General features: G+C 64.8%; 38 protein-coding genes. 14 read left to right on the plus strand and 24 right to left on the minus strand.

The window, feature by feature from the left end; genetic code table 11:
* Positions 1–304: 304 nt before the first annotated feature.
* From CCS01_RS10700 to mnmG, 4 genes are all read right to left on the minus strand, one after another.
* Positions 305–1012, minus strand: a complete 708-nt coding sequence (locus CCS01_RS10700) for a M23 family metallopeptidase (RefSeq protein ID WP_104518814.1) — start codon at positions 1010–1012, stop codon at positions 305–307.
* Positions 1013–1025: 13 nt separating this feature from the next.
* On the minus strand, positions 1026–3866 hold the full coding sequence (locus tag CCS01_RS10705; RefSeq protein ID WP_104518815.1) for a [protein-PII] uridylyltransferase: 2841 nt from the start codon (positions 3864–3866) through the stop codon (positions 1026–1028).
* Positions 3853–6435: a DNA mismatch repair protein MutS gene (gene mutS, locus CCS01_RS10710; protein ID WP_104518816.1), complete on the minus strand. Its 2583-nt coding sequence runs from the start codon at positions 6433–6435 to the stop codon at positions 3853–3855. The genes CCS01_RS10705 and mutS overlap by 14 nt, the downstream gene beginning before the upstream one ends.
* Before the next feature lie 67 nt (positions 6436–6502).
* The gene (gene mnmG, locus CCS01_RS10715; protein ID WP_104518817.1) at positions 6503–8380 is read right to left on the minus strand and encodes a tRNA uridine-5-carboxymethylaminomethyl(34) synthesis enzyme MnmG; all 1878 of its coding nucleotides are present in this window, start codon (positions 8378–8380) and stop codon (positions 6503–6505) included.
* Positions 8381–8511: 131 nt separating this feature from the next.
* Here mnmG and CCS01_RS10720 point away from each other — a divergent pair, with 131 nt between their 5' ends.
* Positions 8512–10797, plus strand: a complete 2286-nt coding sequence (locus CCS01_RS10720; protein ID WP_104518845.1) for an NADP-dependent malic enzyme — start codon at positions 8512–8514, stop codon at positions 10795–10797.
* A gap of 35 nt (positions 10798–10832) precedes the next feature.
* Here the strand turns inward: CCS01_RS10720 and CCS01_RS10725 are convergent, their stop codons facing one another.
* Together CCS01_RS10725 and CCS01_RS10730 are read right to left on the minus strand one after the other, a co-directional pair.
* Entirely contained in the window at positions 10833–11309 is a 477-nt protein-coding gene (locus tag CCS01_RS10725) for a bactofilin family protein (RefSeq protein WP_104518818.1), read from the minus strand.
* A 301-nt stretch (positions 11310–11610) separates the two neighbouring features.
* A complete protein-coding gene (locus CCS01_RS10730; protein WP_158258339.1) occupies positions 11611–12333 on the minus strand; it encodes an EI24 domain-containing protein in 723 nt (240 codons plus the stop codon).
* A 141-nt stretch (positions 12334–12474) separates the two neighbouring features.
* Between CCS01_RS10730 and CCS01_RS10735 the strand changes: the two genes are divergently transcribed.
* The 3 genes from CCS01_RS10735 to CCS01_RS10745 all read left to right on the plus strand — a co-directional run bounded on the left by CCS01_RS10735 (position 12475) and on the right by CCS01_RS10745 (position 17591).
* Positions 12475–14049, plus strand: coding sequence for a gamma-glutamyltransferase (locus tag CCS01_RS10735; protein WP_104518846.1), 1575 nt, complete (start codon positions 12475–12477; stop codon positions 14047–14049).
* Positions 14050–14151: 102 nt separating this feature from the next.
* Positions 14152–16314, plus strand: a complete 2163-nt coding sequence (locus CCS01_RS10740) for a tetratricopeptide repeat protein (protein WP_158258340.1) — start codon at positions 14152–14154, stop codon at positions 16312–16314.
* Between the two features lie 122 nt (positions 16315–16436).
* Positions 16437–17591: an acyl-CoA dehydrogenase family protein gene (locus tag CCS01_RS10745; RefSeq protein WP_239992098.1), complete on the plus strand. Its 1155-nt coding sequence runs from the start codon at positions 16437–16439 to the stop codon at positions 17589–17591.
* Here CCS01_RS10745 and CCS01_RS10750 read toward each other — a convergent pair.
* Positions 17588–18334, minus strand: a complete 747-nt coding sequence (locus CCS01_RS10750; RefSeq protein WP_104518822.1) for an SIR2 family NAD-dependent protein deacylase — start codon at positions 18332–18334, stop codon at positions 17588–17590. The genes CCS01_RS10745 and CCS01_RS10750 overlap by 4 nt on opposite strands.
* Before the next feature lie 16 nt (positions 18335–18350).
* The gene (locus tag CCS01_RS33625) at positions 18351–18497 is read right to left on the minus strand and encodes a hypothetical protein (protein WP_158258341.1); all 147 of its coding nucleotides are present in this window, start codon (positions 18495–18497) and stop codon (positions 18351–18353) included.
* A 194-nt stretch (positions 18498–18691) separates the two neighbouring features.
* Between CCS01_RS33625 and CCS01_RS10755 the strand changes: the two genes are divergently transcribed.
* The 4 genes from CCS01_RS10755 to CCS01_RS10770 all read left to right on the plus strand — a co-directional run bounded on the left by CCS01_RS10755 (position 18692) and on the right by CCS01_RS10770 (position 23131).
* On the plus strand, positions 18692–20023 hold the full coding sequence (locus CCS01_RS10755) for an LLM class flavin-dependent oxidoreductase (RefSeq protein WP_104518823.1): 1332 nt from the start codon (positions 18692–18694) through the stop codon (positions 20021–20023).
* Between the two features lie 81 nt (positions 20024–20104).
* On the plus strand, positions 20105–21316 hold the full coding sequence (locus CCS01_RS10760; RefSeq protein WP_104518824.1) for a CaiB/BaiF CoA transferase family protein: 1212 nt from the start codon (positions 20105–20107) through the stop codon (positions 21314–21316).
* An 83-nt stretch (positions 21317–21399) separates the two neighbouring features.
* Positions 21400–22239: a ParA family protein gene (locus CCS01_RS10765; RefSeq protein WP_239992099.1), complete on the plus strand. Its 840-nt coding sequence runs from the start codon at positions 21400–21402 to the stop codon at positions 22237–22239.
* Positions 22232–23131, plus strand: a complete 900-nt coding sequence (locus CCS01_RS10770; protein ID WP_104518825.1) for a ParB/RepB/Spo0J family partition protein — start codon at positions 22232–22234, stop codon at positions 23129–23131. Before CCS01_RS10765 ends, CCS01_RS10770 begins: the two co-directional genes overlap by 8 nt.
* A gap of 2 nt (positions 23132–23133) precedes the next feature.
* Here the strand turns inward: CCS01_RS10770 and CCS01_RS10775 are convergent, their stop codons facing one another.
* Positions 23134–23454: a hypothetical protein gene (locus tag CCS01_RS10775; RefSeq protein ID WP_338049975.1), complete on the minus strand. Its 321-nt coding sequence runs from the start codon at positions 23452–23454 to the stop codon at positions 23134–23136.
* Positions 23455–23602: 148 nt separating this feature from the next.
* Between CCS01_RS10775 and CCS01_RS10780 the strand changes: the two genes are divergently transcribed.
* Together CCS01_RS10780 and CCS01_RS10785 are read left to right on the plus strand one after the other, a co-directional pair.
* Positions 23603–24823 carry a CaiB/BaiF CoA transferase family protein gene (locus CCS01_RS10780; RefSeq protein ID WP_104518827.1) on the plus strand — a complete coding sequence of 407 codons (1221 nt, stop codon included), beginning with the start codon at positions 23603–23605 and terminating at the stop codon, positions 24821–24823.
* On the plus strand, positions 24823–25599 hold the full coding sequence (locus CCS01_RS10785; RefSeq protein ID WP_104518828.1) for an enoyl-CoA hydratase-related protein: 777 nt from the start codon (positions 24823–24825) through the stop codon (positions 25597–25599). The genes CCS01_RS10780 and CCS01_RS10785 overlap by 1 nt, the downstream gene beginning before the upstream one ends.
* A gap of 320 nt (positions 25600–25919) precedes the next feature.
* Here the strand turns inward: CCS01_RS10785 and CCS01_RS10790 are convergent, their stop codons facing one another.
* From CCS01_RS10790 to CCS01_RS10850, 15 genes are all read right to left on the minus strand, one after another.
* Positions 25920–29051 (minus strand): efflux RND transporter permease subunit, encoded by a 3132-nt coding sequence (locus tag CCS01_RS10790; RefSeq protein WP_104518829.1) that lies wholly within the window; start codon positions 29049–29051, stop codon positions 25920–25922.
* A 1-nt stretch (position 29052) separates the two neighbouring features.
* The gene (locus CCS01_RS10795) at positions 29053–30138 is read right to left on the minus strand and encodes an efflux RND transporter periplasmic adaptor subunit (protein WP_158258343.1); all 1086 of its coding nucleotides are present in this window, start codon (positions 30136–30138) and stop codon (positions 29053–29055) included.
* A 309-nt stretch (positions 30139–30447) separates the two neighbouring features.
* Positions 30448–31398, minus strand: a complete 951-nt coding sequence (locus tag CCS01_RS10800) for a CobW family GTP-binding protein (protein WP_104518831.1) — start codon at positions 31396–31398, stop codon at positions 30448–30450.
* A complete protein-coding gene (locus tag CCS01_RS10805) occupies positions 31395–32501 on the minus strand; it encodes a malate/lactate/ureidoglycolate dehydrogenase (RefSeq protein WP_104518832.1) in 1107 nt (368 codons plus the stop codon). Before CCS01_RS10805 ends, CCS01_RS10800 begins: the two co-directional genes overlap by 4 nt.
* Positions 32502–32526: 25 nt before the next feature.
* Positions 32527–33630, minus strand: a complete 1104-nt coding sequence (locus tag CCS01_RS10810) for an ABC transporter ATP-binding protein (protein WP_104518833.1) — start codon at positions 33628–33630, stop codon at positions 32527–32529.
* A 68-nt stretch (positions 33631–33698) separates the two neighbouring features.
* Positions 33699–34598, minus strand: coding sequence for a carbohydrate ABC transporter permease (locus CCS01_RS10815; protein ID WP_104518834.1), 900 nt, complete (start codon positions 34596–34598; stop codon positions 33699–33701).
* Positions 34595–35473: a carbohydrate ABC transporter permease gene (locus CCS01_RS10820; protein WP_239992100.1), complete on the minus strand. Its 879-nt coding sequence runs from the start codon at positions 35471–35473 to the stop codon at positions 34595–34597. Before CCS01_RS10820 ends, CCS01_RS10815 begins: the two co-directional genes overlap by 4 nt.
* Positions 35474–35608: 135 nt before the next feature.
* Positions 35609–36943, minus strand: coding sequence for an ABC transporter substrate-binding protein (locus tag CCS01_RS10825; protein ID WP_104518836.1), 1335 nt, complete (start codon positions 36941–36943; stop codon positions 35609–35611).
* A 693-nt stretch (positions 36944–37636) separates the two neighbouring features.
* Positions 37637–37816 carry a hypothetical protein gene (locus CCS01_RS10830; RefSeq protein WP_104518837.1) on the minus strand — a complete coding sequence of 60 codons (180 nt, stop codon included), beginning with the start codon at positions 37814–37816 and terminating at the stop codon, positions 37637–37639.
* Positions 37817–37826: 10 nt separating this feature from the next.
* Positions 37827–38348 (minus strand): Zn-ribbon domain-containing OB-fold protein, encoded by a 522-nt coding sequence (locus tag CCS01_RS10835; protein WP_104518838.1) that lies wholly within the window; start codon positions 38346–38348, stop codon positions 37827–37829.
* A gap of 13 nt (positions 38349–38361) precedes the next feature.
* Positions 38362–39618 (minus strand): thiolase C-terminal domain-containing protein, encoded by a 1257-nt coding sequence (locus CCS01_RS10840; RefSeq protein WP_104518839.1) that lies wholly within the window; start codon positions 39616–39618, stop codon positions 38362–38364.
* 118 nt (positions 39619–39736) lie between these two features.
* Positions 39737–39949, minus strand: coding sequence for an SAM-dependent methyltransferase (locus CCS01_RS32700; protein WP_146101680.1), 213 nt, complete (start codon positions 39947–39949; stop codon positions 39737–39739).
* 159 nt (positions 39950–40108) lie between these two features.
* Positions 40109–41191, minus strand: coding sequence for a CmpA/NrtA family ABC transporter substrate-binding protein (locus CCS01_RS10845; RefSeq protein ID WP_275112905.1), 1083 nt, complete (start codon positions 41189–41191; stop codon positions 40109–40111).
* Positions 41188–41316, minus strand: coding sequence for an ANTAR domain-containing protein (locus CCS01_RS35100; RefSeq protein WP_239992102.1), 129 nt, complete (start codon positions 41314–41316; stop codon positions 41188–41190). Before CCS01_RS35100 ends, CCS01_RS10845 begins: the two co-directional genes overlap by 4 nt.
* A 19-nt stretch (positions 41317–41335) precedes the next feature.
* Entirely contained in the window at positions 41336–41761 is a 426-nt protein-coding gene (locus CCS01_RS10850) for an ANTAR domain-containing response regulator (RefSeq protein ID WP_239992101.1), read from the minus strand.
* A 213-nt stretch (positions 41762–41974) separates the two neighbouring features.
* On the opposite strand from CCS01_RS10850, the gene fgd reads away from it, so the two are divergent.
* From fgd to cofC, 4 genes are read left to right on the plus strand one after another with little or no spacing between them, the layout of a single operon-like run.
* The gene (gene fgd, locus CCS01_RS10855) at positions 41975–42982 is read left to right on the plus strand and encodes a glucose-6-phosphate dehydrogenase (coenzyme-F420) (protein ID WP_104518841.1); all 1008 of its coding nucleotides are present in this window, start codon (positions 41975–41977) and stop codon (positions 42980–42982) included.
* A gap of 1 nt (position 42983) precedes the next feature.
* Positions 42984–43745 carry a coenzyme F420-0:L-glutamate ligase gene (gene cofE / locus CCS01_RS10860; protein WP_104518842.1) on the plus strand — a complete coding sequence of 254 codons (762 nt, stop codon included), beginning with the start codon at positions 42984–42986 and terminating at the stop codon, positions 43743–43745.
* Positions 43742–44710, plus strand: coding sequence for a 2-phospho-L-lactate transferase (cofD, locus tag CCS01_RS10865; RefSeq protein WP_104518843.1), 969 nt, complete (start codon positions 43742–43744; stop codon positions 44708–44710). The genes cofE and cofD overlap by 4 nt, the downstream gene beginning before the upstream one ends.
* A gap of 10 nt (positions 44711–44720) precedes the next feature.
* Positions 44721–45368 carry a 2-phospho-L-lactate guanylyltransferase gene (cofC, locus tag CCS01_RS10870; protein WP_104518844.1) on the plus strand — a complete coding sequence of 216 codons (648 nt, stop codon included), beginning with the start codon at positions 44721–44723 and terminating at the stop codon, positions 45366–45368.
* Positions 45369–45644: the final 276 nt, after the last annotated feature.

Here is a 45644-nt window from a genome sequence, read left to right on the forward strand (position 1 = left end):
CTGAACCGGCCACTTTAGTGGCCAACTGAACCCGGGACCGCGTTAGCGGTCCCGCTTGCCGCTTTGAGCGGCTCACACTCAACGGGCCGCGTCAGCGACCCGCCCGGCCGCTTTGAGCGGCCAACACCATAAAGCCCCCGGCTCTGCCGGGGGATATTTACTCGTTTCAGAGATCTGTGCATCCCGTAGGCCTGCGCCGGCCATGACGATGATGGCACCCCGTCCCAATTGACCTGCGGTCTGCTGTAGCTGACGCCCTGGCTGAATGGGGATTCTGATGGGTTTCCGTTGTTGCCAGGGCGTCTTACGGTTGCCGTTCGGAGACGACACGAGCCGGACGGGGCCGTTCTTCCGACCGTAAGGCCTGATGAACGCTGCACGGACCGATATGGAGATATGGCATCGGATCAACCGGCCGTCCGCCCATAATCATTCCAAAGTATAAATGAGGACCGTACGTCAGACCGCTCCGGCCAACCCTTGCTATCCTTTCTCCTCCGTAAACGAATCTGCGGCCCTCGGCGATCAACGGCGAGACGAGACCAAGGTGGCTGTACACGCCGATGAAGCCGTCATGCTGGATGAGAATTTCCAGGCCTCCCACCCCATGCCGCTGGATCCGTATGATGGTGCCCGGGGCGACCGCCGTCACGGCCGCTCCCACCGGAGCCGGCAGATCAACGCCGTTGTGAAACGTCCCGGCAAGCGGCTTGTTGGGCAGCGTGCGGGGACCGAACGGAGACGATACGCAGGCCGATGCGACCGGCAGAAGCATGGCGGTTTGCCCGAGCCCCCGTGGCGCCGCCTGTGAATCGAGTGGCACCGAGGAAAGCCCCCAGGCCAACACTGGCAGAAGCGACTTCTGCAGCAGGAAGTGGCTGCGTCTTTTCATGCAGCCAAGGGTACTCGGTTGCTCAGGATAAGCAAGGAAGGCATATTGCTCTGATCCTTGCCTGATCGACTTCCTGCGTTCAGCCGTCCTCTGATGGCGGCCGCCGGCGAACGGCGACATCGGTCATCTTCGTCTATCCCGTGGCAGCCTTCCTCAGTGTGCGCACCGCGGGAAGGACGACGGGCGAGGCCGGATCCTCAGCACTGGCCAGTGCTTGCAGCAGAGCCTCCTTGATCTGACCGAGCTTGCGCTCGTTCTCGATCTTCAGCCCGAATATGTCCTTGACGTAGAAGACGTCCACGGCCCGCACCCCATAGGTCGTGACATGCGCCGACGCAATCTGGAGTCCCTGTTCGCTGATTGCCGCGGTCACGTCGTGCAGCAACCCCGGGCGGTCGCGCCCATTCACTTCCAGAACGGTATGGGTATTGGATGCGTGATTGTCGATCACGACCCGAGGCGGAACATGGATGGCCTGCATCCGCCGTCCCAGCAGTACCTTGGAGACCCGCCCGATCTCCGTTGCCAGCTTCAAACGGCCTGACAAGGCTTGCTCGATCAGAACGGACAGTCGCGCCAGTCGATGCGGCGAGTCGAATGTGCCGCCGCTGGTGTCCTGAATCCAGAACGTATCCAGCGCCATGCCATTGTTCATGGTGTGAATGCGCGCATCGACAATGGATGCCCCGGCAACCGCAATCGCCCCGGAAATCTGGCTGAACAACCCGGCGTGGTCGGCACAATAGACCGTCACTTCGGTGACCGCTCGCGCCGGCAGCGGCTGGGTGTCGACGGTCAGCGGCGACTGGCGATGTTCCGAATCACGAATAAGCCGGGCATGGCGGGCATGGGTTTCCGGATCGAACGACAGCCAGTACCCCGCATAGCCGAGCGATGTGTAGCTTTCGATCTCCTGATCCGTCCAGTCCGACAGCAAGGAGGCGACCGCCTGCTTGGCCCGTGCGACACGCACATCGCGCTCGGCCGTCGCCAGCCCGCCCGCCAGGACTTCGGCAACACGCGAATACAGTTCGCGGAGCAGCGTGGCCTTCCAGCCGTTCCACACCTTGCTGGACACCGCGCGCATATCCGCAACGGTCAGGATCAGCAGCAGGCGCAGCCGTTCCGGAGACTGGATCGTATCGGCCAGGTCCAGGATCGTCTTCGGGTCGTCGATATCGCGCTTGAAGGCGGTCCCGCTCAGCAGCAGGTGATGGAGCACCAGCCACGAAACGGTTTCCGTCTCCTCATCCGTCAATCCCAGCGCCGGTCCGACCTCAAGCGCAACCTCCGCGCCGATCTCGGAGTGATCGCCGCCGCGCCCTTTGGCGATATCATGCAGCAGCATCGCCAGGTATAAAGCCCGGCGCGACTGAACATGGTCGATCAGCTCAGACGCAATGGGCGCGATCTCCGCCAGTTCGCCACGTTCAAGCTTGTTCAGGACGCGGACCGCCTCGATCGTATGCTCATCGACGGTAAATATATGGTAAGTGTCGAACTGCATTTGCCCGACGATGCGCGCCCAGTCCGGCAGGTACCGGCCGAAGAAGCCGGTCTCGTTCAGGATGCCCAGCCAGCGCGCGCCGTCGGGGTGCGGGCTGCCCGGCCGGTGCCGGTCGGGTTCCTTGCCACACAGCAAGTCCATGAAAATGGCAGCCGCTTTCGGATCGCCGCGCAGCGCGACGGCCCGGCGCTCGTTCTGGATGAACGAGCGGATGGCGAGCGGATGAAGCTCCAGGCCCCGGTCGCGGGCAATCTGCAGGATCCGCAGCATCTGGATCGGTTCAGCATCGAAATCGCGGCCGCTGATCGGCAGCAGCTTGCCTTCCGCGAGCACGAACCCGGCCGAAAGCAGCGCGGCGTCGGTTTCCGCCTCGATTGCCGGAGGGCCAAGCGCGGAGCGCAGGATCGCCGGCTCTAGGATCCGGGTCAACCGCGCGATCTCGCGTGCCGTCAGGAAATAGTGGCGCATGAAGCGCTCGACGCCGTCCTGGCGGCCGTGCCGGGTGTAGCCCATGCGAGCGCCGATGACGGGCTGCAGATCGAAGGTCAGCCGTTCCTCCGCCCGGCCCGCCACGTAGTGCAGGTGGAACCGGACCGTCCAGAGGAATTCCCACGCCCGCCGGCCGTGACGCGCCTCCTGCTGCGTCAGGATGCCGCCCAGGTCGGCCAGTTCGCCCATGGTCTGGGTGTCGAACACATAGCGCGCGATCCAGTACAGCGTCTGAAGGTCACGCAGGCCGCCGCGGCCCTCCTTCACGTTCGGCTCGACCACGAACGGGCTGTCGCCGTAGCGCCGATGACGCACCGACCGCTCGGCCTGCTTGGCGGCGATGTACTCGGCGGCGCCCGCTTCCTTGCAGGCGGCGCGGAACCGGCGGTGGAAGTCGCCGAACAACACTTCGTTGCCCGCCAGGAACCTCGCATCGAGCAAAGCGGTGCGGATGGTCGTGTCCTTTGCGCCCTCGGTCAGGCAGTCGCTGATCGACCGGGTCGCATGACCGACCTTCAGCCCAAGGTCCCAGAGGAAATACAGCATGTATTCGACGACACGCAGTGTCTCGGGCGTCGGGTCCTCGGCGGTCAGGAACAGCAGGTCGATGTCGCTGAACGGGGCCAGGACACCGCGTCCATAGCCACCGGTCGCCGCTATGCTGAGATTTTCGACCGGCTCCAGGTCCGAGTTCGTGGTGGTGTGCTCGAACAGGGCGCCGATAACGCCGTCAACCAGCGCGGCAAGAAGTCGCGCGGCCTGCAGGCCGGTGATCTGCTCATGCTCGAAGGCGTGCTGGACGTAGGATTGGATGCGTGCCAGATGCCGCCTGAAGGCGCCGACCGCGGCCTCGCGCGGCACGGGGCCGCCTTCGGCAAGGCCGGCAAGTGTATCCGACAAAAGCGTCGCCGCGGCTTCGGGGGCACGTGGCAGGGGGATCGGGGTTAACATTGCCTTGATCGTACTATGGTGGTCCATCGGCGCAAGCGGGGACAAGCGCTTTCAGCAGATATATGGCTTCAAGAGCTTGTTTCGGCGTCATGGCGTCGGGATTAATCTCATCGAGGGCGTCCCGCAGCCGGGACAGCGCATCATTTTCAGAAGCCGTGTCGTCCGGCATCGTGGCCGCCGCAAACAACGGCAGACTGCGCAGGGACGTGGACGTGGCCAGCGGCCCGCTGCGTTTTTCCATCGCCGCCATCAGCGAAGCCGCCCGGCGGACCACCGGCGCCGGCACGCCGGCCAGTTCCGCGACATGGATGCCCCAGGACCGTCCGGCTGCCCCCTCGGCGACTTCATGCAGGAATACAACGCTGCCCTTCCATTCCTTGACGCGCATCGTATGCGGCCTCAACCGTGGCAGGCGATCTGCCAGTTCCGCAAGTTCATGGAAATGTGTCGCGAAAATGGTGCGGCATCGTGTTGCGGAGTGCAACGCCTCCAGCACGGCCCAGGCTATGGCAAGCCCATCCAGAGTGGAAGTGCCACGGCCGATCTCATCGACCACCACCAGGGACTTCGGGCCGGCCTGGTGCAGGATGGCGGCGGTTTCCGTCATTTCCACCATGAAGGTCGAGCGCCCGCGCGCCAGGTCGTCGGCCGCGCCCACCCGGCTGAACAGGCGATCGACGATCCCCAGGATGGCCGCATCCGCCGGCAGCGGCAGTCCGGCCTGGGCGAGCACGACGAACAGCGCATTCTGCCGCAGGAACGTCGATTTGCCAGCCATGTTCGGCCCGGTCAGCAGCATCACCCGCCGATCGGCTGACAGGTCGCAGTTGTTGGGCACGAAAGCGGCCTGACCGGACAGCGCGCTTTCCACCACCGGGTGGCGGCCGGCTTCGATATGAAAGTCCTCGGCATCGGTCAGCACCGGCCGCACCCACCTTCCACCCTCGGCGAGTCCGGCAGCGGACTGGATGACATCGAGGAATGCCAGCGCCTCGGCACAGACGGCGAGGCTGTCGGATTGGTCGACAATCTTCCGGACGAGGTGGTTGAACACCGTGCGTTCACGCGCGGCCGCCTGTTCCGCCGCCTCGCGGATACGCTGGTCCAGCTCGGACAACTGGGCTTCCGTGAAGCGGGCGCCGTTGGCCATGCCCTGGCGGAGGGTCAGGGCCGGAAAGGCCCGCAGCTTCTCGACCGCCACAGCCGGCGCTTCGATCACATAGCCAAGCTGGGCATGGTGCTTGATCTTCAGGCTGGCGACGCCGTAGCGCTGCGCGTAGTCGAGCTGAAGCGTCGCGATGACCTGGCGGCTTTCGTCCCGCAGGGCGCGGTGCGCATCCAGTTCGCCGTCGAAACCGGATCGGATGACGCCGCCATCCTCCAACCGGGCCGGGGCCGGATCGGCGAGCGCGGCCTCCAGCTCCTGCGCCAATGTCGTGTCATCCGGAATCTTCGACCGGACGCCGGCAAGGGCCGAGGGCAGGGGAGGCTGCAGGATCCCGGCGACAGCAAAAGCCGCCTTCAAACCATCCCGTATCGCGCCGAGATCACGCGGGCTGCCGCGATTGAGCGACAGGCGGCCCAAAGCCCGGGCCATATCCGGCGTCCCCCGCAGGATGCCGCGCAGTTTCTTGGTGGCGTCCGGGTTGGCCAGGCACCAGCTCCAGCCATCCTGGCGGGCAATGATTGCCGCATGGTCGGTCAGCGGCGCCGACAGCCAACCCGACAGCAAGCGTGCTCCCGCAGCCGTCACAGTCCGCTGCACCGCGGACAGCAGCGTGTACTGCGTGCCGCCGTCCCGCGATCGATGGATCTCGAGGTTCCCCCGGGTCGCCGCATCCATCGACAGCACGCCGGCCTGGCCCTGGGGTTCCGGATGGCCAAGCCGAGGCAAGGCGCCCGACTGTGTGCTGCGGACATAATCAACCGCCATGGCCGCCGCGACGGCTTCTCCATCGGTGAATGTCCCGAAGGCATCGAGGCTGGCCGTGCCGAAAGCATCCGCCAGCCGCCGCCGCGCAATCAGCGGCGGCGAGGCAACCGGCTCGGGCGAGCGACGCGTGCTCCAGTCGCCCACTTCCACCGTCGGAGGCGCCAGGATCTCTGCCGGTTCAAGCCGACCGAGCAGGGCCTGCAAGTCCGTCGCGGGCAAGGAGGCGGTCTCGAACAGGCCGGTTGAGACATCAACCCAGGCCGCTCCCAGCAAATCCTTGTCCCAGGCGATGGCCATCAGCAGATTGGGGCGGCCAGCCTCCAGCAGCGTCTCTTCGGTGATCGTCCCCGGCGTGATCACCCGGATGACCTCCCGCCGGATCGGCTGCTTACCCGTCCGCGCCTTGGGGTCTTCCATCTGTTCGACGATGGCAACCCGAAAGCCCCGGCGGATCAGGCGGGCGAGGTAGGATTCCGCGGCATGATACGGCACGCCGCACATCGGGATGGGGGTGCCGCCGTGCTCGCCGCGGTGGCTGAGTACGATGTCCAGCACTGACGCGGCGGCTTCCGCGTCGGCGAAGAACAACTCGTAGAAATCGCCCATGCGGAAGAACAGCAGGGCATCGGGATGCTTCTCCTTCGCTGCGAACCATTGCGCCATTGCCGGCGTCGCGCCGGCGGCTGACGGTGCCTTGGCGAGATCTGGAGGCGTCGTATCCACAGCCCGGCTATGCCTCCGCGCCAGCAGGTTGCGACGCTTCGCGCTTGCGGATGAAAGCGGCGATCGATGCCAGGGCAGCCGGGGTCATGCCCTGGATGCGCGACGCCGCGCCGAGCGAATCCGGGCGGGCACGGTTCAGCTTTTCGCGGATCTCCGCCGACAGGCCGCCGATCTCTTCGAAGACGATATTCGTCAGTCCGACACCGTTCTCGCGTTGGCTGAGCCGGAACTCGGCCTGCTGTCGATGCAGGTAGCCGGCGTATCGCGCATCGATGCGCAACTGCTCCGCCGTCCGGTCCGGAAGCGCTTCGAGCCACGGGAATTCGGCGCACAGCAGCGGCCATGTGATGGCGTCGTTACCGGCCAGTTCCAGAACCGATCGCCAGCGACCGTCCGTGAAGGGCGGTATTCCCAGACGAACAGCGGCTGCGGCCGGAAGCCCTTCCTGTCGTGCGCGCTCCAGCGCCTGGTCCAGCGAGTGCTTGTGCTGGAGGAAGGCAGCGGTTCTTGGCTGGCCGACACAACCCCAGGCCATTCCCTTTTCGGTCAGTCGCAGATCGGCATTGTCGGCCCGCAAGCTCAGGCGGAACTCGGCGCGGGAGGTGAACATCCGATAGGGTTCGGTCACGCCCTGCGTCGTCAGGTCATCCACCATGACGCCGATGTAGGATTCCGTCCGATCAAGCCACACGGCGGCTTGATCGCCGCAAAGACGCGCCGCATTCAGCCCTGCCAGCAATCCTTGCGCCGCCGCTTCTTCGTAGCCTGTCGTGCCGTTGATCTGTCCGGCCAGGAACAACCCCGGCATGGCGCGCACTTCCAGGCCGCGTGTCAGTGCCCGTGGATCGACATAGTCGTACTCGACTGCGTAGCCGGGCCGGATCATGCGGGCATGTTCCAGTCCCGGGATTGTCGTCAGGATTGCCCGCTGCACGTCCTCGGGGAGGCTGGTGGATATGCCGTTCGGGTAGATGGTCGGGTCATCCAGGCCTTCCGGCTCCAGGAAGATATTATGCCGATCCTTGCCGGCGAACCGGACGATCTTGTCCTCGATCGACGGGCAGTAGCGTGGACCCCGGCCGGCAATCTGGCCCGAGTAAACAGCCGACTTATGTATATTTTCCCGTATGACCGCGTGCGTGGCTTCGGTTGTGCCGGTGATGCGGCATTCGATCTGCGGATTCGGCAAGTGCGCAGTCATGGTGCTGAACGGCTGCGGCTGGTCGTCTCCCGGGTCCGCCCGCAACCCTTCCCAATCGATGGTGCGGCGATCCAGGCGCGGCGGAGTTCCGGTCTTCAGGCGGCCAACGGGGAGCCCAAGCCGCAGCAGGGTCCGCGCCAGGCCAATGGAGGGCGCCTCGCCGATGCGGCCGGCTTCGGTGCGATGATCGCCGATATGGATGATCCCGCGCAGGAACGTCCCGGCCGTCAGCACGGCGGCGCCACAGCCGATGCGGCTGCCGTCGGCGCAGATCACGGCGGCGACCCGGCCGTTCCGATCCGCCTCAAGATCCTCGACGCTCGCGGCACGCAGCGCGAGGCCGGGCGTGTCCTCCAGCAACGCCCGCATGGCGCGCCGATACAGCCCGCGATCCGCCTGTGCGCGGGGGCCGCGGACGGCTGGGCCCTTGCTTCGATTGAGCAACTTGAAATGGATGCCGGCAGCGTCCGCGGCGCGGCCCATCAGGCCGTCCAGAGCGTCGATCTCGCGAACCAGGTGCCCTTTGCCAATGCCGCCGATGGACGGATTGCAGGACATTTCCCCTATCGTATGCAACGAATGGGTCAGCAGCAGGGTACGGGCGCCTGCCCGGGCGGCCGCGGCCGCGGCTTCGCATCCGGCGTGGCCGCCGCCGACAACGATGACATCGAAGCGATCACTCATCCGCCGCTTTCTGCCATAGAATTCGGCGTCCAGCCATGCTTGAACGCGACACGCTTTTCATCACAGGCGGTCACGCCCATGATGGCGGCACGGGTCCGGGCAGGACGCTGCGGAAGATTGGGGGTTACGCCATGGCCGACGGGACGAGCGACACACGCACAGCGCGAATTTCCGTGGAGGAAGCGCTGGCCCTGCATGCCCATGGCCGGCCTGGAAAGCTGGAAACGCGCATCAGCAAGCCGCTGACCACCGCCCGGGACCTCTCGCTCGCCTATTCGCCCGGTGTGGCCGAGCCCTGCCTGCGCATCGCCAAGGACACCACCCTCGCCTATGATTACACGACCAAGGGCAACATGGTCGCGGTGATTTCCAACGGCACCGCCGTGCTCGGCCTGGGCAACCTCGGGGCGCTGGCGTCCAAGCCGGTGATGGAGGGCAAGGTCGCCCTGTTCAAGCGTTTTGCGGATGTCGATGGTATCGATCTCGAAGTCGGGACCGAGGACGTCGATGAGTTCGTCAACGCCGTCCGGTTCCTCGGGCCGGGCTTCGGCGGGATCAACCTGGAAGACATCAAGGCGCCGGAATGCTTCGTCATCGAGCAGCGCCTGCGCGAACTGATGGACATCCCGGTCTTCCACGACGACCAGCATGGCACGGCGATCGTCGCCGCGGCGGGCCTGATCAACGCCTGCCATCTCACCGGACGCTCCCTGCGCGAGACCAGACTGGTGGTGAACGGAGCCGGGGCGGCCGCGATTGCCTGCGTCGAGTTATTGAAAGCCATGGGGATGCGGCCGGACAACGTGATCCTGTGCGACACCAAGGGCGTCGTCTACCAGGGCCGCACGGAAGGCATGAACCAGTGGAAATCGGCCCATGCCGCGGCGACCAAAGCCCGTACGCTCAGCCAGGCCATGGAGGGAACCGACGTCTTCTTCGGTCTGTCGGTAAAGGGCGCCCTGACACGCGACATGGTCGCCTCGATGGCCAAGCGGCCGATCATCTTCGCGATGGCCAACCCTGATCCGGAAATCACGCCGGAGGAAGCGCGGTCGATCAGCCCACAGGCGATCATCGCCACCGGACGCAGCGACTATCCCAACCAGGTCAACAACGTTCTGGGATTTCCCTATATCTTCCGCGGCGCGCTGGATGTCCGCGCCACGACGATCAACGACGCCATGAAGATCGCGGCGGCCGAGGCGCTGGCGCAACTGGCGCGCGAGGACGTGCCGGATGAAGTGCACAGCGCGTCGGCCGGGCGCCGCCTGACCTTCGGGCCGGAATACATCATTCCGAACGCCTTCGACCCGCGCCTGATCGCGCGCGTGCCGCCCGCCGTCGCCAAGGCCGCGATGGACTCCGGCGTGGCGCGCCACCCGCTCGAGGATCTGCGCCGCTATTCCCGCAGCCTGTCCGGGCGGCTTGATCCGACGGCCGACGCCCTGGATGCCACGATGGAGATGCTGCGGGAGCATCCGCGGCGGGTCGTGTTCGCCGAGGGCGAGGAAGAAAAGATCGTTCGCGCCGCCATCGCCTTCCGCTCCGCCGGTTATGGCCAACCCGTGCTGATCGGGCGCGAGGATCGGGTCAAGCGGACCATGGCCGGCCTGGGCCTTGGTGAGATCCAGGGCATCGAGATCCACAACGCCCGCCTGTCGGACAGAAACAGCAAGTATGTCGAGTTCCTTTACGCGCGCTTGCAGCGGCATGGCTACCTGCAACGCGATATCCAACGCCTGGTGAACCAGGACCGGAATGTCTTCGCCGCCTGCATGGTGGCGACGGGCGATGCCGATGCCATGGTGACCGGCCTGACCCGGTCTGCCTCGGTTTGCCTGAGCGATATCCAACAGGTGATCGGCCCGGCCAAGGGGAGCATTCCGTTCGGCCTGACGCTGCTGGTCGGGATGCGCGGCAAAACCATCTTCCTGGCGGACTCACTCGTCAATTTCCGCCCCGACGCAACCCAGGTGGCGGATATAGCCATCGGCGCGGCGGCGGCGGCAAGGCATCTGGGCCACGAGCCGCGCGTCGCCCTTCTGTCCCATTCCACCTTCGGCGATCCGGCGCCCGAGCGTGCCCAGCCAATGCGCGATGCCGTGGCGATCCTGGATCAGCGCAACGTGGATTTTGAATACGATGGAGAAATGAGCCCGGATGTGGCCCTGGAGCCGTCCATCCGCGCGCTATACCCATTCTGTCGCCTGACCGGCGATGCGAATGTCCTGATCGTCCCGGGGCTGCACTCGGCCCACATCACGGCGCGCCTGGCCCATCACCTTGGCGGCGGGACCACGATCGGTCCGTTGTTGATCGGGATGGAAAAACCGGTGCAGATCGTCGCGATGGATGCGTCGTCGAGCCAGATCGTCGATCTGGCCTGCCTTGCTGCCTATCAGGCGGTCCGCCGATAGGCAGCAGGTCCTGTCAGAGAGTCAGCCGAATCGGTTCAGGCCACCGGTTCGGCGTTCTGGCGGGGCAGCGGGATGTCGGACGGAGGCTGGTCGGTGATCATTTCGATCCGGCCAGTGATCTGCCCACCGTCCTCGACCTGCAGGCGGCGGCAGCGGGCAGTTCCCATAACCCGGCCGCTGGCGCGCAGGACAAGACTGCCGCGTACGGTCAGGGTTCCGTCCATGGTGCCGGCAATCTCGGCATCCTCGACCTCGACCTCGCCCTTGAACATGCCGCCGGGAGCAATCGCCAGTTCGGTGGCATGGATCATCGTCGCTTCGACCGTGCCCTCGACGACAAGGCGTTCGGCATCCTGGACGACGCCCTGCACGCTGATGCCGCGACCGACAACCAACGTCCGGCGCTCCGCCGGATCACGCGCGGCGGGACGACTGACGGTCAGGCCGGTTCTTGCGGACGTCGCCGGTGCGATGGGATTGGTCCCAGACGGAGAAAAGGGCGGGCGTGACATGATATGCGCATCCTTGGCCGGAGCGGGACGGAAAGGCGGGACACCGAGACCGGCGTCTGAAGGCGGTTGGGCAACGTCTGATAAGGCGGAGCGAAAATCCGGGTCTGCATCGGCCGCCTCGGGTTGATCCATCGGCGATGCTGTTCCTGCGGGCTGGGCCACGCCTGACGTTGCCGGAAGTGGTTCGTCCGGTTTGCGACGTTTAAACAAAGTACTCTACCTGATTACAAGAGAAGCCTCCGCCTAGCATGGAGCGCCCCTTGCGAACAACATTCCCGTGCAATCGGTTGCTGTCACCCGCTTATGGGCGCATCCGGGAAGGCGCCTGTCGCGGCTGATCCACGGCTGACAGCGCGATATCAAGCACGTGGACCATCGCCGCCGTGCCGATAACCGGGATCAGCAGGTTGATCAGTGGCACATAGGCCGCCGCGGCCAGGATCGCGCCGTTCACCAGGACGACTCCGCGCTGGGACTGGTACAGCGACTCGGCGGCTGCGCGAGGCATGCGTCGCATTGCGACCGCAACGAACAGGCCGCGCCCGACGGCGTATGCCGCGATCACCCATCCCAGGAAAAGGCCGATGCCGGGCACCAGGATCGCCAACAGCAGCGCGATGGCATTCAATGCCAGCACCCTGCCGGCAACCGCCACGCCGTCCCATGTCTGCGCGATGATCGACGCGCCCTGGGGCGGCGGCAGCCACGGATAGAAGCGATGCTCGACGGCCAGCGCGATGCGGTCGAAGTACAAGGTGCCAATCGCCGTGGCGACCGGCAGAAACAGGAAGATCGCCAGCAGCAACGCCCCGACCGCGCCGAAAATGTCGGCGGCCCATTCCCACAGGCCATGGAGATGCAGCAGCCAGTGCACGATCCCGACGGCCGCGGCATAGATCGCAGCGAAGCTGGCGGCGGACCAGGCGACGCTGCGCACCGCAACGCCGACGAACACCGGGTCATCAAGCTGGCCGAAGGCGCGGGCGATCGGCAGGAACAGCGGCGACATCTGGGGTGACGACATGGCTATGGACCTCGGGCCCGCAGGAACGCGGCACGTGAGAGAGATACGATACGGCGCTCGGGAACGCCGGGCACTTTCCCTCCAGATACCATCACCTACAGTGCATGTGCACGTCCTTGCAGACTTGTGGGAGGAAGATGGATGGCCTACGTCCCGTCGCCGCATGTTACCCAGAACTGGATCCTGTCAAAGCCGTCGGCACGGGGGCGGCGAGGCATCGTCGTGTCGCAGGTCCGCAATGCGGCCGAGGCGGGCATCGCGATCCTGGATGCCGGCGGGAATGCGGTGGACGCGGCGGTGGCAACCGCTCTGGCGCTTGCGGCGGTTGAGCCGTGGAACTCCGGACTCGGCGGTATCGGCTTTGCCCTGGTGCATCGCGCCGGGCAGCCGAGGGCGGACGTCGTCGATTTCGGACCTGTGGCACCGCGTGCGCTGAACCCGTCGGCGTTCAAGCTGACCGGCCGCATGAAGCAGGATCTGTTCGCCTGGCCCGAGGTGGTGGGCGACACCAACATCCATGGTCCGCTGTCGTTCGCGATCCCGTCCGCCGCCGCCGGATATGCGCATATGCATGCGGCCTGGGGAAGGCTGCCACTGCCTGACGTCATGGCCCCGGCCATCGCACTGGCAAAAAGAGGGCTGCCGCAGGACTGGTACACGACGCTGAAGGTGGCGGCCTCCGCGTCGGTCCTGCGCCGCTATCCGGAAAGCGCGCGGATCTATCTGCCGGACGGCCTGCCGCCGATCGCGCCCTATCAGGGCAAGCCAGGGTTCTTTCCGCTCGGTGGGCTCGCCGCGACGCTGGAGCAGCTCGGCAGGGCCGGACTGCGCGACTTTTATGACGGCGAGATCGCGCAGGCCATCGTTGCGGATGTCGATGAAATGGGCGGCGTGCTGGCGGCCGACGACCTGCGATCCTGTCAGGCACGGGTCCAGCCGGCGACGGAGTTTCCCTGGCGCGGGCATACGCTGCAGTTGGCCGGGGGCCTGACCGCCGCTCCGACCATGGTCCGGGTGCTTGAGCAAATGACGCCGGCCAGGCCAGGGTCCGGACCGGACGCCGGCTGGTACCTCGCTCTGTCGCGCGCCATGAAGACGGCTTACGCGGAACGGCTGGCCGGACTGGGCGATGCGGATCCACAGGCGGCCGAGACCTGCACCACCCACCTGACGGTCTGCGACCAGGATGGGACCATGGTCGCCATGACGACGACCTTGCTGTCGTCTATGGGAAGTCGCGTGGTCCTGCCGCGATCGGGCATTCTGATGAACAACGGCGTCATGTGGTTCGACCCACGTCCGAACCAGCCGAATTCCATCGGTGGCGGCAAGCGGCCCCTGACCAACATGTCGCCAATCATCCTGCGCACCGGTGACCGGCCCTGGTTCGCCGCCGGAGCCTCGGGCGGACGCCGCATCCTGGCGGCTGTTACCCAGTTGCTGGCGTTTGTCACGGATTTCGGCATGAGCCTGGAAGAGGCCGCGCATCATCGCCGGATCGATGTTTCCGATCCGGATCATGTCTCGGCTGATCAGCGTCTGCCGCGGGAGATCATCGATGCGCTGGCGTCGGATGGCCGGACCGAGGTGGTCGAGCATGCCGTGATGCCGATCAACTTCGCCTGCCCCAATGCCATTGCCTCGCAACAGGACGGTTTTCGTGTCGGAATAAGTGATGTTGCGTCACCCTGGTCGGCCGCTTTGTCGCAAACGTAACAGAGTGTTGCGATTCCGGATTTCTTGAGCTGCGATAACAAAAATCCTTCACATGCTCGTGTGTTTGCGATGAAATACACGAAATCGTGAGGAATGATCGGCATGCGTGCAGCGATCGGGTTCTGTCTTTCCCTCGGCCTGGCCGTTTGGGCGCCTGTTGTCCTCGCCTCGCCGATTGAGCGTGGCGGACCGCTGCTGCCGGTGACGCCCAGGCCGATCGTCGCCGAAGACCAATGGAATGCGCTGGTTCTGAAGGCGCTGGCAGGCGACGCGAAAGCAGCCACGACCGTTGGCCGGGCCTACGCCCGGGGATCCGACCCCGACCGTGATGTGCCGGAGGCCATGCGCTGGTTCAGTCGCGGCGTCGCACTCGGGGCCAATGAGGCGCGGCGGGAACTGGGACTTTTGCTCCTGAGAGGCGATGGAACGCCAAGGGACCCGGAGCATGCGGCATCGCTGTTGCGCCAGGCGGCGGATGCCGGCGACGCCGAGGCACAGGCGGCGCTTGGGGTCATGTACGCCAATGGGGAGGGGGTTCCGCAGGACTGGCCTCTTGCGATCGATTGGTCGCGCAAGGCCGCGGCGCAGGATAATCCTTGGGCGGAAGCCAATCTGGGTCTGTATCTGCAGACGGGGCGGGCTGGGCCGCCTGATCTGGCTCAGGCGGCAGCCTGGTACCGGCGGGCCGCCAACCAGGGTTTCGCCCTGGCGGAGGCCAGGTTGGGCCTGCTGTATGAGGATGGAACCGGTGTCCGGCGGAATCCAGCACAGGCCTTCTCGCTGTATCTGAGCGGCGCCTTGAAGAATAATCCGATATCGGAACGTCTTCTCGCGCTTGCCTTTCGCGATGGTATCGGGGTGCCGGCCAATCAGTCCGAAGCCATTGCGTGGCTCAAACGCTCGGCTGAGCTTGGCGATGCCGAGTCGATCTATCTGCTCGCGGAGATCTACGAGCAAGGCAGCGGGGTCGTTCAGGACAAGCAAGCGGCGTGGCGCTATCTGCTGGATGCGGCGGAGCGAAGGCATACCCTGGCTGCGGCACGGGTCGGCCTCGCCTATGCGACCGGGACGCTTGGTCCGGGAGCCGATCACGACGCCGCCGTGCACTGGCTCAACCGGGCCGTCGATCAGGCAACCAACGAGCTTGCCTCCGAGTCGGAGGAAGCGGGGAGTTATCGATCACACCAGTTGGCCCTGGCACGGTATCGTCTTGGCGTGCTTCTGCTGGCCGGTGACGGCGCGAGCCGGGATGTCCCCCGTGCCGTCGAACTGTTTCAGTATGCGTCCGATCATGACTGTGCTCTGGCCACCAATCAACTCGGCCAGATGTATCGGACGGGTATCGGTGTCGCGCGCGACGAGGCGAAGGCTGTGAGCCTCTTCCAGGCGGCTGCGAACGCAGGAAGCGGCGCCGCCGCGTTCAATCTCGCCGAAGCCTATGCCGTCGGCGAGGCCCGTCCCCGGTCAACCGCCATGGCTCTGCAATGGTACCGCCGATCGGCTGCGCTTGGCTACACCGACGCCTGGTTTGCGCTCGGGCGGGCGTACGAAGAGGCGATCGCGGTTGCGCAGGACGATAACGAAGCACTGACCTGGTATCAGCTTGCCGGCAACAACGGCTCTGTCGCGGCGCAGCTTCGGTTGGGCGACGTTGCGCGGCTGGGGGAACTTGGTCAGCCGCGCAACGATGGCGTCGCCTTGCGGTGGTACCGCATGGCCGCAGGCCGGGGAAACGCCGTTGCCGAGGAAAGGATCGGCGATCTGTACTGGAACGGGTCATCGGCGACAGCAAGAGACAGTACCGAAGCTGTGCGTCATTACATGATCGCTGCGAAGCGAGGGGTCGCCTCGGCACAGCGCAAGGTCGCGCTTGCCTATGCGAATGCTGACGGTGTGGCGGCCGACGATGCGAAAATGCTGTTCTGGGCTCGCCAGGCGGCGGAGAAGGGCGACGGCGAAGCCGCGGCTTTGCTGGGTTACGCGATTATGATCGGCGTTGATGGATCGTATGATTATGTCGAAGCGGCCACCTGGCTGACCCTGGCTGTCGATAGCGCCCATAACGGCCCCTGGCGCGATCGTGCTGTGGAGATTTCCCGCACCGTCCAGGGCGAACTCACGCCGGCCGAACGTGCGGCCTATAATGCCCGCCTGGCGCACCGGCGGACGTTGCTGGTGGGCGGGCAACGGGCGGATTTCGCCGACGGCAGTGGGAGAGAACCATCGGACAAGCATTTCACCGAGCCTGACAGCGCCTTGAATTAGCCGTTCAGACGCGATGCGAGTTTACATTATGTTCTCGTTGGGGATTTCACCGGACCCGCTGTTCGGGCTAAGCTGTCGGGCTGATATTGCAGCTCGGAAAGGTTCCGGTGATGGATTTCTCATTGACCGACGCGCAACAGCAGATTCGTGACGAAGTCCTGCGTCTGTGCAGCCAATTCGATGATGCCTACTGGCTGGAACGCGACCGGACGGCGACATTTCCAGATGCGTTTTTCAACGCCATGGCTACAGGGGGCTGGCTGGGCATAGCCATGCCGGAAGCCTATGGCGGCTCGGGCCTGGGCGTGACGGAAGCTGCCATCATGGCCCAGGCCGTTGCCGAGTCAGGCGCTGCCATGAGCGGCGCCAGCGCCATTCACATCAACATTTTCGGGCTGAACCCCGTCGTCGTCCTTGGCACCGAAGAGCAGAAGGCGCGGATGCTGCCGCCGCTGATCGCCGGCCAGGACAAGTCCTGCTTCGGCGTGACCGAGCCCAACGCAGGCCTCAACACCACCGAGATCAGCACCCGCGCCGACCTGCACGGCGATCACTATCGGATCAACGGAACCAAGATCTGGACCTCGACCGCGCAGGTGGCGAACAAGATCCTGCTGCTGGCGCGCACCACCCCGCTGGACAAGGTCAAGCGCAAGACCCAGGGCATGACGCTGTTCTACACCGACCTCGACAAGACGCACGCCGAGGTGCGCCTGATCCACAAGATGGGCCGCCATGCCGTCGATTCGAACATGGTCTTCTTCGAGGACATGCAGGTCCCGATTGAAGACCGCATCGGGGAGGAAGGCGAGGGATTTCGCGCCCTGCTACACGGATTGAACCCGGAACGCGTGCTGCTCGCCGCCGAAGCCGTCGGCATCGGCCGCGCCGCCCTGGCGCGCGCATCCCGCTACGCTCGCGAGCGTATCGTCTTCGGCCGCCCCATCGGCCAGAACCAGGGAATCCAGCACCCGCTGGCGAAGAACTGGGCCGAACTGGAGGCGGCCAACCTGATCACGTTCAAGGCTGCCTGGCTGTACGACAACGGCCGGGAATGCGGCGCCGAAGCCAATGCCGCGAAGTACCTGGCGGCCGAGGCCGGCTATCGTGCCGCCGAACAGGCGGTGATGACCCACGGCGGCATGGGATATGCCCAGGAGTACCATGTGGAACGCCTGTTCCGCGAAAGCATGCTGCCGCGAATCGCACCCGTCAGCCGCGAACTCGTCCTGAGCTATCTGGCCGAGCGGGTCCTGGACCTGCCGAAATCCTATTAATCGACGTCAACCGCCGCCCCGAGCGTGTCGCCGATTGGCCGACGCATGATCAGGTCGGCGATGTCGTCGAGGCCGGTCTCCTGCAAATTCAGAATGACCAGCGTGGCACCGTTTCGCTTGGCCAGTGCAGGGAAACCGGCGGCGGGATAGACGACCAGGGATGATCCGATCGCAATGAACAGGTCGGCCAGCAGCGTTTCCCGCTCGGCCCGTCGCATCTCGTCCAGCGGCATCGACTGTCCGAACGAGATCGTCGCGGTCTTCACCCATCCGCCGCAGGCGCAGTGCGGCACGATCCGATCCTGTTCGAAATCGACGCGCAAAGCCTCGATCTCGTAACGGGCGCCACAGTCCAGGCAGTGCGCGTAGGTCGTGTTGCCATGCAGCTCGATCACCTTGTCGTCCGGAATCCCGGAGTCCTGGTGCAGGCCATCGATGTTCTGGGTGATGACCGTGGAAGCCTTGCCCTGGCGGATCAGCTCGGCCACCGCGCGGTGGCCGCGGTTGGGCGTTGCCTCGCGCAGGATCGGCTCCATCGCGAAGCGACGGCGCCAGGTTTCGCGCCTGGCCTCGTCCGAACGCAGGAAGTCGGAAAAGTCGATTGGTACCTGCTTGGTCCACAGGCCGCCCGGGCTGCGGAAATCCGGGATTCCCGACTCCGTGCTGATGCCGGCTCCGGTGAAAAGGGCGATCCGGTTCGCCGTATCGATCAGGTATCTCAGTTCCTCCAGGGGGCGGTCCATCGGCATCCTCGCTGCGTCAGAATGGCTCCGGGTCATGGCCGGCATGGAAACGAATGGGTGGTCTGGCGTCCGGGTCGGTGGTCACATCGATCAACATGGGCTGACCAGACGAAAAAGCAGCATCCAGCACCGCTTCGGCATCCTCGCCGCGTTCGATACGCAAGCCTTCCGCTCCGCAGGCCGGGGAAGGGCGCATGATCCACGGCGGTGAAACCAACGGCGCCGGCTGTCATCGAAATCTCCCATCCCCAATCGTTATCGCCTGATTCGGGCTTCGGCCAGTCCGCCTCGGCGGGGTCGGCTTGAAACAGCAGGGGAAACCGATAGCCTGTCGGACATGGGAGCGGAGCAGACGGCATGAGCGGGAAGCAACAATTGCGGCTGGGCGCTTTCATGCGGCCAGTCAGCATCCACACCGCCTGGTGGCGCTATCCCGGCGCTTGGCCGGATGCCAACTTCAACTTCCGCCACATCGCGCGGCTGGCGCAGACGCTGGAGCGCGGCAAGTTCGACGCCTTCTTCATGGCCGATCATTTGGCCGTGCTGAACATGCCGATGAACGCGCTGAAACGCAGTGCAACCACCACGTCCTTCGATCCGCTGACGCTGCTGCCGGCGCTGGCGGTGGTGACCGAGCGGCTCGGCCTGATCGCCACCGCCTCCACCACCTTCGATGAGCCCTATCACGTCGCCCGCAGGTTCGCCTCGCTCGATCACATCAGCAACGGGCGTGCCGGTTGGAACCTGGTGACCACCTCCAATCCCGATGCCGCCCGGAATTTTGGCCTGGAGGAGCATGTCGAACACGCGGCCCGCTATGCCAAGGCGCGCGAGTTCTATGACGTGGTGACCGGCCTCTGGGACAGCTGGGCCGACGATGCCTTCATTCGCGACGTCGAGAACGGGGTTTACTTCGACCCCGAGCGGATGCACGTGCTCAATCACAAAGGCCCGCATTTCTCCGTCCGCGGCCCGCTGAATGTCGCCCGGCCCGTCCAGGGTTGGCCTGTCATCGTCCAGGCCGGCGCGTCAGAAGCCGGCCGGCAAATTGCGGCCGAAACCGCCGAAATGGTTTTCGCCGCCGGCGGGCCGATTGCGGAGGCGAGACGTTTCTATGCCGATGTCAAAGGCCGCGCCGCCGCGCTCGGACGCAATCCGGATCACCTGAAAATATTGCCCGGCGCGCTGGTCGTCGTTGCCGGCACCGTCGCCGAGGCGCGGCGGAAACGCGATCTGCTGGACAGCCTCGTCCATCCCGACAGTGGCATTGCGTCACTCTCCATCGCCTTGGGCTGCGACGCCTCGGCCTTCGACCTGGACGGACCGTTGCCCGACATCCCGGAAACCAACCAGAGCAAGAGCGGCCGGCAGCGGGTGATCGACCGCGCGCGGCGGGAAAACCTGACGGTACGCCAGCTCGCCCAGATCGCGGGCGGCTATGGCGGCCTGTCCTTTACCGGGACGCCTCAGACGATTGCCGACGAAATGGAGGAATGGCTGCTCACCGGCGCCTGCGACGGCTTCAACGTGATGTTCCCTTACGTCCCGGGCGGCCTGGACGACTTCGTCGACATGGTCGTCCCCGAGCTGCAGCGCCGCGGCCTGTTCCGCACTGAGTACGAGGGGCGGACGCTGCGGGAGAACCTCGGATTGCCAAGACCCGCCAACCGGTTCTTTCCTGACCGCTGAAGGCCAGGACGCGGAGGCAAATGACATGACTCATCCGTCACATACGGGCGGACCGGATACACATCGGCAGGTGTCTGCCTGATGGCTGCCACGCCGCTTGCCGGTCTGCGTGTCCTGGAATTCAGCCACACGGTCATGGGACCGACGGCCGGCTTGATCCTCGCCGAACTCGGCGCCGACGTGATCAAGGTGGAACCGGCGCCGAGGGGCGACCATACCCGCGGCCTGGGCGGCTTCGCAGCGGGCTTCTTCGCCGCGTTCAGCCGCGACAAGCGCAGCCTGGCGGTGGACCTGAAGAAACCGGAAGGGCAGGCGGTTATCCACCGGCTGGTGCCAGGGGCGGATGTGGTGCTGGAGAACTACGGCCCGGGCACCATGGAGCGCCTCGGTTGCGGCTACGAGCAACTGGCGCCGCTCAATCCACGGCTGGTCTACCTGGCGTTGAAAGGCTATCTCGCCGGCCCCTATGAATACCGGCCAGCTTTGGACGAGGTGGTCCAGTTCCAGACCGGCCTCGCCTACATGACCGGTCCCCCGGGTCAGCCGCTGCGCGCCGGCGCCTCGGTCATCGACATCCTGGGCGCGATCTTCGGCGTCGTTGCCGTCCAGGCCGCCTTGCGGGAGCGGGAGCAGACGGGCAAAGGCCAGCGTGTCGGCAGTGCCCTGTTCGAGAGCGCGGCCTTCCTCATGAGCACGCACATGGCCGGCATGGCGGCTACCGGCCTCGAGGCGCGGCCAATGCCGGCGCGTCGCGGTGCCTGGGCGATCTACGAGGTGTTCAGGACCGCGGACAACGGGCAGTTGTTCATCGGCGTCACCTCCGACCAGCAATGGGCCCGATTCGTCGAGGTGTTCTCACTCCAGGAACTGGGCTCGGACCCGCGCCTGGCAACCAACCTGATGCGCCTGCAGGAACGTGCCTGGCTGATCCCGGCGCTGCAGGACGTCCTGGGCAGGTTATCCCAGAAGGATATCGAGGCAAGCTGCGAGCGGGCGAACGTATCCTGGGCCAGGGTCGGACAACCGGGCGACCTGTTCACCGATCCGCATCTGCTCGCAACCGGCGGGTTGCTGGACGTCTTCATTTCCCGGACCGGCGGCACCGACGGCAGGAAAGTTGGCCTGCCGGCGCTGCCGATCGAGTTCGGGCCGAATCGCGACCGGCCGGGGATCAGCCGGCAGGCCCCTCGCCTCGGCGAGCATTCGCGCGATGTTCTGGCGGAAGCGGGATTTTCAGCTGATGAGATGGCCGGCCTCCTACGGAGCGGCGTGGTGGTGGACGGCTCGGCATAAGGGTCGGTTTCTCCGCCGAACGTCCCGTTCCGTATCTCGGAAAAAGTCGCTATGACAGGCTTCTGCGACGCCGCGCACCCGCGGTGTCCCCGAATCTGATCCTGGGGGCCATTATCACAACACCACTCATTCTGGCCGTGGCGAACCAAAAAGGAGGCGTCGGCAAGACCACGACGGCCGTGAACCTGGCCGCCGCGCTTGCCATCGCCGGCCTGCCCGTGTTGCTGATCGATATGGATCCGCAGGGGAATGCCTCGACCGGCCTCGGCGTCAGCCGCTCCGACCGGTCTGGCGGGACCTACATGCTTCTGATGGATGGCGAGTCCGACAGCCAGGCGATTCGATCGACCTCGGTGCCCAACCTCTCGCTGATTACGTCCGACATGGATCTGGCAGGCGCCGAGGTCGAGCTCGTGACCATGCAGCGCCGCGAGTTCCGGCTGAAGAACGCCTTGGCCAGCCAGGCGGCATTCCAGGCTTATCGGGTGATCGTGCTGGACTGCCCGCCCGGCCTGGGGCTGCTGACGTTGAATGCCCTCGTCGCCGCCACCGGCGTCATCGTGCCGCTGCAATGCGAGTTCTTTGCTCTGGAAGGCATCAGCAGCCTGATGCACACGATCGAAGCGGTGCGCCGCCGTTTCAACGCCCGCCTGCGCCTGTCCGGCATTCTTCTGACCATGTCGGATCGCCGCAACAGCCTGTCCGGACTGGTCGAGCAGGACGCGCGGAACCACTTCGGCGACTGGGTGTTCGACGTCGTCATCCCTCGCAACATCCGCGTCTCCGAGGCGCCGAGTCATGGATTGCCGGTCATCGTCTATGACCCGAAGTCGCAAGGCGCGATGGCCTATAACGCTTTGGCAGAAGAAGTCGTGAAGAAAGAGAAAATCCTGATACCGCAGCAGGTCAGTGCCCATGAGTAACAAGAAGGCGCCGCCGAGGCTTGGACGCGGACTGGCCGCGCTGCTCGGCGATTCCCCGTTGCAGCCAAACGTGGAAACGGGCCTGGCGGTCAAGCCGATACCGATGGATCAGATCGACGCGAACCCGTTCCAGCCACGCATGGACTTCGATCCGACCGAACTTGAGAACCTGGCACAGTCGATCCGGGTTCAGGGCGTGCTGCAGCCAATCCTCGTCCGGGCCCACCCGACCGAGGAGGACCGTTACCAGATCATTGCCGGCGAACGCCGGTTCCGCGCCACCATGCAGGCCGGTCTGGCGGAAATCCCGGCCATCCTGCGGGAGATGGACGACAGCGACGCGGCCGTGGTGGCGCTGGTCGAAAACCTGCAACGGCAGGACCTGAACGCCCTTGAAGAGGCCGAGGGCTACCAGCGGCTGATTGATGATTTCGGACTGACTCACGAAGCGCTCGGCTATGCGGTCAGCAAATCCCGAAGCCATGTCGGCAACACGATTCGCCTGCTGCGCCTGCCGGATAACATCAAGCGGGAGGTGCGGTCAGGCGTTCTGTCCTCGGGCCACGCCAGGGCCCTGATCAATGCGCCCAACCCGGAGGCTCTGGCCGAACAGGTCGCGAAGCGCAACCTGTCGGTTCGCCAGACCGAGGTCCTGGTCGCCAAGGCGGTCGCCGCCCGCGGCGCGCCGCGCCAGCCGAAGGCGGACCGCGTTGACGTGGCCGATATGGAGCGCCGGGTGAGCGAACAAATCGGCTGCCGGGTCAGCATCACCGCCAACCGCAAGGGCAGCGGCGAGATCAGCATCCGGTTCAGCGATCTATATCAGCTTGAGGATCTGATCGCCCGCCTGACCGGCGAGCAGGCGAAAGTCGAGCTTCCAGCCGAGAGCTAACCCTACATCAGCTTGCCCTGCAGGAAACCCAGCGCCGGCAACGGACGCCAGGCGCGCGGCAGGTCGGTTCGTCGGATCGGCCTGACGGTATAGGACGGGGTCGGCTGCCGTGAGCTTGTCAGGAAGCTTGCATAGGCCTTGACCTGCTGTTCACGCCAGGCCTGGTCAGCGAGCGCTGCCAGCCGGCTGGAGAATACCTCCGCGACCCGGGAGGTTCGGCCAATTGACGCGACGACCGCCCAGAGCGTGTCGTCGCGATAACTGCTGAGGCTGACGGGTTCCACCATGACCTGAAGGCTGGCTTCCTCCGTCCGGGAAGGCAAGAGTCTTTCATCCAAAAGTCAGGCAGGATTCAGGGCACGTGACCAGAAAGCGTGCCTGGTCCCGTTCCTGATATACCCCACCACCGCTCTCGACGCGCAGGCCGGTGCCGGCTTAGCCTCGTCCCGAATAACCGAGGAAGCGGAACCAATGAGCGGAGAAAACTGCCTGGCTGGGCTCAGGATTCTGGATTTGTCCCAGTTTGAGGCTGGGCCATCCTGTACCGAAGCACTGGCCTGGATGGGCGCCGACGTCGTGAAGATCGAGAACCCGAAGGTCGGCGACCCGGGCCGGACGGCCGGCCGCACGGATGCGAACGATGCGCTCTATTTCCTGCAGTACAACGCCAATAAGCGGTCCCTGGCGGTGAACCTCAAGAATCCTCGGGGGCTCGAGCTGGTGAAGGCGCTTGCCGCCACCGCGGACGTGATGATCGAGAATTTCGCCCCGGGCGCGATTGAACGGCTCGGCCTGGGCTACGAGGTGATCCGGGCGATCAATCCGGCCATCATCTACTGCCAGGTGAAGGGGTTCGGCGCCGGCAGCCCGTACGAGAACAACCTGGCATTCGACATGATTGCCCAGGCCTGCGGCGGCCTCATGTCCATCACCGGCGAGGAAGACGGACCGCCCTGCAAGCCCGGCGCAACCATCGGCGACACCGGCACCGGGATGCTGATGGCGATCTCCATCCTGGGCGCCTATGTCCGCCGCCTGCGCACCGGCCAGGGCGAGCATCTTCAGGTGGCGATGCAGGACGCCATCCTGCACTACATCCGTAACGCATTCGCCTACATGGACCGCACGGACGGCAAGGCGGCGCCACGTGCCGGTTCAAGAACCGTCGGTGGCGGCAACCCGCCCATCGGGGTGTATCCGTGCAAGGGCGGCGGACCCAATGACTACGTCTATATCTACACCAGCGCCGCCAATCCCGAGCACTGGAACAGGTTGCTGAAGGTCATGGGGCGCGAGGACCTGATCGACGATCCGCGCTATGCGACCCCGGTTGCCCGCACCGAGCATCGGGCCGAGGTTGACCGGATCGTTTCCGAGTGGACCATCCGGCATGACAAGCACACGGCGATGCACCTCGTTGGCAGCGCCACGATTCCGGCCGGCGCGGTGCTGGACACGCGGGAGATCGCCGAGGATCCGACATTCCGGCAGCGCGGCATCCGCCAGACCATGAAACATCCTGCGGTCGGCGATTACGTCATGAGCGGATGGCCGGTTCGCTTCAGTGGGCAAGCCCCCGCGATCACCGCAGCCCCGCTGCTGGGCGAGCACGGCGAACAGGTGCTGTCGGAATGGCTGAGTTACGATGCAGCCAGAATTTCCGAACTGAAAGGCAACGGAGTTGTCGGCTGATGGCGCACCACTATTGCACCGTCCAGGATGAAGGCCGCCTCCGGATCGTCACGCTCAATCGTCCGGAGGTCCTCAACGCGCTTCATGCCGACGCCAATGACGAACTGGCGGCGGTATGGGACGAATTCGCCGCCCGCGATGACCTGTGGGTCGGCATCGTCACCGGGGCCGGGGACAGGGCATTCTCCGCTGGCAACGACCTGAAGGTCCAGGCCAGCGGCAAGCGGCGGCCGAACGGGCCGTGCGGCTTCGCCGGCCTCTGCAGCCGCTTCGATCTCACCAAGCCGCTGATTGCCGCGGTGAACGGCGTGGCCATGGGCGGCGGCTTCGAAACGGCGCTTGCCTGCGACATCATCATCGCGGCCGAGAATGCCGTCTTCGCCCTGCCGGAGCCTCGCGTCGGCCTGATGGCCGGGGGCGGTGGTGTGCACCGGTTGCCGCGGTCCATCCCGATCAAGAAGGCGATGGGCATGATCCTGACTGGCCGCCGGGTTCCGGCGCGTGAAGGATTCGAACTGGGCTTCGTCACCGAGGTGGTACCTGAGGGGCAGGCTTTGGAAGCGGCAAGGCGCTGGGCGGCCATGATCCTGGAATGCTCACCCAAGGCGGTGCGCGCATCCAAGCAGGCATCCTGTCTCGGGCTGGATGAACCGACCCTCGAACAGGCGATGCGGACGGTCTATCCGGCGCAGAAAGAGAACCTCGAAAGCCAGGATTATATTGAGGGACCGAAGGCCTTCGCTGAAAAACGGAAACCAAACTGGCAGAACCGCTGATACCGGCCGTGTGCGGTTTGACTATTGGATGTCGGCGCCCCGGTGTGATGGTCCGGCTTGTCCGCATAGGCGCTGATTGAGTCGGGGGGGCGGCTAAGCTCGTTGCCCCTCCGTCATGGCCGGGCTTGTCCCGGCCATCCACCCCCCACCGTCGCAGCGCGGATGGCCGGGACACGCCCGGCCATGACGGAGGAGTAATGGCCGCCGTTATGTCAGCGCCTGTGCGGCTTGGATAGCCCGGACCAGTCATATTGTTATTTTATAGAAACAATAGCCTTCGCCGATTGGCTTTGCGTCCATCTCCGCCAGCCCGCCGCCGTTCAGGCGTGACCGCCCGAACGGCGGAACTGCTGCTTGACCTTCTCCCGCGTGGTCTGGAACACGACGTACAGCATCGGGATCAGGAACACGCCGATCGAGCTTGCCACGATCATGCCTGCGAACACAGCGGTGCCGACGGCCCGGCGGCTCAGCATCGCGGCGCCATGCGCCCACACCAGCGGGATAAGCCCGAAGATGAACGCAATCGAGGTCATCAGCACGGCTCGGATCCTCATCCGGGCGCCCAGCGCGGCCGCGTAACGGATCGGCAGGCCGGCCTCCCGCTGCTCCTTGGCGAACTCCACGATCAGGATGCCGTTCTTGGCCGCCAGCGCGATCAGCACGACCATGCCGATCTGGGCATACAGATCCAGCGGCAGGCCGGAAACCTTGAGTCCGATAAAAGCGCCCAGAACGCCGACCGTCACCGAAAGCAGCACTGGGATCGGGATCATCCAGCTCTCGTACAGCGCCACCAGGAACAGGTAGGCGAACAGCACCGCCAGGGCGAGGATGTACGCGGTTTGCCCGGACGCTTCCCGTTCCTGATAGGCAGTGCCCGTCCATTCATAGGAATAGCCCGGTGGCAAGGTCGTGCGCGAAAGCTGGTCCATGGCCTTCAGCGCCTCGCCGGACGAAACCCCCGGCCTCGGCGTGCCGTTGATCGTTACGCTGCGGTAGTTGTTGTAGCGGCTGATGACCTGTGGGCCGAGCTGGATACGGACATTGGTGATCGCCCGCAGCGGCACCATCTCGCCCCGGTTGTTGCGAACGTAGATCTTATAGATCGCCGCCGGATCGCTGCGATCGAGCGCATTGCCCTGGATGTTCACCTGCCAGGTGCGGCCAAACAGGTTGAAGTCATTGACATAGTAGCCGCCCAGCGTCGTCTGCAAGGCATTGAAGACATTGGCAATCGACAGCCCCAGCGCCTGAGCCTTCTCACGATCGATGTCGAGCCAGATCGACGGGTTCGATGCGGTAAACGTCGAGAAGACGCGCGTCAGCCGCGGGTCCTGGTTTGCCGCCGCGACCATGCCCTGCATGACGCTCGCCATATCCTCCGGCGGGCGGCCTTCCAGGTTCTCCAGCTGGTATTCAAAGCCGCCACTGGTGGACAGGCCAATGATCGGCGGCAGGTTGAACGGGAAGACGACGGCTGAACGGATTTGCTGGGCCGCGCCGAAAATATGGCCCAGCACGGCACGGACGCCATCCGCCGGACCCTCGCGCTGGTCGAATGGCTTGAGACGCGTGACGATGAACGCCGCGTTCGGCTCGTTGCCGCCGTCGAGCAGGGAGAATCCGACAATGGACAGGACGGCCTCAACCTGCGGCATGGGGCGTATCAGGTTCTCGACCTGCTGGACGACTGCGCGTGTTCGTTCGACCGATGCGCCATCGGGAAGCTGAACCAGGGTGAACACGGCGCCCTGATCCTCCTCCGGCAGGAAGCCTGTTGGCGTGGTCCTTCCCAGCAGCATGATCCCGATGCCTGCGCCGGCAATGGCCACAACGGACAGCAGCGCAATGCGCAAAAGCCGATTGACGGCCGCGGAATATCCATCGCGGACCTTGTCGATACCGAACAGCATCCATCCGATGACACCACGCGGCCGGCGGGTGTGGCGCAGGAACAGGGCGCACAGGGCCGGTGACAAGGTCAACGCAATGATCGCGGATATCAGCATCGAGACACTGATGGTCACCGCGAACTGCCGGAACAGCGTTCCTGACAGACCCGGAATGAACGCTACCGGGACAAACACCGACAACAGCACCAATGAGATCGCGATAACCGGCGCGGTGATCTGCGCCATCGCCTTTTTCGTCGCTTCGGCGGCAGACAACTCCGGTTCTTCCGCCATTACCCGTTCGACGTTCTCGACCACCACGATGGCATCGTCCACGACGATGCCGATCCCAAGCACCATCGCGAGCAGGGAGATGGTATTGGCCGAGAATCCAAACGCCAGCAGGAACGCGAACGTGCCGATCAGACTGACCGGGATGGCCACCATCGGAATGATGGTCGCGCGGAAACTGCCGAGGAAGACAAAGACCACCGCGACGACGAGGAGGAAGGCAATCCCGATGGTCTTCTCGACCTCGCTGATGGTATCGGCGACGAATGAACTGCTGTCGTAGAAGACACGCGCCTTGATGCTGGGGGGAAACCGCGTCGAAAGCTCGTTCAGGGCAGCAGTGACCCGGGCCGACGTCGCGACCGCGTTTGCCCCGGGCGCCAGGTACAGACCAATCGAAACCGCCGGATTGCCGTTCAAACGGCTCATGGTATCGGAGTTGGCCGCGCCAAGTTCGACGCGCGCCACATCGCGGATGTGCAGCACGGATCCGTCGGGGTTCGCGCGGATGACGATGTCGCCGAACTGCGCGGGCGTCACCAGGCGGCCCTGGGTCTGGAGGTTGAGCTGGAACTGCGTGGCGTTACTGGTTGGCCTTGCGCCGACACGACCGACGGCCGCCTGAACGTTCTGCGACTGGATAACGGCAATGATGTCCGCCGGTGACAGGTTCAGCTCCACCAGCCGGTCCATATCGAACCAGATCCGCATCGAGTAATCGAGCCGGCCGAACAGGGTGCTGTCGCCGACACCTGGCACGCGCGCCAGCCGGTCGAGCACATTGATCGTCACATAGTTGCTGATGAACAGCGGATCCTGCTTGCCGCCCTCGCTGTAGAATTGCAGGAATTCCAGGATTGCGGCCGAGCGCTTGCGCACCGTCAGGCCGTATCGCTGAACCTCCTGCGGCAGGCGGGCGAGGGCCTGCTGGACGCGGTTGTTGACGTTGACCGTGTCGATGTCCGGATTGGTGCCCAACTCGAAGCTGACGGTCAGCGTATAGCTGCCGTCGTTGCCGCTGTTGGACTTCATGTAGATCATCTTGTCCACGCCGACGACCGCAGCTTCCAGAGGCTGGGCAACGGTCTGTTCCACCACGGCCGCGGACGCGCCCTGGAACGTCGTGGACACGGTGACCTGAGGCGGAACGATATCCGGGAACTGCGAAACCGGGATGCGCATCAGCGCCAGGGCGCCCGCCAGCGTCAACAGAATGGCGATGACAATCGCGAGCCGCGGGCGATCAACGAAGACTCCGGAAATCATGCTACGACCTGCCCGCGTGCGGCGGCGGCGTGGCGGGACCCGGATTGACCGCGATGCCAGGTCGGACCCGCTGGATGCCCTCGGTGACGACCATTTCGCCCTCCTTCAGGCCTCCGGCGACCACGGCGATCGTTGGCGTGGACTGTCCCAGTTGGATCCGGCGCTGCTCGACTTTCTTGTCCGGGCCGACGACATAGACGTAGTCGCCCTGCTGGTCCGACAACACGGCCTTGCGCGGTATGCCAAGCGCCATCACCGGCTCGATGCCCTCGACCAGAACGTTGACGAAGGCGCCGTCCACCAGTGTCCGCTCCACCGGTTGGCCTTCCGTGGCCGGTATTCGCACGGGGTTCGGAATCCGTGCCCGCAACATGATCGTGTCGGTGGTTGCCGAAACGGTTGGTTCGACATAATCGATCTTGCCGTCCCGGTCGTACATCGTCCCATCCGGGAGCCGCAGCTTGACGACGACCGCGTTCATTCCACCCTTGTCGGCGTATCGCTTCTCGAGTTCGGCCTGGGCGCGGGACGCCACCGGAAACAGGACATACATCGGGTCCTGGCTGACGATAGTGGCAAGCGGGCCGGAACTCGGCGAAACAACGTTGCCGACGGTGATACTGGTGCGGCTGATCTTCCCGGAAATCGGCGCGCGGATCTCGGTGTAGTCCAGGTTGATCTGCGCCTGGCGCAACTGCGCCTGCGCCGACATGACCTGCGCCGCCTGGGAGCGCTGGTTGGCAATCGCATCGTCGACGTTGGAGCGCTGGCCGGCCGGGGTATTGAGCAGCGACTGGGCCCGCGCGAGCTGGATATTCGCATTGGCCAGGCGTGCACTGGCATCCGCGACCGCGGCTTCCTGTTGCTGCACCGACGCCTCGAATGGGGCGCGCTCCAGGCGATACAGCAGGTCGCCTTGCTTGACCTCCGACCCCTCCGTGAACAGGCGCTGGTCGAGGAAGGCGGTGACCCGTGCCGTCAGCACGACGCGATCGACCGACTGGATGCGGCCCACGAACTCCGACGTTTCGGTGATCGCCGTCTGGGCGGCCCGCTCGACACCGACGGATGGCGGACCACCCGGCATTTGTGCCTGTCCCACGGCCGGCGGGAGCAACAGGGCGGCGAGCACGGCGACGAGCGCACACGGTAGGCGAGGTAGGTGCATCAAGCGGGATTCCATGTCAGGCGCCCGTTGTGGCGCATGCATAAAAGTGGGGTAATGCTTTCCTATGGCAATAGGACAGCGTGTCCGAGATGCCGCAAGGTTCGGCGGCGGACGCCGCAAGGACCGCCGTGCGCAAACCGCCGGGCCGCAGGCCGATGCGACGGCGGGTAGCCCGGCGTTCCCGCGCGGCCATGACAGCAAGCCGCCGCGTTGCCTGCAAATCATCGGTCAGGCGGCCATCGCGTCGCGCACTTCCTCCTCGATCGCATCCAGCAACCGGGACACGAAGTGCCGCGGCACGTTCCTGGTGATGAAGGCGATCCGGGTCGTCTCGTCCGCGCTCGGCCAGCGGTGCAGGAAGTCGGGCGGGCTGACGACGTGGCGGACGCCATGGATGACGGCTGGTTGTCCAGGCATCTCCTGAATGGCAACGAGGCCTTTCAGGCGCAACAGACGCGGCCCGCAATGCTCGGCGATCGCCTGCAACAGCAGGGTCAACGCAAGCGCGGGCAGCGGTTTATCCCGGGTAATGGTAAACGTCTCGATCTGGCCGTGGCTCCGCCGCCGCTCGGTGGCCATCAGGCGCCGGGACAAGGCCTGCGGCGAGGAACTGCCGAAGAAAATCGAGGGATCGGCCTCTGTCGTCCGTCTCCGCGGCGCGGCTGGATTCAGGTCATCCAGCATCTGCAGCAGCCGATCGGCCGGTTCGGCAAGGTCCGTCTTGCTGATCAGCAGCACGTCGGCCAGGGCAACCTGGTTCCGGGCTTCGGCGTGCTGCGCCAGGGCCAGATCGCCATGTACTGTATCGACCAACGTCACGACAGCCGGAATTTGGTGCGTGGCGAGGACATCGCGGTCGGTCATCATGACCTGCAGCATGGGGGACGGATCCGCCAGGCCCGACGTCTCGACGATCACCCGGTCGTAGGTATCCCGGCGATCGAACAGCGCCATCAATGTCCGTGCCAGGTCTGTCTGTACCGTGCAGCAAAGGCATCCTGTGCTCAGCGTCAGCACCGAGTCGTTACTGTTAGCGATCAGATCATGGTCCAGCCCGATCTCGCCGAACTCGTTCACGACAACGGCGGTGCGCGCATAAACCGGGTCCCGAAGCACGCGGCTGATCAGGGTCGTCTTGCCGCTTCCCAGGAAGCCGGTAACGACCGAAACCGGTATCAAGTGTTCGGCACCGCCGCTGCGGGCGGGCTCAACCCGAGCGACCGGGCGGTGTCGCAGATCGCGGCCCAGGTCTCCGCCTGAAGCGGAATGCCGTTTCGCAGCCTTTCCTGGCGTTTGCGGATTTCCGGCTCGCCAGGGATCAGTACCTCAACCCCGGATTCCGCGGGGCGGGACGCTTTGACATAGCGGGCATAGTCGTGCACCGCGTCGGAAAACCTTGCGGTGCCGAAGCTGCCGGGAGACAGGTATATCGACAGCATGCCATTGGCGATCCGCCCGCGCTTGCCGCCGGGGATCGGCCCGGACGTGCCGCCGCCGGTCAGGCAGCCGGCCAGCAGTTCACACATGAAGGCGAGACCCGATCCCTTGTGCTCCCCGAAGGTGCGCAACGCACCCTCGCCGTTCGCGGAGTCCCGGACGCGGGTGCCGTCGATCGGCCCGTACAGCGTCCTTGGATCGGACGACAGCTTGCCCGAAGGCTCAATCAGCGCGCCAGGCGGAACCGGTTTCCCGCCGTTCGACGCCACCAGGACTTTCCCCTCCGCCACCAGCGACGTCGCGAAATCCAAGATGATCGGTCCCTTGTCGGTCGGCACGCCAATGCAGATGGGATTGGTGGAAAACCGGCGGTCGACGCCGCCGAAAGGCGCCACCAGTTCGCCGGCCTGCACATTCACGAAATGAATGGAAATCAGTCCGGCTGCCGCTGCCCGCTCGGCCCAGTCGCCGATGCGTCCCACGTGGCCGGCGTTTCGCAGGCCGATCGCCGCCATGCCGGCCTGCTGCGCCTTCGCGATGCCGACGTCCACGGCGAGCGGGCCTATCGTCTGGCCGAAGCCGTAATTGCCGTCCAAGGTCGCCTGCGTTGCCGTCTCGTGCACGACCGTCAGCGTCTGGCCGGCGCGCACCTTCCCTTCCTGCAGCCAGAGGATATAGCGCGGCGTGCGGATGACGCCGTGGCTATCGTGGCCGGTCAGATTGGCGGACAGCAGATAATGGGCAATCTGCTCAGCCTCCGGTCGGTCGCAGCCGGCAGCGGCGAAGATATCGGCCGTGAAGCTGCGCAAGGTTTCAACCGGGATCGTCGTTGTCTCGTAAGCCATACTTCGACTGTCGTCTTCCCTCTGATCAGACCACCTGGCCGGTTTCCGGATGCATCAGATGCATCTGGTTGAGATCAGCCGTCAGCGGCAGCATTTCATTCGGTTCGGCATGAGTCGCCGGATCCACCCGGGCACAGACGGGAACGCCATCGACGAAGAAGTGAACCATCGTCTCCATGCCCATCGGCTCCACGACGTCGACCGGCAGATCGACCCGGGTCCAGCCGGGCTTGCCCTGCTCGTGGTATTCGAACAGATGCTCGGGCCGAAGTCCGAGGATCATGCTCTTATCCTTGTATTTGGCGTAGCGATCCGCCCTGGCAGGCGGGACAGGCAGCACGATCGAGTCCGTCACCTTGACCGCAAGGTTGCCGTTCGCGGCGTCCTGGACCCGGCAGGGCAGGAAGTTCATCGCCGGCGATCCGATGAACCCGGCGACGAAGCGGGTAGCGGGATGATGATAAAGTTCCTGCGGTGTCCCGACCTGCTCGATATGACCGCCGTTCATGACGACGACCCGATCGGCGAGGGTCATGGCCTCGATCTGATCATGCGTGACGTAGATCGTCGTGGTGCGAACGGTCTGGTGCACCTTCTTGATCTCGGTCCGCATCTGGACGCGCAGCTTGGCATCCAGATTCGACAGTGGTTCGTCGAACAGGAACACCTTCGGGTTGCGCACGATCGCCCGGCCCATGGCGACGCGCTGGCGCTGACCGCCCGACAGCGCACGCGGCTTGCGCTCCAGCAATGGCACAAGATCGAGAATACGCGCGGCTTCATCCACACGCCGCTTGATTTCGTCCCTGGGGAATTTCCGCAGCTTCAGGCCGAACGCCATGTTGTCGAACACGCTCATGTGCGGGTACAGGGCGTAATTCTGGAACACCATGGCAATGTCGCGATCCCGCGGCGGCACGTCGTTCACCACGTCGCCGGCAATCCAGATCTCGCCGGAGGTGATCTCTTCCAGGCCCGCGATCATGCGCAACGTCGTCGACTTGCCGCAGCCGGATGGGCCGACCAGGACGACGAATTCATGATCGGCGATGTCCAGGTCGATGCCTTTTACCGCTTGCACACCGCCATCGTATTCCTTGATGACCTTGCGGCAGGACACTTCAGCCATGCTTGCTCCGTTTCCTTCGATGGGATCCATGGCCAGGCGGACCCGGCCATGGATCCTTCTGTTGGTTTCTAGCCCTTGGTCGCACCGGCGGTGAGGCCGGCGACGTAGTAATCCATCAGGAAGGCATAGATCAGGATGGGCGGCAATGAAGCCAGCAGGCAGGCCGCCATGATCTTGCCCCACTGGAAGACGTCACCGCGAATCAGATCGGAAATGATACCGACCGTCAGCACCATCTGGTTCGAGGTGTAGAGATAGGCCAGCGGATACAGGAACTGGCCCCAGGCTACGGTGAATGCGAAGATCGTTGCGGCGATGATGCCAGGCATTGCCACCGGGATGAAGATCTTCCACAGGATCTGCAGATATCCCGCGCCGTCGATCAGAGCGGCTTCATCCAGCTCCTTGGGGATGGAACTGAAGTAGCCGATCATGATCCAGGTACAGAACGGCACCGCCAGGGTGGGATACAGCAGCACCAGGCACCAGAAATTGTTGATCAGGCCGAGCCACCCGACGATCTGGAACAGCGGAATGAACAGCAGCGACGAAGGAACCAGGTAGGTCAGGAAAACCCCAGTCGACAGCGTCTGGCTGCCCCAGAACCCCATCCGCGACAGGCTGAACGCCGCCAGCACGGAGATGACCATCGACACCGCCACCGTCAGCACCGTGACGATGATGGAGTTCAGGTAGTACCGCTGGAAATTCGGGTATGTGATCAGGTACCAGAAATTCGCCAGTGTCGGATGGTGAACGATCCAGGGGCTTCCCGTCTGCGCCGAGATCTCCGCCGACGACTTCAGGCTGGTCATCAGCGTGTAGAATGGCGGGATCAGGAACATGATGACGAACACGCCCAGCGCGATGTAGCTGCCCCAGAGCGCCCACATCCGGCTGCGGTGCAGGCTGTGCTTGTGGGCGGTGGTGGGGGCGCGGCGGCCAGCGGTTGCAACGGACGTGCTCATGCCGCGATCTCCTTGGTCCGCTGGGTGACGCCGCGCAGAACAAAGAATGCCGCGAAGGCCAGGATCGGGAACATGAACAGACTGTCGGCGGCGCCCAGCGGGATGTCGCCGGACTGGATGCCGACCTGGAACGCATAGGTCGCAAAGACGTGGGTCATGTCCTGCGGCCCGCCGGCGGTCAGGATGCGCACGATGTCGAAGTCGGCGAAGGTCACGATCAGGCTGAACAGCACCGTGATCGCGATGATGTTGCGCATCATCGGCAGGGTCACGAAGAACAGCTTCTGCACGGCGTTGGCGCCGTCGATGGCTGCCGCCTCATACAGCTGGTCCGGCACCGACTTCAGGGCGGCCAGGTACATGATCATGAAGAACGGCGTGCCGTACCAGACATTGACCGTGATCGTGCAGAATCGGGCAATCCAGCCGACGCCGAGCCACGGCACACTGGCGATCCCGAACCGGTTCAGCACCCAGTTGAACGCCGAGTAGGAGGGGTCGAACATCCACCACCAGGTCAGGGTGGACAGAGCCAGCGGTATCACCCAGGGCACCAGCAGCAGCCCGCGCCAGATGCGCTGGTTCTTGCCCGGGATGTTGTGCATCAGGTGCGCCAGGATGAAGCCGATGATGGCCTTCAACACCACGGAGGTGATGGCGAACAGGCAACTCTGGAAGATGACGAGCTGGAAGGTGTGGCGCCTGAGCAGGAACGCGAAATTGCCCAGGCCGACGAACGTGGTCATCTTCTTGTTCAGCATGCTGAGGTAGATGGCGTAGATCGCCGGATAGACCACGAACGTCGCGATCAGCAGGATCAACGGCAGACACAGCAGGAATGCGATGGTGGATCGCCGTTGGGCAAACCGCCGCATGCTGCCTCGTTGGACGCCGGTCCTTCCAGCTGTCATCACCCCTATGGGGATGCTCGTGCCGCTTGCCATTCTTGTGCCTCCCAAACCCCACTTTGTCCGACCGGGCCGGTTGCCGCCGGCCTGGCCTGTCTCAGGTCAGCGGGTAAAGCCTTCCAGTTCATCAGATGCCCAGCTGATGACCTGGTCGACTGACTGACCGCTCTTCAGCTTCGCCAGCATCGTCGGCATGGTGCCGCGATTGTAGATCTGCACGGCGATATCCGACGGTGCCGGCATTCCCGCGATATGTGCGGTCGCCTTGTGGACCGGCCGGATCGGGTAGTTATAGACCGTGCCTTTCGGTGGCTCGACCTCCTGCCAGACCTTGAAATTGAGCATCGAGTTGAACGGCGGTACATCATAGCCGAACACGGCGGTGCAGCGCTGCTCGACCGGTTCGCGTTGCAGCAGATACGTGATCAACTCCTTGGCGGCGGTCTTGTTCCTGCTGAAGGACCACACGCCCCAGAAGAATGGAAGATAGGGGACGAAGCGGCCATCCGGACCGGACGGCGCTGAGAACGTCCAGCAATCGGCCGCAACCTTCGGCGCGTCGCGCTTGGCCACCGCCCAGGCCGACGGCGGATTCCAGATCAGGGCGCTCTTGCCGGCGATCAGGGCGCGGTTGTTGGAGGCGTCGTCATAGCTGACGGCGTCGTCCGGCAGGACCTTCACGAACGTCTGCCCGAATTCCAGGACAGCCCGCACCTTGTCCGACTTGACGGTAATGTTACCGTCCTTGTCCACCAGCTCGGCGCCAAAAGCCCGGAACAGGGCGCCGGCGGTATCGACGGAATCGCTGGTCTGGCCGAGACCGATGGCGAACGGCATTCCGGCCTTCGCGCAGGCGTCGGCCGCCTTGTAATGGGCGTCCCAGGTCCAGCCATCCGACTCGCGCGTATGCACCTCCCTGGCCGGATACATGGCGACCACATCGAGGCCCGCTTTTTCCTTCAGCACGCTGATGCGGCCGCACGGGCCTTTATACTGCGTGCCGGAACTCGTCGGCACCGCCAGCCAGTTGCCTTTCACCTTGGCGAGGTATTCGCAGACCTGGTTCACCGGGCCATACTTCCCGGTCAGGTGCTTCATCACGTCGTCCATCGGTTCCAGCGTGTCGGCGTTGTTCAACACCTCCCATGTCGGGAACGCCTGGATGTCGTGACCTGTTTTCGCCTGGTGCTCGGCGGCGATCGTCAGGACGTTCTTTTGCCCGACCGAGGTGATGAAGTCGGTCTGCACCTCGACCTGGGTCTTGGCGGCCCAGTCAGCGATCTGTTTCTTCATGACCGCGTTGCCGGACGGCACCCAATGATCCCAGAAAGCGACCGAAAGCTTGCCCGCCGCCCGGCCGGAGCGGATATGAACCAGAGGCAGTGCTGCGGACGCGGCTGCCAGCTTGAGCATGCTTCGGCGGGTTGCCTTACCCATGGTTCCGGTCCTGGTCGTCTCAGGCATGGTCACGTGACGTCCTTCCTGGATACTCGTTGGTCTTGGCGGGCTTGTCGGAGGGCGTGAGCCGCGCCGCGCGAACAGCCATTGGTCGCGCGTGCTCAGCAGCCTCTCTCGCTGTGGCCGGCTGGCGTGGGGCAATCCTAAACCGGTGCGTCAACGCACCCATGAACACATCTCCCTGACTGCGGCCTGTTGTCCGGCCGCGTCACTATTATTGTCTGCCCTGTTGACCGGATCGTACGTCCTGTCAACATGCCGGAGCGCCCGGTACGCCCTCGGAACCAGTGTGCTCACGCTATCCTTTACCGGATCGTCAGGCAACGTCACGCCGGGATCTGACTGATTTTTCAGATAGCGCGGCCCGCCCTGATGCCGATCGCTACAGCAGACCGCAGGTGGGTTGGGACGCTTAGGCCCCCTGTCCTCATCGTCATGGCCGCATCGTCCGGGCATTCTCTGCGCCGACGGAGGTGATGAAGGTAGCCCGGGCCAAATGCGCGGGGCCGCACCCACCGCATTGCCTCTTCATAATTCTGTTACCATCTGCGACCGAATAATCCCAGAAGCCGACGGAGGCCTGACAGGTTGCCCGGCCGGTTCGGATGAGTACAAGTAGCGACCCTGCCGGAGCCTTCAGCACAGGGCAACGAGATGGCGAGGCAGAGACCCCTACAGCGTGTAATAGAGAATGAAGCCAAGAACCGACACAAAATAAACACCAACAATGATGAACTGCAACATTGGGGTGCGCCGCCAGATCAGGCGTGCCACCAGGAATCCGGCCATCGTGGCACCGGTCAGCAAACTGGCCGCCTGCATGGCGTTGTTTGTCACCGGGTCGGTCAGCATGGCCTCGCACTCACTCCTGCGGATAGCGCCATGGCCTGGTCGGCTGCAAGGCCGCGCCATCGATTGTCCACTGGGGCAACGATAGCGCATCGGCGACGTCGCTGAAAACCATGCGCACCCGTGTGCCGATGCCGATCTGGCGAACCAGGTCCGGCGGTGCCAGGGCGCCGTCCGGCGTTGTCAGGTTGCCGACGACCCGCAGGGCTTCGGTTTCCGACGGCTGCCCCTTCTGGGTATCGAGATCGACCAGCAGGACCATATACGGCGTATGGGCCTTGAACGCCGGCTGGATCGCGTGATGCACTTCCACATACGAATGGACTTCGCCACGGCCCTCCACTGGAGTCCAGGTGGCCCTCGGGCTGGCGCACCAGGGGCAGCCGGTTGTGGGCGGATACCGCAGCAGGCCGCAATCGTCGCATTTCTGCAGCTGAAAATCGTGCCGCGCGCAGTGGGCGAAATAGGCCAGGTTTTCCTGATCCAGTTCATCGATGGACAGCGGCATGCCGAGATAGTTTGCCTGGATTGACACGAGTCTTCCTCCCTCAGCCGCGCCGCATCACCATCGCGGATGTCGTCATCGGATTTGCCCAGCCCAGGTTGGCCGTGACCTCGATGGCCCTGACCTGCCGGCAACCGCCCTCGCGATAGTCATAGGTATGTTGCCGCTTGCCGTCCGGGCCGATCGGGCAGGAATCGTCGGCGGCGTGCCGCAACTGGCGCACGTTCTCGATCACCATGTTCATGCCGTGGGTGTAGCCTTCGCACAGATGTCCGCCGGAGGTGTTGTTCGGCCGCCGCCCGCCCAGCCGGGTGATGCCCGAGGAGACATACTCGCCGCCTTCACCCTTCTTGCAGAACCCGTAGTCCTCCAGTTGCAGCATGGAGGTGAAGGTGAATGCGTCATAGGCGCCGGTGGCGTCGATGTCCTCCGGCCCGACGCCGGCGTTCGGCCACAGGATGTCCTTGGCATAATAGGCACCGACACGCTCGATTGGCCCGGTCTGATAATGCATGTCCATCCGCGGCTTGCTGCACCGGCCGACGATCCCACGGATCAGCGCTGGCGTATGCCGCATGTCCCTGGCGCGATCGGCACGCGTCACGATGATCGCCGTGGCGTTGTCCGTTTCGACGCAGCAATCCAGCAGGTGCAGCGGCTTGCAGATGATCCGGCTGCTCAGCACGTCATCAACGGTGTATCGTTTCTTGTAGTATGCCTTTGGATTGTTGGAGGCGTGCTCGGAATGCACCACCTTCACCATGGCGACCTGTTCCGGCCTGGTGCCATGTTGATACATGTACCGCATGAAGGTCGGACTGAACATCTGCCCGGCGCTTTGCCAGCCATAGGCGCGGCTGTGCAGCATGTCGCCGCCAATCGGCGCCGCCGACCGCGCGCCGGTTCCGCCGATGCGCACCTGCGAGAATCCGTTCATAGCGCGGAATATCGCCACGCACGTGCACAGCCCGGCTTCCATCACGCCGATGGCAATGCCGATCAGCGCCTCGGTCGATGATCCGCCGCCGATACAATCCATGTAGAAGTCCAGCCTCGCGCCGATGTCGCCGGCCATGAAGGGCGCCGGCGTGCTGTCGTTGTTGGAATAGGACAGCATCCCGTCGATGTCGGACGTCCTGATCCCGGCATCGGCCGCCGCGTTGCGCAGGGCCCAGGTTCCCAGGGCCCGTGTCGTCATATTGGAGCCGCGCATGTAGGTCGTCTCGCCAACTCCGACGATCGCATACTTGTCGCGCAGATATTTCGGCGTGCTGACATCAGTATCTGTCGGCAGCGGCATGCTGCGTCCTCCCCTCTGGCCCTGTGATCAGATTTTGCAAAATGCTGACCCCGGACAGGGGGAACGTCAATCCTGGCGGCTGTCGTTGCGTGGCCCGCCAGCCGAGCGGAGGCGCCGCTCAGGCTGCCAGATGGGCTGCCTCCTGCGCGACGTGCGACAGGCTGACCACCGAACCGATCAGCACCACGTTCGGTCCGGCAAGCCGGCTGGCGTCCAGCAGATCCGGCAATTCCGCCAGTGTGCCATGAACGTGCGCCTCGTTCAGCCGCAAGGCGTTTTCCACCGCGACAGCCGGCGTCGATGGCGGCAGGCCCGCCCCGAGAGTTTTCAACGGCTCTACACGGGGTTCAGCAAGAGCCGTGCCAAGGCAGTTTGATAGAGTGCGAAACTTTGAGTTATTCTTGGATCGCCGCTGATCATAATGCTGGCAATAATCGCCTGTATTAGGGCCATATGACCGTATATTAGGCCCTTCTGATCCTCGTTGCATTCAGCGCAGCTTGGGGGCGAATGCTTCATCATTAGGCATCGGCAGCATGGCGGAACCTTCCAATGACGGCAGACCTGCCGCCGGATAAAGACCTTCCGCCTGCACGGCCGACGTCAACAGGTCAGGCCGGTAAACCTGCGCCGCCACCGCCGCCATATCGATCCTTTCATCCAGCCATCCCCATCGGCGCATCTGTCCGAGAAACCAGAGAGCATGCGTACGCGCCGGAAACCACGCATCCCGCGTATGGAAACGGATACGTTCCTGCCCTTCGCCACCCGGCAAGGCCGCGCGGCTGGCCTCCTCCGGCAAGTTCAATCTCTTGGGGTCGGCCAGCAACGCTGCAATCCGTGCCGCCTCCTCAGATCGGTCGCACCGGACTTGCGCTTGCAGCACGGCCCGCAGCAGACGATGCGTCAACTCCGGATTGGCCTCGGACCAGGCTCCGGAGAAGCACAGGCATTTCTCTGGATGGAACGGCCAGATCACCGACGTCCCGACCAGGATCTGCCCGGCGTTCTCCCGCTCCGCCACGTCGCCCCAGGGCGCGCCGGCACAGAAGCCTGAAATCGTGCCGGCAGCCAGAGCTGCGACGACCTCTTCCGGTGGAATGACGACCGTTTCGATATCACGATCCGGATCGGCCCCGCCGGACGCCAGCCAGTAACGCAATAACAGGTTATGGGTGGAGAAGGCGTGCACAACCGCGAAACGTGGCCTGGTCTGCTGCGCCTGCAGCCATTCCAGCAGCCTGATGCCGGGTGGAGACCTATCTGCCTTCAGGCTGTTCGCGGCAGCATGGTTGCCAACGATCGCGTTGCCGCCCTGGCTGAGCGACATCGGCACGACCAGACGGGTCCTGGGGCCACGCAATCCGGCGCAGGCCGCCAGGGCCAGTGGCGGCAGCATCACGGCCGCGTCCAGGATGTTGTATGCCAGCTTGTCGGCGATGTTCGACCAGGACGGCTCGATGTGGATCTCGACATCGATGCCCTGTTGCGCGAACAGCCCGTCGGCCTCGGCAAGAATCAACGGCGCGCTGTCCACCAGCCGTAACAGCCCGACAAGGATCGGCTTGCTCATCGCGCGCTCCCTTTCCCGGCATCGACCAGGTCCTGTGCCACGTCCGCAATGCGGCGCGCGCTGCTCATGGCGTGCCTGCGCAGCCATCGGTAGGCCGCCGGTTCGCTGTACCGGCGCTGCGTCATGAGTATCGCTTTTGCCCGATCAATCACTGTCCGGTCCCGCAGGCGTGCTTCCGCCTGCCTCAACTCGTCCTGTGCCTGCTGGAGCCGCCGGAACAGCCCCACGGCGGGGCGCAGGATGGGCTTGATATCCGGTGGCAATGCCGACGGCGTTGTAGGAAGCGACCCTGGCGTTGATGGCCTCCTCCATGAAGGTCGGATCGTCCTCATCGACGAACAGGACCACCGGCCGGGCGCTCGGGGCCGTCACCTGGCGGATCCCATCCAGCGCATCGCGGTCCGGGCGCGCCATGTCGACCAGGACGACATCGGGTGCCAGCGCCGCGAGCGCTTCGGCCAGCGGATCGCCAGGCATCAGCCGGACGACGCTCAGTCCCTCGTCGGCAACCAGCACATGGGCGACGGCGCCGGCTCGTTCGGCATTGTCATCGGTCAGGAGCACTTTCACGCGTGTTCATCTCGAATGCGCATGGAGGCAGGAGAGGCAAAGCCCGTGCCGCACCGGGATCATCGGAACGCCGTTGTGAGGCAGCAAACCGGCACATTGACCGCTTAAACTTGTGGCAGCCGATGCGCACATGGCTTGCACATCGCCTGTTCTACGGATTGCCGCGCCTCAGGCTCGGCGGTAGCGTTGCGGCCAACAGAAGGAAGCAGATCCATGACCCTGAAACTCGGCTACAAGGCCTCGGCGGAGCAGTTCGCGCCGCGTAAGCTGCTGGATTTTTCCGTGGCGGCGGAGCAGGCGGGGTTCGATTCCGTGTTCGTCAGCGATCACTTCCAGCCCTGGCGCCACACCGACGGGCACGCGCCATCCGCCCTCGCCTGGCTGGGCGCCCTGGGAGCCAGCACGCAGCGCATCGTCATGGGCACCAGCGTCCTGACGCCGACGTTCCGCTATCATCCGTCCATCGTGGCACAGGTTTTCGGCACGCTCGGCTCGCTGTTTCCGGGACGCGTCATCCTGGGCGTCGGCACGGGCGAGGGGCTGAACGAAGTCCCCGCCACGGGCATGGTGTGGCCGGAGACGAAGGAGCGATTCGCCCGCCTGCGGGAGGCAGTCAGCCTGATCCGCAAGCTGTGGTCGGAGGACGAACTGACCTTCCCGGGCGAGTACTACAAGACCCAGAACGCCACCGTGTACGACAAGCCCGGCGCCTACCTGCCGATCTACGTCGCCGGCGCGGGGCCGCAGGTCGCGAAATACGCCGGGCGGATGGCCGATGGTTTCATCTGCACCAGCGGCAAGAAATGGGACCTCTACACCGAGACCCTGCTGCCGAACGTGGCCGAGGGCCTGTCCCTGTCCGCGAAGCCGAAGCCGGACTTCGACCGGATGATTGAAATGAAGGTGTCCTTCGACCCTGACAAGCGGCGCGCCATGGAGGACACCAAAATCTGGGCCGCCCTGGCGCTGACGCCGGAGGAGAAGGTAACCGTGCACAATCCCAAGGAGATGGAGCGCCTCGCCGACGCCCTGCCCGTCGAACGTGCCGCCAGCCGCTGGATTGTCTCATCCGACCCGGACGAGCATATCGAGAAGATCAAGCCGTACATCGATATGGGCTTCCGTCATCTGGTGTTTCATGCGCCCGGCGACGACCAGGCCCGGTTCATCAAACTGTACGGGGACCTGGTGCTGCCGAAGCTGCGCGCCCGCTTCGGGTGACATGACCTCCCGGCTGGAACTGTTCGCGCTCCCCGGCCTGCCGATGGTGCAGGCCGGGGATGATTTGTCAGCCTTGATCCTGGGCGGCCTGGATCGTGCCGGGCAGGTGCTGCGCGACCGCGACGTCGTGGTGATCGCGCAGAAGATCGTCTCCAAGGCGGAGGGCCGCACGGTCGACCTGGCGGATGTCGTGCCCTCGGCCAAGGCCGTCAGGCTGGCGGACGAGGTCGGCAAGGATCCGCGGATCGTCGAGGTGGTGCTGTCGGAGTCGGTCAAGGTCGTGCGCAGCCGGCCGAACCTGATGATCATGCAGCACCGCCTCGGCTTCGTGATGGCGAACGCCGGCATCGACCAGTCAAACGTCGCGGAAGCCGATGGGCACCAGCGCGTGCTGCTGTTGCCGCGCGATCCCGACGGCTCCGCCGCGGCGATCCGCGCCCGGCTGGCGCGCCATGCGGATGTCGGCGTGGTGATCAGCGACAGTTTCGGCCGTCCCTGGCGGCGCGGCACCGCCGGGGTCGCCATCGGTGCGGCCGGCATCCCGTCGCTGATCGACCTGCGCGGGCAGCCCGACCTGTTCGGCCGCACGCTGGAGGTCAGCATCATCGGCTTCGCGGACGAGATTGCCGCCGCCGCGTCGTTGTTGCAGGGTCAGGCCGCGGAAGCGCAACCCGTCGTCATCGTTCGGGGCTTGACGTGGCAGGCCCCGAGTGTGCCGGTGGCGGATGTCGTCCGTCCGCCTGAGGAGGATCTTTTCCAGTGATCATCGCTTTGTCCGGCGGGGTAGGGGGCGCCAAGCTCGCCCTTGGCCTGTCGCGCATCATGCCCCCGGAGAACCTGCTGGTTGTCGTCAACACCGGCGACGATTTCGAGCATCTGGGGCTGTCGATTTCCCCCGATATCGACACGGTCACCTATACCCTGGCCGGGCTGGCGAACCGGGAACTCGGCTGGGGACGCCACGACGAGACCTGGTCGTTCATGGCGACGTTGGAAGCGCTGGGCGGCGAGACCTGGTTTCGCCTGGGCGACCACGACGTCGCCCTGCATGTCGAGCGCACCCGGCGACTGAAGGCTGGGGAAAGCCTGTCCGCCGTCACGGCCGATTTCTGCCGGCGGCTGGGAGTTGGGCCGCTTGTGCTGCCGATGACGGACGATCCGGTGCGCACCCGGCTGCTGACGGAACACGGCTGGCTGGATTTCCAGGAGTACTTTGTCCATCGGCGGTGCGAGCCGGTGGTCAGCGAATTGCAGTTCCAGGGCGCCGGCGCCGCCCGGCCGCACCCGGATTTCATTGCCGCCCTGGCGGATGAGGCGCTGGAAGCGGTGGTGATCTGCCCCTCCAACCCGTTCATCAGCGTCGAGCCGATCCTGGCGATACCGGGGGTGCGGGAGGCGATGATGGCGTGCAAGGCGCCGATCATCGCGGTGTCGCCGATCATCGCCGGCCGGGCGGTGAAGGGGCCGACGGCCAAGATGATGACCGAACTGGGCCTGGACCCGTCGGCCGGCACCGTTGCCCACCGCTACGCCGAACTGCTGGACGGCTATGTCATCGACCATGCCGACATGTCGGAGGTCGTCTCGATCGATGCCCGCGTGACCCTGGCCCAGACGCTGATGACGACGATCGAGGACCGGGAAGCGCTGGCCCGGATCGTGGTCGAGGCAGCGGCCACGCTGCGGCGGCGGGAATTGCGCGGCCTGCGGCATCGCGGCCAGCGATGATCGACGACCGATGATCGACGTCTGGGCGGCCGTTCCAGTCAAGGCCTTCACCGGGGCCAAGTCGCGCACCTCGTCGGTGCTGACGCCGGAGCAACGCGAAATCCTGGCCGCGGCGATGCTGGAGGACGTGCTGGCGGCGCTGGCCGGATCGACCCTGCTGGCCGGCATTCTCGTCAACACGGTCGATCCTGTGGCCGCGAACCTCGCCGTCCGGTATGGCGCGCGCGTGGTGACCGAGGGCGCTCTGGACGGCCATACCGGGGCGGTGAACGGCATGGCGCGTGTATTGGCAGCGGAGGGGAAGGGCGCGCTGCTGACCGTGCCGGGGGACATTCCGCGGGTGACCTCGGCGGAGATCGACGCGGTCGTTGCGTCGTGCCTGTCGGCGCCATCCTTCACCATCGTGCCGGCGCACGATGAGCTGGGATCGAACGCCGTGCTCTGTGCGCCGCCGTTCTCCGTACCGCTGCGGTTCGGCGACGACAGCTATTTCCCGCACCTGATGGCCGCGCGCGCGAAGGGGATCGAGCCGACAATCGTCAGGCTGCCGGGGATCGGACTGGATATCGACCACCCGGTGGACCTGCGGGCCTTCGTTGCGGGTCGGCCGAGGATGCCGACGCGGACGCTGGCGCTGCTGGAGCGGTTCGGATTTTGATACCGACCGATATCGAGAGCGGCTGTTTCTGAGTCATCCTGGTCGGCGCAGACCGCAGGGGCGTCAAAACAGGGCCGCCTGTTGCTTCCGCGTCATGGCCCGGTGTGTCCGCATAGGCGCTAACATAGGGGAGCAGGGCGTGGTCGTCGCCCTATCGTCATGGCCGGGCGTGTCCCTACGCAATGCACACATCCTGGAAACGAGTCGGAAATGACCGTAAAATCAAGTGCTTGCCTGGGCGCCAAGAGCGTTCCCCCATCGTCATGGCCCGGCTTG

This window comes from Rhodopila globiformis, assembly GCF_002937115.1.
Classification (GTDB): domain Bacteria; phylum Pseudomonadota; class Alphaproteobacteria; order Acetobacterales; family Acetobacteraceae; genus Rhodopila; species Rhodopila globiformis.

What these genes read in the sequence shown, in the direction of transcription:
- CCS01_RS10700 (WP_104518814.1), bottom strand. Translation starts at nt 1,012, where the DNA reads ATGTCGCCGTTCGCCGGCGGCCGCCATCAGAGGACGGCTGAACGCAGG.
- CCS01_RS10705 (WP_104518815.1), bottom strand. Translation starts at nt 3,866, where the DNA reads ATGGACCACCATAGTACGATCAAGGCAATGTTAACCCCGATCCCCCTG.
- mutS (WP_104518816.1), bottom strand. Translation starts at nt 6,435, where the DNA reads ATGGCGCAATGGTTCGCAGCGAAGGAGAAGCATCCCGATGCCCTGCTG.
- mnmG (WP_104518817.1), bottom strand. Translation starts at nt 8,380, where the DNA reads ATGAGTGATCGCTTCGATGTCATCGTTGTCGGCGGCGGCCACGCCGGA.
- CCS01_RS10720 (WP_104518845.1), top strand. Translation starts at nt 8,512, where the DNA reads ATGGCCGACGGGACGAGCGACACACGCACAGCGCGAATTTCCGTGGAG.
- CCS01_RS10725 (WP_104518818.1), bottom strand. Translation starts at nt 11,309, where the DNA reads ATGTCACGCCCGCCCTTTTCTCCGTCTGGGACCAATCCCATCGCACCG.
- CCS01_RS10730 (WP_158258339.1), bottom strand. Translation starts at nt 12,333, where the DNA reads ATGTCGTCACCCCAGATGTCGCCGCTGTTCCTGCCGATCGCCCGCGCC.
- CCS01_RS10735 (WP_104518846.1), top strand. Translation starts at nt 12,475, where the DNA reads ATGGCCTACGTCCCGTCGCCGCATGTTACCCAGAACTGGATCCTGTCA.
- CCS01_RS10740 (WP_158258340.1), top strand. Translation starts at nt 14,152, where the DNA reads ATGCGTGCAGCGATCGGGTTCTGTCTTTCCCTCGGCCTGGCCGTTTGG.
- CCS01_RS10750 (WP_104518822.1), bottom strand. Translation starts at nt 18,334, where the DNA reads ATGGACCGCCCCCTGGAGGAACTGAGATACCTGATCGATACGGCGAAC.
- CCS01_RS10755 (WP_104518823.1), top strand. Translation starts at nt 18,692, where the DNA reads ATGAGCGGGAAGCAACAATTGCGGCTGGGCGCTTTCATGCGGCCAGTC.
- CCS01_RS10760 (WP_104518824.1), top strand. Translation starts at nt 20,105, where the DNA reads ATGGCTGCCACGCCGCTTGCCGGTCTGCGTGTCCTGGAATTCAGCCAC.
- CCS01_RS10770 (WP_104518825.1), top strand. Translation starts at nt 22,232, where the DNA reads ATGAGTAACAAGAAGGCGCCGCCGAGGCTTGGACGCGGACTGGCCGCG.
- CCS01_RS10780 (WP_104518827.1), top strand. Translation starts at nt 23,603, where the DNA reads ATGAGCGGAGAAAACTGCCTGGCTGGGCTCAGGATTCTGGATTTGTCC.
- CCS01_RS10785 (WP_104518828.1), top strand. Translation starts at nt 24,823, where the DNA reads ATGGCGCACCACTATTGCACCGTCCAGGATGAAGGCCGCCTCCGGATC.
- CCS01_RS10790 (WP_104518829.1), bottom strand. Translation starts at nt 29,051, where the DNA reads ATGATTTCCGGAGTCTTCGTTGATCGCCCGCGGCTCGCGATTGTCATC.
- CCS01_RS10795 (WP_158258343.1), bottom strand. Translation starts at nt 30,138, where the DNA reads ATGCCGGGTGGTCCGCCATCCGTCGGTGTCGAGCGGGCCGCCCAGACG.
- CCS01_RS10805 (WP_104518832.1), bottom strand. Translation starts at nt 32,501, where the DNA reads ATGGCTTACGAGACAACGACGATCCCGGTTGAAACCTTGCGCAGCTTC.
- CCS01_RS10810 (WP_104518833.1), bottom strand. Translation starts at nt 33,630, where the DNA reads ATGGCTGAAGTGTCCTGCCGCAAGGTCATCAAGGAATACGATGGCGGT.
- CCS01_RS10815 (WP_104518834.1), bottom strand. Translation starts at nt 34,598, where the DNA reads ATGAGCACGTCCGTTGCAACCGCTGGCCGCCGCGCCCCCACCACCGCC.
- CCS01_RS10820 (WP_239992100.1), bottom strand. Translation starts at nt 35,473, where the DNA reads ATGCGGCGGTTTGCCCAACGGCGATCCACCATCGCATTCCTGCTGTGT.
- CCS01_RS10825 (WP_104518836.1), bottom strand. Translation starts at nt 36,943, where the DNA reads ATGGGTAAGGCAACCCGCCGAAGCATGCTCAAGCTGGCAGCCGCGTCC.
- CCS01_RS10830 (WP_104518837.1), bottom strand. Translation starts at nt 37,816, where the DNA reads ATGCTGACCGACCCGGTGACAAACAACGCCATGCAGGCGGCCAGTTTG.
- CCS01_RS10840 (WP_104518839.1), bottom strand. Translation starts at nt 39,618, where the DNA reads ATGCCGCTGCCGACAGATACTGATGTCAGCACGCCGAAATATCTGCGC.
- CCS01_RS10845 (WP_275112905.1), bottom strand. Translation starts at nt 41,191, where the DNA reads ATGAGCAAGCCGATCCTTGTCGGGCTGTTACGGCTGGTGGACAGCGCG.
- CCS01_RS35100 (WP_239992102.1), bottom strand. Translation starts at nt 41,316, where the DNA reads ATGACGCAGCGCCGGTACAGCGAACCGGCGGCCTACCGATGGCTGCGC.
- fgd (WP_104518841.1), top strand. Translation starts at nt 41,975, where the DNA reads ATGACCCTGAAACTCGGCTACAAGGCCTCGGCGGAGCAGTTCGCGCCG.
- cofE (WP_104518842.1), top strand. Translation starts at nt 42,984, where the DNA reads ATGACCTCCCGGCTGGAACTGTTCGCGCTCCCCGGCCTGCCGATGGTG.
- cofC (WP_104518844.1), top strand. Translation starts at nt 44,721, where the DNA reads ATGATCGACGTCTGGGCGGCCGTTCCAGTCAAGGCCTTCACCGGGGCC.